Source organism: Acinetobacter lwoffii, from assembly GCF_029024105.1.
Taxonomy (GTDB): Bacteria; Pseudomonadota; Gammaproteobacteria; order Pseudomonadales; family Moraxellaceae; genus Acinetobacter; species Acinetobacter lwoffii.
Genome location: NZ_CP118963.1, coordinates 1,151,436 through 1,208,983, shown reverse-complemented (window position 1 = coordinate 1,208,983; position 57,548 = coordinate 1,151,436). Strand labels below are relative to the sequence as shown.

The 57,548-nt window shown below is 43.2% G+C and carries 59 protein-coding genes and 2 pseudogenes (2 of these 61 cut by a window edge); 15 read left to right on the top strand and 46 right to left on the bottom strand.

Translation table 11 applies throughout. The features are described from left to right. Positions 1-346, bottom strand: partial view of an alpha/beta hydrolase gene (locus PYW33_RS05770; protein WP_004645440.1) — the 5' end (the start) only. Its footprint begins 641 nt before the window's first position; the window shows 346 of its 987 coding nt (coding positions 1-346); the start codon lies at positions 344-346; its stop codon lies off the left edge, out of view. Positions 347-612: 266 nt separating this feature from the next. Between PYW33_RS05770 and PYW33_RS05765 the strand changes: the two genes are divergently transcribed. Next, positions 613-1,056, top strand: coding sequence for a universal stress protein (locus PYW33_RS05765; RefSeq protein ID WP_004645441.1), 444 nt, complete (start codon positions 613-615; stop codon positions 1,054-1,056). A gap of 136 nt (positions 1,057-1,192) precedes the next feature. Next, entirely contained in the window at positions 1,193-1,639 is a 447-nt protein-coding gene (locus PYW33_RS05760; RefSeq protein WP_004278835.1) for a universal stress protein, read from the top strand. 33 nt (positions 1,640-1,672) lie between these two features. Here PYW33_RS05760 and PYW33_RS05755 read toward each other — a convergent pair whose 3' ends face one another. Together PYW33_RS05755 and pepN are read right to left on the bottom strand one after the other, a co-directional pair. Next, a complete protein-coding gene (locus PYW33_RS05755) occupies positions 1,673-1,882 on the bottom strand; it encodes a hypothetical protein (RefSeq protein WP_004278836.1) in 210 nt (69 codons plus the stop codon). 215 nt (positions 1,883-2,097) lie between these two features. Continuing rightward, complete coding sequence (gene pepN / locus PYW33_RS05750; RefSeq protein ID WP_004645442.1) at positions 2,098-4,704, bottom strand: aminopeptidase N; 2,607 nt, start codon at positions 4,702-4,704, stop codon at positions 2,098-2,100. 361 nt (positions 4,705-5,065) lie between these two features. Between pepN and PYW33_RS05745 the strand changes: the two genes are divergently transcribed. The 3 genes from PYW33_RS05745 to thiM all read left to right on the top strand — a co-directional run bounded on the left by PYW33_RS05745 (position 5,066) and on the right by thiM (position 7,524). Further along, the gene (locus PYW33_RS05745) at positions 5,066-5,323 is read left to right on the top strand and encodes a hypothetical protein (RefSeq protein WP_004278839.1); all 258 of its coding nucleotides are present in this window, start codon (positions 5,066-5,068) and stop codon (positions 5,321-5,323) included. A 160-nt stretch (positions 5,324-5,483) separates the two neighbouring features. Further along, positions 5,484-6,644 (top strand): hypothetical protein, encoded by a 1,161-nt coding sequence (locus tag PYW33_RS05740; RefSeq protein ID WP_004645443.1) that lies wholly within the window; start codon positions 5,484-5,486, stop codon positions 6,642-6,644. 31 nt (positions 6,645-6,675) lie between these two features. Beyond that, complete coding sequence (gene thiM, locus PYW33_RS05735) at positions 6,676-7,524, top strand: hydroxyethylthiazole kinase (protein ID WP_004645444.1); 849 nt, start codon at positions 6,676-6,678, stop codon at positions 7,522-7,524. Positions 7,525-8,095: 571 nt separating this feature from the next. Here thiM and PYW33_RS05730 read toward each other — a convergent pair. After that, the gene (locus tag PYW33_RS05730; RefSeq protein WP_004645445.1) at positions 8,096-9,619 is read right to left on the bottom strand and encodes a TerC family protein; all 1,524 of its coding nucleotides are present in this window, start codon (positions 9,617-9,619) and stop codon (positions 8,096-8,098) included. Positions 9,620-10,364: 745 nt separating this feature from the next. Here PYW33_RS05730 and PYW33_RS05725 point away from each other — a divergent pair. Next, complete coding sequence (locus tag PYW33_RS05725) at positions 10,365-10,829, top strand: MarR family winged helix-turn-helix transcriptional regulator (RefSeq protein ID WP_004645446.1); 465 nt, start codon at positions 10,365-10,367, stop codon at positions 10,827-10,829. 78 nt (positions 10,830-10,907) lie between these two features. Here PYW33_RS05725 and PYW33_RS05720 read toward each other — a convergent pair whose 3' ends face one another. Further along, positions 10,908-11,570 (bottom strand): SOS response-associated peptidase family protein, encoded by a 663-nt coding sequence (locus PYW33_RS05720; protein WP_004645447.1) that lies wholly within the window; start codon positions 11,568-11,570, stop codon positions 10,908-10,910. 95 nt (positions 11,571-11,665) lie between these two features. Next, positions 11,666-13,111 (bottom strand): aldehyde dehydrogenase family protein, encoded by a 1,446-nt coding sequence (locus tag PYW33_RS05715; RefSeq protein WP_004645448.1) that lies wholly within the window; start codon positions 13,109-13,111, stop codon positions 11,666-11,668. Positions 13,112-13,289: 178 nt separating this feature from the next. Between PYW33_RS05715 and PYW33_RS05710 the strand changes: the two genes are divergently transcribed. Continuing rightward, on the top strand, positions 13,290-14,594 hold the full coding sequence (locus PYW33_RS05710; protein WP_004282307.1) for an IS4 family transposase: 1,305 nt from the start codon (positions 13,290-13,292) through the stop codon (positions 14,592-14,594). Positions 14,595-14,638: 44 nt separating this feature from the next. Here PYW33_RS05710 and PYW33_RS05705 read toward each other — a convergent pair whose 3' ends face one another. The 3 genes from PYW33_RS05705 to PYW33_RS05695 form a co-directional block, all read right to left on the bottom strand. Continuing rightward, positions 14,639-16,804, bottom strand: a complete 2,166-nt coding sequence (locus PYW33_RS05705) for a malate synthase G (RefSeq protein ID WP_004645449.1) — start codon at positions 16,802-16,804, stop codon at positions 14,639-14,641. Positions 16,805-17,170: 366 nt separating this feature from the next. Continuing rightward, a complete protein-coding gene (zapE, locus tag PYW33_RS05700) occupies positions 17,171-18,322 on the bottom strand; it encodes a cell division protein ZapE (RefSeq protein WP_004645450.1) in 1,152 nt (383 codons plus the stop codon). Positions 18,323-18,406: 84 nt separating this feature from the next. After that, positions 18,407-19,414: a helix-turn-helix domain-containing protein gene (locus PYW33_RS05695; RefSeq protein ID WP_004645451.1), complete on the bottom strand. Its 1,008-nt coding sequence runs from the start codon at positions 19,412-19,414 to the stop codon at positions 18,407-18,409. 144 nt (positions 19,415-19,558) lie between these two features. Between PYW33_RS05695 and PYW33_RS05690 the strand changes: the two genes are divergently transcribed. Both PYW33_RS05690 and PYW33_RS05685 read left to right on the top strand, forming a co-directional pair. Next, a complete protein-coding gene (locus PYW33_RS05690) occupies positions 19,559-21,055 on the top strand; it encodes a flavin-containing monooxygenase (protein WP_004645452.1) in 1,497 nt (498 codons plus the stop codon). Between the two features lie 68 nt (positions 21,056-21,123). Continuing rightward, a complete protein-coding gene (locus PYW33_RS05685; RefSeq protein WP_004645453.1) occupies positions 21,124-22,032 on the top strand; it encodes a LysO family transporter in 909 nt (302 codons plus the stop codon). Between the two features lie 434 nt (positions 22,033-22,466). Here the strand turns inward: PYW33_RS05685 and pyrF are convergent, their stop codons facing one another. From pyrF to PYW33_RS05535, 30 genes and pseudogenes are all read right to left on the bottom strand, one after another. Further along, positions 22,467-23,147, bottom strand: coding sequence for an orotidine-5'-phosphate decarboxylase (gene pyrF, locus PYW33_RS05680; RefSeq protein WP_004645455.1), 681 nt, complete (start codon positions 23,145-23,147; stop codon positions 22,467-22,469). 36 nt (positions 23,148-23,183) lie between these two features. Next, the gene (locus tag PYW33_RS05675; protein WP_004278852.1) at positions 23,184-23,543 is read right to left on the bottom strand and encodes a lipopolysaccharide assembly protein LapA domain-containing protein; all 360 of its coding nucleotides are present in this window, start codon (positions 23,541-23,543) and stop codon (positions 23,184-23,186) included. A 24-nt stretch (positions 23,544-23,567) separates the two neighbouring features. After that, positions 23,568-23,873, bottom strand: a complete 306-nt coding sequence (locus PYW33_RS05670) for an integration host factor subunit beta (RefSeq protein ID WP_004278853.1) — start codon at positions 23,871-23,873, stop codon at positions 23,568-23,570. Positions 23,874-24,036: 163 nt separating this feature from the next. Then, positions 24,037-25,713, bottom strand: coding sequence for a 30S ribosomal protein S1 (rpsA, locus tag PYW33_RS05665; protein WP_004645456.1), 1,677 nt, complete (start codon positions 25,711-25,713; stop codon positions 24,037-24,039). A gap of 110 nt (positions 25,714-25,823) precedes the next feature. After that, the gene (cmk, locus tag PYW33_RS05660; RefSeq protein WP_004645457.1) at positions 25,824-26,507 is read right to left on the bottom strand and encodes a (d)CMP kinase; all 684 of its coding nucleotides are present in this window, start codon (positions 26,505-26,507) and stop codon (positions 25,824-25,826) included. 17 nt (positions 26,508-26,524) lie between these two features. Then, positions 26,525-26,956: an SRPBCC family protein gene (locus PYW33_RS05655; protein WP_004645458.1), complete on the bottom strand. Its 432-nt coding sequence runs from the start codon at positions 26,954-26,956 to the stop codon at positions 26,525-26,527. A 60-nt stretch (positions 26,957-27,016) separates the two neighbouring features. After that, complete coding sequence (gene tadA, locus PYW33_RS05650) at positions 27,017-27,532, bottom strand: tRNA adenosine(34) deaminase TadA (protein WP_004278860.1); 516 nt, start codon at positions 27,530-27,532, stop codon at positions 27,017-27,019. A 6-nt stretch (positions 27,533-27,538) separates the two neighbouring features. Then, positions 27,539-27,730 (bottom strand): annotated as a pseudogene (locus tag PYW33_RS05645) (enoyl-CoA hydratase/isomerase family protein); the annotation flags it as partial. A 55-nt stretch (positions 27,731-27,785) separates the two neighbouring features. Further along, the gene (locus PYW33_RS05640) at positions 27,786-28,718 is read right to left on the bottom strand and encodes an IS5-like element IS17 family transposase (RefSeq protein ID WP_000743272.1); all 933 of its coding nucleotides are present in this window, start codon (positions 28,716-28,718) and stop codon (positions 27,786-27,788) included. Positions 28,719-28,772: 54 nt separating this feature from the next. After that, positions 28,773-29,708 (bottom strand): annotated as a pseudogene (locus PYW33_RS05635) (enoyl-CoA hydratase/isomerase family protein); the annotation flags it as partial. Then, a complete protein-coding gene (gene ung, locus PYW33_RS05630) occupies positions 29,705-30,418 on the bottom strand; it encodes a uracil-DNA glycosylase (RefSeq protein ID WP_004645460.1) in 714 nt (237 codons plus the stop codon). The pseudogene PYW33_RS05635 and the gene ung, both read right to left, overlap by 4 nt. Before the next feature lie 46 nt (positions 30,419-30,464). Continuing rightward, positions 30,465-31,061: a 6-pyruvoyl trahydropterin synthase family protein gene (locus PYW33_RS05625; protein ID WP_004278864.1), complete on the bottom strand. Its 597-nt coding sequence runs from the start codon at positions 31,059-31,061 to the stop codon at positions 30,465-30,467. Positions 31,062-31,213: 152 nt separating this feature from the next. After that, on the bottom strand, positions 31,214-32,185 hold the full coding sequence (gspK, locus tag PYW33_RS05620; protein ID WP_004645461.1) for a type II secretion system minor pseudopilin GspK: 972 nt from the start codon (positions 32,183-32,185) through the stop codon (positions 31,214-31,216). A gap of 6 nt (positions 32,186-32,191) precedes the next feature. Next, entirely contained in the window at positions 32,192-32,833 is a 642-nt protein-coding gene (gene gspJ / locus PYW33_RS05615; protein WP_004645462.1) for a type II secretion system minor pseudopilin GspJ, read from the bottom strand. After that, complete coding sequence (gspI, locus tag PYW33_RS05610; protein ID WP_370940780.1) at positions 32,830-33,381, bottom strand: type II secretion system minor pseudopilin GspI; 552 nt, start codon at positions 33,379-33,381, stop codon at positions 32,830-32,832. Before gspI ends, gspJ begins: the two co-directional genes overlap by 4 nt. After that, positions 33,371-33,922: a type II secretion system protein gene (locus PYW33_RS05605; protein ID WP_004645465.1), complete on the bottom strand. Its 552-nt coding sequence runs from the start codon at positions 33,920-33,922 to the stop codon at positions 33,371-33,373. The genes gspI and PYW33_RS05605 overlap by 11 nt, the downstream gene beginning before the upstream one ends. A gap of 14 nt (positions 33,923-33,936) precedes the next feature. Beyond that, positions 33,937-34,551: a TetR/AcrR family transcriptional regulator gene (locus PYW33_RS05600; protein ID WP_004645466.1), complete on the bottom strand. Its 615-nt coding sequence runs from the start codon at positions 34,549-34,551 to the stop codon at positions 33,937-33,939. 40 nt (positions 34,552-34,591) lie between these two features. Then, the gene (locus PYW33_RS05595) at positions 34,592-35,365 is read right to left on the bottom strand and encodes a TatD family hydrolase (RefSeq protein ID WP_004645467.1); all 774 of its coding nucleotides are present in this window, start codon (positions 35,363-35,365) and stop codon (positions 34,592-34,594) included. A 27-nt stretch (positions 35,366-35,392) separates the two neighbouring features. Next, positions 35,393-35,734 (bottom strand): PilZ domain-containing protein, encoded by a 342-nt coding sequence (locus PYW33_RS05590; RefSeq protein ID WP_004645468.1) that lies wholly within the window; start codon positions 35,732-35,734, stop codon positions 35,393-35,395. Between the two features lie 15 nt (positions 35,735-35,749). Then, on the bottom strand, positions 35,750-36,730 hold the full coding sequence (locus tag PYW33_RS05585) for a DNA polymerase III subunit delta' C-terminal domain-containing protein (protein ID WP_004645469.1): 981 nt from the start codon (positions 36,728-36,730) through the stop codon (positions 35,750-35,752). 14 nt (positions 36,731-36,744) lie between these two features. Beyond that, positions 36,745-37,506, bottom strand: a complete 762-nt coding sequence (kdsB, locus tag PYW33_RS05580) for a 3-deoxy-manno-octulosonate cytidylyltransferase (RefSeq protein ID WP_004645470.1) — start codon at positions 37,504-37,506, stop codon at positions 36,745-36,747. Between the two features lie 12 nt (positions 37,507-37,518). Continuing rightward, the gene (lpxK, locus tag PYW33_RS05575) at positions 37,519-38,523 is read right to left on the bottom strand and encodes a tetraacyldisaccharide 4'-kinase (protein WP_004645471.1); all 1,005 of its coding nucleotides are present in this window, start codon (positions 38,521-38,523) and stop codon (positions 37,519-37,521) included. Positions 38,524-38,526: 3 nt separating this feature from the next. After that, on the bottom strand, positions 38,527-40,254 hold the full coding sequence (gene msbA / locus PYW33_RS05570; RefSeq protein ID WP_004645473.1) for a lipid A export permease/ATP-binding protein MsbA: 1,728 nt from the start codon (positions 40,252-40,254) through the stop codon (positions 38,527-38,529). Continuing rightward, positions 40,254-40,676: an ExbD/TolR family protein gene (locus PYW33_RS05565; protein ID WP_004278885.1), complete on the bottom strand. Its 423-nt coding sequence runs from the start codon at positions 40,674-40,676 to the stop codon at positions 40,254-40,256. The genes msbA and PYW33_RS05565 overlap by 1 nt, the downstream gene beginning before the upstream one ends. A 10-nt stretch (positions 40,677-40,686) precedes the next feature. Further along, positions 40,687-41,325 (bottom strand): MotA/TolQ/ExbB proton channel family protein, encoded by a 639-nt coding sequence (locus PYW33_RS05560; RefSeq protein ID WP_004645474.1) that lies wholly within the window; start codon positions 41,323-41,325, stop codon positions 40,687-40,689. Positions 41,326-41,358: 33 nt separating this feature from the next. Next, entirely contained in the window at positions 41,359-42,246 is an 888-nt protein-coding gene (locus PYW33_RS05555; protein ID WP_004645475.1) for a ParB/RepB/Spo0J family partition protein, read from the bottom strand. Then, positions 42,243-43,025, bottom strand: a complete 783-nt coding sequence (locus PYW33_RS05550; RefSeq protein ID WP_004645476.1) for a ParA family protein — start codon at positions 43,023-43,025, stop codon at positions 42,243-42,245. The genes PYW33_RS05555 and PYW33_RS05550 overlap by 4 nt, the downstream gene beginning before the upstream one ends. 25 nt (positions 43,026-43,050) lie before the next feature. Then, the gene (gene rsmG, locus PYW33_RS05545; protein WP_004645477.1) at positions 43,051-43,683 is read right to left on the bottom strand and encodes a 16S rRNA (guanine(527)-N(7))-methyltransferase RsmG; all 633 of its coding nucleotides are present in this window, start codon (positions 43,681-43,683) and stop codon (positions 43,051-43,053) included. Between the two features lie 85 nt (positions 43,684-43,768). After that, on the bottom strand, positions 43,769-44,458 hold the full coding sequence (murU, locus tag PYW33_RS05540; protein ID WP_004645478.1) for an N-acetylmuramate alpha-1-phosphate uridylyltransferase MurU: 690 nt from the start codon (positions 44,456-44,458) through the stop codon (positions 43,769-43,771). Then, positions 44,459-45,472, bottom strand: a complete 1,014-nt coding sequence (locus PYW33_RS05535) for an aminoglycoside phosphotransferase family protein (RefSeq protein ID WP_004645479.1) — start codon at positions 45,470-45,472, stop codon at positions 44,459-44,461. Between the two features lie 121 nt (positions 45,473-45,593). On the opposite strand from PYW33_RS05535, the gene PYW33_RS05530 reads away from it, so the two are divergent. Both PYW33_RS05530 and PYW33_RS05525 read left to right on the top strand, forming a co-directional pair. Beyond that, positions 45,594-48,047: an LPS-assembly protein LptD gene (locus tag PYW33_RS05530; protein WP_004645480.1), complete on the top strand. Its 2,454-nt coding sequence runs from the start codon at positions 45,594-45,596 to the stop codon at positions 48,045-48,047. Further along, positions 48,047-49,354 (top strand): peptidylprolyl isomerase, encoded by a 1,308-nt coding sequence (locus PYW33_RS05525; RefSeq protein ID WP_004645481.1) that lies wholly within the window; start codon positions 48,047-48,049, stop codon positions 49,352-49,354. The genes PYW33_RS05530 and PYW33_RS05525 overlap by 1 nt, the downstream gene beginning before the upstream one ends. A gap of 118 nt (positions 49,355-49,472) precedes the next feature. On the opposite strand, the gene hfq is transcribed toward PYW33_RS05525, so the two are convergent. From hfq to tsaE, 4 genes are all read right to left on the bottom strand, one after another. Beyond that, complete coding sequence (gene hfq / locus PYW33_RS05520; RefSeq protein ID WP_004645482.1) at positions 49,473-50,000, bottom strand: RNA chaperone Hfq; 528 nt, start codon at positions 49,998-50,000, stop codon at positions 49,473-49,475. Between the two features lie 92 nt (positions 50,001-50,092). After that, a complete protein-coding gene (gene miaA, locus PYW33_RS05515; RefSeq protein ID WP_004645483.1) occupies positions 50,093-51,037 on the bottom strand; it encodes a tRNA (adenosine(37)-N6)-dimethylallyltransferase MiaA in 945 nt (314 codons plus the stop codon). 6 nt (positions 51,038-51,043) lie between these two features. Further along, on the bottom strand, positions 51,044-53,011 hold the full coding sequence (gene mutL, locus PYW33_RS05510) for a DNA mismatch repair endonuclease MutL (RefSeq protein WP_004645484.1): 1,968 nt from the start codon (positions 53,009-53,011) through the stop codon (positions 51,044-51,046). Next, positions 53,001-53,480: a tRNA (adenosine(37)-N6)-threonylcarbamoyltransferase complex ATPase subunit type 1 TsaE gene (gene tsaE / locus PYW33_RS05505; protein ID WP_004645485.1), complete on the bottom strand. Its 480-nt coding sequence runs from the start codon at positions 53,478-53,480 to the stop codon at positions 53,001-53,003. Before tsaE ends, mutL begins: the two co-directional genes overlap by 11 nt. 126 nt (positions 53,481-53,606) lie before the next feature. Between tsaE and PYW33_RS05500 the strand changes: the two genes are divergently transcribed. The 3 genes from PYW33_RS05500 to PYW33_RS05490 all read left to right on the top strand — a co-directional run bounded on the left by PYW33_RS05500 (position 53,607) and on the right by PYW33_RS05490 (position 55,518). Then, entirely contained in the window at positions 53,607-54,515 is a 909-nt protein-coding gene (locus PYW33_RS05500) for a pseudouridine synthase (RefSeq protein ID WP_004645486.1), read from the top strand. 114 nt (positions 54,516-54,629) lie between these two features. Continuing rightward, complete coding sequence (locus tag PYW33_RS05495; RefSeq protein ID WP_004645487.1) at positions 54,630-54,977, top strand: type II toxin-antitoxin system RelB/DinJ family antitoxin; 348 nt, start codon at positions 54,630-54,632, stop codon at positions 54,975-54,977. Positions 54,978-55,074: 97 nt separating this feature from the next. Further along, the gene (locus tag PYW33_RS05490) at positions 55,075-55,518 is read left to right on the top strand and encodes a GNAT family N-acetyltransferase (RefSeq protein ID WP_004278907.1); all 444 of its coding nucleotides are present in this window, start codon (positions 55,075-55,077) and stop codon (positions 55,516-55,518) included. Between the two features lie 43 nt (positions 55,519-55,561). On the opposite strand, the gene PYW33_RS05485 is transcribed toward PYW33_RS05490, so the two are convergent. Next, positions 55,562-56,269: a pseudouridine synthase gene (locus PYW33_RS05485; protein ID WP_004645489.1), complete on the bottom strand. Its 708-nt coding sequence runs from the start codon at positions 56,267-56,269 to the stop codon at positions 55,562-55,564. 140 nt (positions 56,270-56,409) lie between these two features. On the opposite strand from PYW33_RS05485, the gene PYW33_RS05480 reads away from it, so the two are divergent. Then, positions 56,410-56,862: a DUF441 domain-containing protein gene (locus PYW33_RS05480; RefSeq protein WP_004645490.1), complete on the top strand. Its 453-nt coding sequence runs from the start codon at positions 56,410-56,412 to the stop codon at positions 56,860-56,862. A 261-nt stretch (positions 56,863-57,123) separates the two neighbouring features. Here PYW33_RS05480 and PYW33_RS05475 read toward each other — a convergent pair whose 3' ends face one another. Together PYW33_RS05475 and PYW33_RS05470 are read right to left on the bottom strand one after the other, a co-directional pair. Beyond that, positions 57,124-57,450 (bottom strand): gamma-glutamylcyclotransferase family protein, encoded by a 327-nt coding sequence (locus PYW33_RS05475; protein WP_004645491.1) that lies wholly within the window; start codon positions 57,448-57,450, stop codon positions 57,124-57,126. Positions 57,451-57,480: 30 nt separating this feature from the next. Further along, positions 57,481-57,548 carry the end of an AAA family ATPase gene (locus tag PYW33_RS05470; RefSeq protein WP_004645492.1) on the bottom strand. Its footprint extends 1,648 nt past the window's final position, so 68 of the gene's 1,716 nt are visible here — the last part of the coding sequence; its start codon lies beyond the right edge, outside the window — the gene reads right to left on this strand; it ends in the stop codon at positions 57,481-57,483.

The window sequence follows — 57,548 nt, the reverse complement described above, 5'->3', positions numbered from 1 at the left end:
ATACCACATTATAGCCCTGTGCCGCCAGCAGCTTGAAATAACCCCGTGCATGTTCTTTAGAACCTGAAATCCAGCCGCCGCCATGAATCCAGACAATAGTCGGTCGCGGGCCAATACTGGCAATATTCTGCGGCTGATACAGATCCAGAGATAATTTCTGCTGCGGCGCATAGGTAATATTTTGCTGGACGATAACCGCACCAGGCGCATAACGATCCATCACTTTTTGCTGCAAGCCTGTGGTCAGGTTAAAAGCACCGGCAATGACTTTACTGTTCTGTGTGGTCTGACAGCCGGAAAGAATAACTGAACCTATGAGCAAAAGATGAATGGCAAAAAACCTCAAAACTGTCCCCTATACATGATCTAAAAACAGGCTACGGCAGTTTAAACCATCCTGCTGCAAACGAGGACTATTCATCCTCTTATTTTTGATCATTAAAACTGTAAATCCGAGTTTTTTACTCTGTTTTTTTCATCACTTTTACATGAAAAATATTTGTAATTTAATAAGTTTTTTCAATTTTACCGCTTTTTTGCAATTGCACCCGCCACAGCACTGTGCTATCAATAAACCAAGCCTAAAAATCAGACAACCTGCGGAGAAAAGCCATGGCTTATCAACATATTTTAGTCCCAGTGGACGGTTCAGAAATTTCCTTTTCTGCAGTACGACATGCTACCAAAATTGCCAAGGCATTCGGTAGTCAGCTTTCCCTGATCAGCCTGATCGCAGAAGATCCTTTTACCGAGGCTGATTTCTATTACAGCTCCTCCATCATGAAGGAATATTTTATCGAGGCACATGCCAATGCCAAAAAGGCCTTGAAAGAAGCCACTGCCATCGCAGCCGGTGAAGGTATTGAAGCGCAATCCCGCATTGTCACAGGTTTAGTCAATGCAGAACATATTGCTGAAACCGCGGGTGAGGTGAAAGCCGACCTGATCGTCATGGGTTCTCATGGCCGTAAAGGCTTCCAGAAAATGATTCTGGGCAGCTTTGCACAAGATGTATTGGGTGCGAGTGAAATTCCCGTACTGATCGTGAAAAAATAATCCTGATGCTGCGCATCTTCAAGATGCGCAGTACTTGCTACTTTTACATTTGGAAGTCTAACAAAACATGCTGTGGAGATTTACTCGCTTAAACCACACTCCCCCTTTACTGCAATAATAAATATGAGGAAGCACCATGAATAACTATGATCATCTTCTCGTAGCACTCGATGAGTCCTCGATTTCCTATGCTGCCGCAGATCATGCCCTGGAACTGGCCAAAGTATTTCATAGCCATGTCACTTTACTCAGTGTGATTGCGGTGGATCCCTTTAAGGGCGTAGATTTTTACAAAGTTGCTCCTGCAGTCACAGACTATTTTATGCATGCAGAACAAAATGCGCTGGATCGTTTAAATGAACTGAAACTGAACTTTGTTCGTGATGGCATCCAGGTGACGACAAAAATCCTGCATGGCATGGCACCGTCAGAAGGCATTATGCAGGCTGCAAATGAATCCCCGACCGATATGATCATTATGGGTTCACATGGTCGTAAGGGTCTGCAAAAACTCATGCTGGGCAGTGTCGCTCAGAATGTTCTGGCACTTTCCTCTATTCCAGTCCTCATCGTCAGACAATAAGATGCTTGATCAAAGCCTGTATGATGCAGGCTTTTAGCGAAGTTTTTGATTTAACTCACTTAAGAATATTTCAGCATCAAGCTGGCTTTGAAATACTTTTTTGTATTCTCCGACCTGCTGAATGGAATGCGGCGTATATTGAATGGAGATTTCAAGTAAGCCATTTTCAGGATTCTTGCTGACATGTACGGCAATAATATGCTGGCTATTTAAATAAAAACCATCTTCAATTTTCACTAACATATCTTGGACAACCTCTAGTAAGCGAATCTGTAGATCCCTTTACCTAGCTTACAGCTTAATAAACAAATACTCTTTTCCGTATAATCATACTGTAACACCCTTTAGTACTTACCTAAGCCTTTAGAGAAATTCAACTGTATTTAAAGCCAGCGTTTGAAATAAACAGGAAATAAAAAACCGGATCAGGTCGATCCGGTTTTTTATGAATATTGATGTTATACGCTGAGCATACTATTGAGTGTCTCAGACACATTTTTAGATTTAACCAGTGGCTTTAAGGTTTCAAGCTGTGCTTTCACTTCACTGCGTTGCGGTTCTGCCAAGGTATACCAGCGTGACAATACCTGTAGCAAACGTGAGCCTACAATCGGATTTTTCTCGTCCAGATATTTTGCCAGTCCAATAAAATGCTGCACGCCAAAGCTCCAGGTATTGACCGGATTAGCATTCAGCCCCCCGCTCACTGCACGGATACGGTTAGGCACAGCCAGATCATAATCCGGATGCTGGGTCAGATACGCAATCGTTGCATCCGTTGCTTTTGGATGTGCTGCCTGAACCATAAACCATTGGTCTAAAGACAAGGCTTCATCTTCAAAGCGGCTATAGAAATCTGCCAAAGCTTCTTCTGCTTGTGGTGCATCATTCCAGACCAAGACTTTCAGCGCACCCAAACGTTCAGACATATTGCCTGTGTGATATTGCTCATAGGCTAAATCAAAGGCAAATGCATCTCCCTGACGAGCCATCATCGTCAGCATAATATTTCTTAAAGCACGCACACCCATCGCTTGTGAGAATTCAGATTGCAGATCAGGATCCAGATTAAGATAAGTTTCTTTCGCTGTTTCTCCAAAAGCACGTGCCAAGGTATGCAGCAAAGCCTCACGCTTTTCCTGAATCATGACCGGATTATAATCCTGATCAATACGGCTACCTAAATAACCTTCCGACGGTACATCAAACAGACGTGATGCCAACAGCGGATCTTTCTCAATCACATCCGGCAAGGTATTGAGCATAGCCTCGATATAAATTTCTGCAGGCTGGTCATCCAGCAAGATACGCTCGAGTAAGGTCTGAGTTGCTTGCCACTGGTTAAAACCATTGGTCTCGTATTGCAACAGGAAAGCCAGTTCTTTTTCTGAATAGTCAAAGTCCAGATTCACCGGTGCAGAGAAATTACGCAGCAAGGACACCACCGGTTTTGCTGTCACACCGCTAAATTCGATCGTGGCTTCATCCTGATCAAACAGATACACGCCATCTTTGACGCCATTTCCAAAGAGTGCCTCAGAGTTCAGCGTTAGCTGCTCACCGCTTTCAGCATCAAACAATGCCAAAGCCACTGGAATTGGAACTGCTTTCAGATTCGGGTATTTGGCATGCGGTTTCAGGCTTTGCTTGAAGTGAAGACGATAGATTTGGGTCTCAACATCGTACTCAGCTTTTACTTGCAATTTAGGCGTACCTGGCTGGTTGTACCAGGTCAGGAAGTTTGAAAGATCCACACCTGAACCTGCTGTAAGCGCGGCCACCCAATCCTCAACTGTTACCGCCTGACCATCATGACGGCGGAAATATTCATCGGTTCCCTGACGGAATTTTTCCTTGCCAAGCAAGGTCGCCATCATGCGGTTAATTTCCGCACCTTTTTCATAAACAGTGGCAGTATAGAAGTTGTTAATTTCTACAAAATGATCCGGACGCGGTGGATGCGACAGCGGCCCTGAATCTTCCGGGAACTGATGCGCTTTGAGAACTGCTACATCATCAATACGTTGTACCGCAGCCGACTGTAAATCTTCCGAGAAAGACTGGTCACGGAATACAGTCAAGCCTTCTTTCAAACATAACTGGAACCAGTCACGACAGGTAATCCGGTTACCAGTCCAGTTATGGAAATATTCATGTGCAATGACTGACTGCACTCGCATGATTGCGGCATCAGTGGTGTACTCTTCATCGGCCAGCACGCATGAAGTATTGAAGATATTCAGACCTTTATTTTCCATGGCACCCATGTTGAATGCACTGGTCGCCACGATCATGTAGTTATCCAGATCATAAGGCAGACCATAATGCTCCTCATCCCAGCGCATGGAATGTTTGAGCGCTTCCATGGCGATTTTGCATTTTGGAATATCTTTTTCTTCTGCATAGATTTCCAGAGCTACATTGCGGCCTTCCGATGTGACATAAGAATCTTTCATCACTGCCAAATCACCAATGACACAGGCGAACAAATAGCTCGGTTTCTTGGTCGGATCCTGCCAGATGGCATAATGACGATTGGCATCGACTTCACCTGTTTCCAGCAGGTTACCATTTGCAAGCAAAACCGGATATTTCTTATCTGCTTCGACACGCGTCGTAAAGACCGACAACACATCTGGACGGTCTGGATAGAAAGTAATTTTACGGAACCCTTCTGGTTCATTTTGGGTCACAAACAGATCTGAACTGGCCTGATATAAACCTTCCAGCATCGTATTACTTTCAGGGTGGATTTTAACCACAATTTCAAGCAACACTTGATCAGGTGCATTGGCAATGACCAGCTGTTCAGCATCCAAGTGGTAGTCACTGGCATTCAGAGTTTGACCATTTAACTTAATCGATTGCAGCTCTAGATCGCGGCCAAGCAGAACCAGATCGCCAGCAGTTTGGCGCTGCATCTCCAGCTTGCTGCTGACCAGACTGTGGTCACTATAGACTTGAATATTCAGGTCGATGGAATCAACAATAAAGGAAGGTTTTTGATAGTCTTTTAAATAAATGGTTTGATCCGCTTCGATCACCGGGTTTGCCGCAATATTCATGTCCTGTCCTAATCTTTTATCGTGTTCGACATTGTTCATGTCAAAATCATACGCCAAGTTTTAAACGCTGTCTGTGCATTTGTATTGTTAGATCTAATATGGGCATTTCATGCACCACTTTCAATGCATTCTGCCTAATTGAGCAGCACTCGACTCTACATAAGAAATATCTGTGCCATAAAAATAGTCAGGATCATAATTTCTGACATTTTCATAAATAACTGATTTAAAAATATATAATTTTATTTGCTGAGTACCGAATAAATTCTGATTAATAAATGAGCACACTTCTTGCTACAGTTAAACTGTGTTTTTCCACACTTCCAATGAAAGAATAATGATAACGATGATGAGGTGAGCCATGTATTTAAAACAGCATGTTGTACGGATCGAAAATATCAAAACTTTGCAGACCCTAGATCAGGCCAATATTGACCATAAAGTGATTGCACTGTTGATGAGCTGTGAAGGCATTCCGCTTCAGGCCCATGAAGTGACTGCCATTCTTAACACCTACGATGCACTCGGTGCCAAAAAAGTGCCCTCTAAAAAGGTTCAGGCCTTAATTCATGCTAAACATCGCGGCGAGGAGGACGACACATTACCCTGCCCGGTTTAAAAAGCGTCATTTCATGTTTTAAAATCAGAGCTACTTCGGTAGCTCTTCTTCTGTTTGGATGACTATTTTTGATTTAGAAAAATTGCACCAGTCCACTACGTTTGCATCTCATCAGCCGTGTATAATCAAATGCCCGTCCATTCTAGAGTTGCCCGCGACCATGGTATTCAGTGTTCTGCAAAAACAGCTTGATGAAAGTACCCACTGCCCGCTGTGTAAGGCATCGATGTATTGGATTGAGGCAGAGCAATATGATCAGGAACTGAGCTATCATGAATGCAGCCATTGTCAGCATCAGCTTTACTCCGATCAAAAGCACAATTGTTATTGTGAACGATGTCTGGCGCAGCGTAAACGCATGCTCAAGGAAGTCCGTTTACAGGAAAACCGTCAATATCATAAAAAACAGGATCGACCGGTTCTTGAGCTCAATCAGCTCAGTTTTATCAATAAACTGTTTTTACTTGCGATTCTGGATGAGCAGGTTCAGGAATATAGCCAGCACCGCGAATATATTGACTGGCATCAAATTCGATATTATTCCATCAGTCCCAACTATCTGTTCCAACATGGTCTGGTAAAAAGCCTGATCCGGGATCAGGTTCTGATTCCCAAAGATCTCCAGCAGGAAAATCAGCATTATTATATTAATGTGCGACTGGATGGTTATTCTGAACCGACCCTGTTCAGTATCACCCAGCAGCTGCGCAACTGGTTTTATCAAAACCTGAGCCAAGGTGTGCCCTTTAAAAGTGCAGATGAAGTCAAAGATGCACTCTATTGCCTGCTATATGAAGAAATCATTCAGTTTGCCCAATTCTATTGCCGTAGCTGGAATGTGCAAATTGCCGGAAATCAGAGCTTTCAGACCTTTTGCTATCGTCTTTTGGATGTACTGGCTGTGGGTCAGATTTATTATCTGGTGCAGACCGGGCTGGAATATCTATATAAACAAAAAGCCCTCAAGCCCCGCAATGAAAACTTTATTAATACCAATCTGCTGAAAAAAACCTTGCAGCAGTACCGCGAACGTTCAGTTACAGAAAAATGGGAAACCTCTACCCTGCCGCGTCCACCGCAACTGGCATTCAGCAAGATGAGCGAAATCCTGTTTTATCGGTTTTTGGGCTATGATGAAAATATCTTCTTTCAGCCGGTGTGGCGTTCGTGGCACAAGATCGAACCTCGCCTGAAATTCTATTCCCAAAAACGTTGTATGCATTGCGGCTCACAGGAACTGTCGGTGGATTATGATGCCAGTGACTATGTCAGCCTGTTCTGTCGTAGCTGCAAGCATCAAGACCATTATTTTACCCGCTGACCGAATACAACGAATCTTTCTCTTATTCTAAATGACCATTATGACGACTTCTACGCAAGCACTACAGCAAACGCTTCTGGATCAGATCTGTGAGGCCTGGTTGAAACTTCAGCAACAGCAGCCCCTGGTGCATATCATGACCAATACGGTGGCCAGCAACTATGTCGCCAATATTGTACTGGCTGCGCATGCTTCTCCGGCCATGATCGACAATCCGTTTGAAGCTGAAAGTTTTGCCAAGACTGCTACAGCGATCAGTCTGAATCTGGGTACACCGACGACAGAGCAGGTTCAGGCGATGCAGATTGCTGCGAAAACTGCACATCAATTGCAAAAACCGTGGGTGCTTGATCCGGTCGGTTATGGAACAGTTCTGCGCTGGCGTTCTGGCGTCGTAGATCAGTTGATGCATTCCCAGCCTACGATTTTACGAGGCAATGCTTCTGAAATTGGTGCTTTGGCTGGCAAGCAGATCGAGTCCAAGGGTGTAGACAGCACAGTAGACAGTGCGGATGTTTATTTACAGGCGCGAAGTTTGCTGGATCATTGTGAATGTATCGCAATCTCCGGTGAATCTGATTACATTATTTCGAAAGACTATCCTGTGATACAGGTGTCAGGCGGTTCTGCTTTACAGCCCCGAATCACGGCGATGGGATGTGCACTCGGTGCACTGATCGCTGCCTATAGTGCAGTAACGTCTCCAGCCCTTGCTGCATTAACGGCACATGTACATTTTGCAATTGCCGGTCAATTGGCATTTGAACGCGCACAACAGTTAGGCAGTTTTAATGTCGCCTTTCTGGATGAAATCCACCAACTCAATACTGAAACAATCCGAAAATACGCCAACTTTAAAATTCTGCCAGAATCCATTTAGTTTACTGGTCGCTTCACAGGGTGTTTATTCTCTTGAATAGATAAACGCCCCTATTTAGATTGATCCTGCTCATTTGCTCTATTGACCTCATTAGAAATGTTTTGTCTAGCTCTTTCGGAGATCATTTTTGAGTCGTTTTATTCTGAACTGAGTAGGCTTCATGCAACTTATCTAGTGATTTCCACACAAACGGTTTCCATTTTACTTAAGATCTGTTTGCATCATGCAAATCTAGTTCATGTGAATTGTAGTTCAATTTTTTGTCAGTATTTAAATATGACTTTTAAGTTTTGATTAACAGGTTACATGAATCAATATTTGATGCTTGATCATGCTTATTTTCGATTGCTGACTTGACTTTTTCGGCTTCAAAATCTCACTGCAATATCCGGATATTCAGCTCAATCGGGAACATGACTAATAGTATGAATAAACTGATAAAAATCAGTTTAAACGAAGGCTCATATTATTTTAATGAGCCACATTCAACAGACATGCATTAAAAAAGCCAGCTGCCACTAAAGCAACTGACTTTTAGAATTTGAACAAATAACGTATTTAAAACACCTGTTTAAACTGCGTAATGAATGCTGACCGACTTGATACGATTGCTTTCAATTTCAGTGACTTTGAACTGTACACCCTGATAATTTAACTCGGTGCCCACTTCAACCGTACTGTTGGTTTTATCCAGAATCAAACCCGCAACACTGATATAACCCGCATCTTCATCAATCAGATCAATCATGCCAAGTTCCAGCTCAAGCTGATACAGGTCTAACATGCCCGATGCGATCCAGTGTGTATCATCGATTTTAACTAGATCTAGCTGCTCATCAGCATCCGGGAATTCACCAGCAATTGCTTCAAACACATCTAGCGGTGAAATCAGACCCTGCACATTACCAAACTCATCACTGACCAAGACCAAAGAACCTTTAGAAGTACGCAAGGTATTGATTGCATCAATAACCTTCATCTTTTCAAAGATATAAATTGGACGATGACGTTTGATCAGTGCTTTTAATTCTTCCGGCTCTTCCAGTACATCCAGTAATTCTTTGGCACGTACTACGCTAATGACCTTATCCAGGCTACCGCGACATACAGGGAACAGACTGTGTGGAACAGACAGAATTTTTTCACGGATCTGTTCTGGGCTATCTTCCAGATCAACCCATGAAATCTGACTGCGCGGCGTCATGATCGAAGCGACTGAACGCTCTGCAAGGGTAAGCACCCCGCCAATCATATAGCGCTCTTCATCTGCAAAGGTTTCTTGTGCCTCATTATTTTGAGTATCAGTCGTCTCTAGCTTGCCACCCATCAATTTTAAAATCGAGTCGGCAGTACGATGACGCAAAGGAATCTTAGATTCATGTTTAGCAGCATTACGCTGACCGAACTGGTTAAATGCTTCGATTATGATCGCGACACCAATACCTGAATAGATATAGCCTTTTGGAATATGGAAACCAAAACCTTCTGCTATCAGACTGATACCAATCAAAAGCAGGAAGCTTAAACACAGAATCACCACGGTTGGATGGCGGTTCACAAAGTTGGTCAATGGTTTCGATGCCAGTAGCATCACGCCCATTGCAACAATCATTGCAGCCATCATGACATAAATGTTGTCGACCATACCAATGGCGGTAATTACTGAATCTAAAGAAAAAACAGCATCTAAAACAACAATCTGTGCAACAACAGCAGTGAAACTTGCATATACCACGTTGGTAGATACTGTGACTTCAGGTTTGCCTTCAATCTTTTCATGCAGCTCAGTAACGGCCTTATACACCAAGAACAAGCCACCAAATAACAAGATCAGGTCCCGACCGGAGAAGGTCCAGTCAAACACGGTAATCAATGGTTGTGTCAAAGTGACCAACCAAGCAATGGCAAATAACAGACCTAGACGCATAAACAACGCTAAAGATAAACCAATCACACGGGCCTTATCACGTTGTTCAGGAGGTAGTTTTTCAGCCAGAATGGCAATGAAGACTAGGTTATCAATACCTAGAACAATTTCAAGAATAATAAGAGTAATTAAACCTACCCAGATTCCGGGATCTAATAAAAATTCCATTAGAGAATTACCCCGTTCGAGTAAGCTAGAAATAGAGATGGAAGATCAACGCACGGCGAGGGATCCATTAAAATAAAACCTATGCAACTTAAGACTATTCCATTATGCATAAACTGAGTATTTTGTAATGTATTAATTTACAAAAAAATTACATGATCATGATTTTACTGAGACTTTTAAAACCGACTGGTTGATGTTCAAACTAGTTAATTTTAATTTTAATTTTTCTACATCATTTATTCTAATTGAATTAAAAATAAACAACATTTAGTTCGATTTGACCATTATTTTTAAGGTTACTTAAAGATTAAAGTATAAACTATTTTTTTATTGAAAGAACAATCACTTAAAAATATCGCTTCAAACGCTCACTCAATGTAGTCACTAAAACCATTCAATAGCCTATCTTCTCCTAATGAATTAATTCATTAAAATGCAATTGCTTATATTTAAAATTAATTTAAAAGGCTGATCAACAATCATAAAATGTCTTGGCAGCAGTTCTACTCTTTAAAAATAGGCTGAAGAATTAAATTTATACAAAATATTATCGCCTTTCATCCGATTTTAAAAAACAATCTCCGCACCTGATAAGGCTCACATGCAGAACTGATCAACTCCTTAGGGTGTTAAGCAAAACTAAAAAGTGTTAGCGCTTTAACATTTTTAAAATAAAGGTTGAAACATGCATAAACTTTTTCATAAAATGAACGGGCCCTAGAAAAATAAATACAAGGAACATTTCATGACTAAGAAATATGCAAAATTTTTGCCGTGTACGGAAGAATTTAATTTAGAAAACTTTCCATATTATTGGGTAACTCAGGTTCATGCTCAATATGTCCTTAATGTCGATCATGCACTAAAAAAATATGGTGTTGACAATTCCCGCCGCCGTATCCTTCTTGCCTTAAAATCAAAGCCACATGCCAGTGTTTCTGATTTGTCAGAAATGGTTGTCTCTAAAATGTCGACCACAACTAAAATCGTTTATCGTTTAAAGGACGAAGGTCTGGTTGAAACCTATTCATGTGAGGATGATGCACGGATTACCCGAGTATTTTTGACCGATAAAGGCATGCAAATGACACATAAGATCAATGATCTAACTAATGTGGTACTGGAACAGTCATTTGAAGGTTTAACGCCTTTGCAAATTGAAAAAACCATGGAAAGTTTACGTCATATTTTCAAAAATTTAGCTCGTTAAGAGACCTACTTTTTATTTTAAATAGACGCTGGCGAATTGGCGTACACTTTACAATAATAAATAATTCGCCAGAGCTTTCTAAAAATCAAAAAAGTTCAGTTGTGGACTGACTTTTTTGATTTTTTCTTTTGGTACATGTGAACATTCGAACTCTTCTACTGGAAAGCCCTCTACAAAGCTATGAATATCTGGATGCCTTAGCGTTAGCCATTCTTGCAGTCGCTGCTGTGGAATCACAATAACCGAGCGTTTGATATTACCCGGCTCATGAAACTCCTTCATCATGGGATGATCAATTGCATCCATGGTAATCATGCTGGCAGAGCGTACAATTTCACCTTGTACCCGAGCAATCTCATACACAGCTGCAATAAAAGTCGCCTGACCATCTTTACGTCTTACACCCCAACGCTGCGGTTTATTGTCAAAATATTTAGACTCATAAAATTCCGATACCGGAATGACGCCAAAATGACATTTGGCGGTGGCTTCAGCGAAGGTGGGCTTTTGCAGTAAGGTTTCATTTCTGGCGTTATAGGTCTTGGTACCTATAGTTTTGTCTTCTGCCCATTTCGGAATGAGTCCAAAATTCACGGAACGCCATTCCAGTCCTTGAGCTGAATGAAACAAAAGCGGTGTAGCATAATTGGGATAGACCTCCTCTGGATATTCAAAAGGAATTTCTGGCAATCCCAGATTATGCAACTGTTCTAAGGTTAAAGGCTTAAAGTTGGCGCACATGGTTCATATATGTAAATCATTCGACTATCAGATTATAGCGTGATGCCAAGTCTAAGCCTGTCGTATTTCTATAGTTTTAGGCGCGTTGACTGTTATTAATTAGGTACAGTTAACCAATGTGTCCGGGTAAATTCCTCAAAAATCCAGCGGCCATTAAAACGACCCAATCCTGAATTTTTCTCGCCACCAAAGGGTGCGTTTGACTGGTCTGCAACACTAATGCCATTAATATGTGTCATCCCAATATCCAGTTGTGCGGCAAAAGCAGTGCCTCGCTCGATGTTTGAGGTACATACTGCACTGGACAAACCGAACTCAGTCGCATTGGCCAGATTTAAAGCATGTGCTTCATCCCGGGCTTTTAAGATAGGTAAAATCGGCCCAAAACTTTCTTGCTGCGCCAGATCGGAATCTTCCGCGACATCAATAAAAATATGTGGATAGACCAGATTCCCTTCGATTCCCCCTTCATACACCAGTTGCGCGCCCTGCTCACTCCCTGTTTGAATGATCTGTTGATGTTTTTCAACCTGACTCTGGTTAATGATCGGTCCAATCACGGTATCTTCCAGATTTGGATCACCCACTGGAATCATTTTGATCTGATCCAGAAGTTTATCTACATAAGCATCATGGATTGATGCATCGACAATGACCCGATTGGTACTCATGCAAATTTGTCCCTGATGCATAAAACGCCCCATCAGCGTCAGTTCAACTGCTAGATCAAGATCGGCATCATCCAGAATAACCAAAGGTGCATTGCCACCCAGTTCAAGTGCCAGACGCTTGATTCGGGAACTGGCCAAGGCTTTACTGCCGACACTTTTCCCCACTTCAGTCGAACCGGTAAATGAAATCATTTTCGGCGCTGAATGCTCAACAAAATAATCCCCGATTTCACTACCAGCCCCGGCAACGATATTCAGTGCACCTGCAGCTAAACCTGCTTCTTCAAATAGCTTGCCGATTAAGGTACCGCCAGTCACCGGGGTATCACTGGCCGGCTTCAATACAACGGTATTACCACAGGCAATTGCAGTAGCCACTGAACGTAAAGACAAATGAAATGGAAAGTTCCATGGACTGATGACTGCAATCACGCCTAAAGGCTTGCGCAAAACCAGACTTTTACGTGCGGGATCTTTACTTTCCAGCTGTTCTGTTTGTATCTGATCTGGAAAAGCCAGACTTTCCTGAATAATGCCCAGAGCAGCATCTACCTCTAGGCCTGCCTTAATACGTGTACTACCAGATTCAATGATCAGCCAGTCAATGATTTCATCACGACGCTGCTGAATAATTGTGATCACATTTTGCAGCACTGTTTTTCGTACTTCAGTGGAATTCAAAACACCCTGCTGAAAAGCCTGCTCTGCTGCGGTATAAGCACTGTCTACATCGACAGAACTGGCCGCTGCCATGCTAAAAATTTCACTCTGGGTATAGGGGTTTATATTTTTTATTGTTCTGGTTGAAGTACCGCCTTGCCACTGACCATGAATAAACTGCTGGTCTAAATTTTGATATACCGTCATCATTTTATTGTTTCCTCGCATGCTTTGCCCCACTTTAAGAGTTCAGCTGGAAAATTTCTAGTCAGAACAACGACGGCTTACCATTAGACAATAAAAAAGCCTCCGAAGAGTAATGCCAGTCAGTTAAGCAAAAAAAGTTAAAATGCTGTAAAAAGAGCGTATGTAAATACGCTCTTTTTTTATGAATTTATCTCAGAATCTAGATTTAACATTAAAACAAACCCTACCTTCACTTTCACAATTCAGTGAATTGATTGATTTAAACTGGATTGAAGATTGCTTAGACCAAACAGGTAAAGCATCAATTCGAAAAAGAAAACTGCCTGCTGAACATGTTGTTTGGCTGGTAATCGGACTTGCTCTATTTCGAAATCAACCGATTTGGTATGTGGTTCAACAATTGCAACTTGTTTTCGGTACGGCAGAATACTGTGTACCGAGTGCATCCGTACAAGCAAGACAACGCTTAGGCTTAGAACCCATGAGTGCTTTATTTTCGACATTAAGTCAGGCATGGTTTAAAGACTCACAACAACAATATAGCAACTTTCACGGTCTATGCGTTTGTGCTGTAGATGGTGTGGTTTGGTCTATGCCTCATACAGAAGAAAACTTTAAGCACTTTGGTTCATCCAAAGGCAAAACAGCAGCTGCACCTTACCCACAAGTTAGAGCGACTTGCCTGGTGAATACCAATACCCATGAAATGATTGATGCCCAAATGGGTAGTATGGATCAAGGTGAATTAACCTTAGCCAGTCAATTAAAAGCACCAGTTCGCAGTATTACCCTATTTGATCGTGCTTACTTCTCTGCTGATTTTTTAGTGAGCTGGCAATCTCAGGCAGAAGAGAGTCATTGGTTGATGCGAGCAAAGGACAACCTGCGTTATGAAGTGATTCATCATAATGCGGCCCATGACTTTCAGATCAAAATGCCTGTTTCAGCAAGAGCAAAAAAGATAAATCCGTCATTGGGTGACTATTGGGAAGCACGTTTAATTGAAGTTGAATATGCAGGAAAAATAAGACGTTACATTACATCATTAACAGATTCTAAAGTTTATCCATTCAAAGACCTTGCAATGCTTTATATCCAGCGTTGGGAAATAGAAATGTGTTATCGGGAAATTAAAAGTGATTTACAGGATGCAAGGATTTTAAGAAGCAAACAACCTGATTTGGTCTATCAAGAATTGTGGGGGGTATTTATTGCATATAATATCTTAAGAAGACAGATGAGGTTTATCGCTGAACATGCAAAGGTGAGTCCTTTAAGGATCAGTTTCCATATTGCATCTATGAGTATTATCAATATCTTAAGGCACACACCTTTAGAATCAGCAGGAAACCTACCCAAACATTTAGCGCAATTATTTGAACAATCTAAAATATTTGTATTACCTGAAAAAAGGCAAAGGCAATGTCCGCGAGTAGTGAAAATTAAAGCACAAAAATATCCAAGAAAATGCCAGTCAATTTCTTAACTGACTGGCATTACTCCGAAGAGGCTTTTTTAAGCTAGACAGGATTAATCACCTGTATAACCTTTTAACTTTAAACGCGCTGCGTGTAGAAGCGGCTCGGTATAACCTGATGGCTGCTCACCACCTTTGAAGATCAGGTCAGATGCTGCCTGGAATGCAATATTGTTGGCAAAGTCAGCAGACATTGGCGTATACAATGGATCATTGGCATTTTGCTCATCCACAATTTTCGCCATACGTTGCATGACTTCTTCTACCTGTTCACGACTTACGATACCGTGACGCAACCAGTTCGCAACGTGTTGTGAAGAAATACGTAGAGTTGCACGGTCTTCCATTAAACCGACATCATTGATGTCTGGCACTTTAGAACAACCTACACCCAAATCTACCCAACGAACCACATAACCTAAAATACCTTGACAGTTATTTTCAAGTTCTTTGGTTTTTTCTTCTTCAGACCAGTTGGTGTCTTTCGCCAATGGCGGTGTCAACAAATCATCTAGAGATAAAGGCTGAGTCGACAATAGTTCTTGCTGACGGTCTGCAACATTAATCTGGTGATAGTGAATCGCGTGGATCACCGCACCTGTAGGTGATGGAACCCATGCACAGCTCGCACCCGCTTCAGGATGTTCAGTTTTGGTTTTGTACATGTCAAGCAGCATGTCTGGCTTTGGCCACATGCCTTTACCAATCTGTGCTTTACCACGTAAACCCGCTTGCAGACCGATCATCACGTTACGGTTTTCATAAGCTGGGAACCAGATTTGGCCTTTTACTTCGCCTTTACGAACGAATGGACCAGCTTCCATAAAGGTATGGATTTCATCGCCGGTACGGTCCATGAAACCTGTATTGATGAAGATAGTACGATCTTTGGCTTGTGCAATACAGTTCTTCAAGTTCACAGAAGTACGGCGTTCTTCATCCATGATCCCGATTTTTAAAGTTTTTGCAGGTAAGCCAAGTGCCTGTTCGGCACGTTCAAACAATTCAACGGCAAATGCTACTTCTTCAGGACCATGCATTTTCGGCTTAACGATATACATTGAACCTTGACGCGAGTTCTTGATCGTGTTTTCACCTTTGATGTCTGCGAAAGACAACAATGGCGTAACCAGTGCATCCATGATGCCTTCATAGATCTCTGCGCCATCTACCAGAATCGCCGGGTTTGTCATTAAATGACCAACGTTACGCAGCAACATCAATGAGCGGCCATGAACTTTAGTTTCACCACCTTCTACATTTTTGAAAGTGCGGTCTTCATTCAGTTTACGGGTAACAGTTTTACCGTTTTTCTCAATAGACTCTTCTAAAGTACCTTTCATCAGGCCTAACCAATTACGGTAGCCTTCCACTTTTTCTTCAGCATCAACGGCTGCAATCGAGTCTTCCAAGTCCTGAATGGTCGTAACTGCCGCTTCAAGAACGACGTCTTTTACGCCTGCTGCGTCAGTTTGACCAATCGAACTATTGGCATCAATCTGGATGATTGCGTGCAAGCCATTATTTTTAAGTACGATTTCAGTCGGTGCTGAAGCTTCGCCATTGTAACCAACGAATTTAGCGGCATCTGCCACAGTTGTTTTTGAACCGTCTTTTAGGGTAACAACCAGTGCATTAGCTTCAACTGCGTATTGAGTTGCGTCTGCGTGCGAACCTTGTGCCAATGGGAAAGTTTCGTCGAGGAAATTCTTTGCAAATGCGACAACTTTTTCACCACGTTTCGGGTTATAGCCTTTGCCTTTTTCCGCGCCATCTTCTTCAGAGATGACATCGAAACCATAAAGTGCATCGTACAAAGAACCCCAACGTGCGTTTGCAGCGTTCAGGCAGTAACGTGCATTACGTACCGGTACCACCAACTGTGGACCTGCCAGTACTGCAATCTCTTCGTCTACATTTTCAGTGCTGATTTGAAAATCTTCTACTTCTGGTAACAAGTAGCCAATTTCAGTCAAGAAAGCTTTGTAAGCTTGTAATTCAAATGTGTTATTGCGGTGCCATTCATCAATTTTCGCCTGAATGTCATCACGCTTAGCCAAAAGTGCTTTATTTTTAGGGCTAAGATCAACAACGACTTGTTCAAAGTTTTTCCAGTATGTTTCGCTGTCTAAACCAGAACCTGGTAGTGCTTCATTTTCGATGAAATCGTAAAGTTCTTTAGCAATCGCTAACTTGCCTTTTTGAATACGTGCAGTCATTGTCTTTCCTGATATTGCTACTTTTTATACAAGAGATTCTAGTATACCGATTAAAATCTAGCTGAATAGTATTATCACATTGCTAAATACTGAGCATTTTTTCTAATATGAATACCCTCATAAACATATTTGATCTTTGTCAGTTGCAAATAGATATCATTCTGCTAAATACCTTAATGACAGTGTATAAAGTTTTCGAAATGTAGAAATTAGACTTAAGTTCAGATTTTCGAGTAAAAATTATGCATTCTAGTTATACACGATCATATTTAGATCAAGATTAAGCCATGTTTAATCAGGCTTGTCGATAATTTAAGTCCCTATTTTTATAAAAAAAGCGCTGGTAAATGACCAGCGCTTTTATGGTTACTCTGCGTTCACGGAGGCGATTTTCTCAATCTGGCGATGTTCAGAATTCAGGTATTCATCCGACTGCATTTCCAGCAAACGGGAACGGGTCCGTTCAATTTCAAAGGCCAGTTTTTCACCCTGGTAAATATCCACGATATTATCTTCTGAGGTTAAGAGTAACTTGACGCCGCGGTCATAAAATTCATCGACCAGATAAATAAAACGGCGTGTTCCATCATTCAGAAAATCGGTCAGGTGTGGCACATTGCTGACCAAAACCGTATTATAAATATTGGCGACTTCAATAAAATCAGCCGGACTACGTGGCTTTAAACACAGTTCAGAAAACTCGCACCACAACACATCTTCAGTATGTGAAACGGTTTCAACAATACGGTTGTTGATAATAATCGGCTCTTCAGAACAGGTCTGAGTCTGGGTCAAAGCGCTAAAACGTTGAGCAATCCAGTTTTTATGATCATGCGTTAACGGGAATTTAAACAATTGTGCCTGTTTTAGAACCCGTAGACGGTAATCGACTCCGGCATCAACATTTAAGACCACACAGTTTTTCTTGACCAGTTCGATGGTAGGCATAAAACGGTCACGATGAATGCCGTTTTTATATAAACCGTCCGGTGCGATATTCGAGGTAGCGACCAAGGTAATACCGCGTTCAAATAGCTTCTGGAACAGATCGCTTAGAATCATCGCATCCGTTACGTTGGATACAAAAAATTCATCAAAACAGATGATGACCGCTTCTTTATAAATCCGATCTGCCACGATATCTAGGGGGTTACGCTGTCCGGATAATTTGTTTAACTCACGATGCACATGCTGCATAAAATGGTGAAAATGCATCCGGGTTTTACGGCGAAACGGAATCGAATCGTAAAACTGATCCATCAACCAAGTTTTGCCACGCCCTACTCCACCCCACATATATACGCCTTTCGGAGACGTCTGACGGCGAAAGCGGCGAAATGCTTTTTTCGATGCCTTAAAACGCTGAATCAATTCCAGCCAGACACGATTCAGTTCATGTACTGCCATTGCCTGTGCTTCATCAGGCATAAACTGTCCCGAAGAGATCGCTTGTGCATAACGTTCTGCAGGAGAAATCGGACTAAAAGCGGTGCTGTGCTGTGAATTAAAATCGGACATAGAATTTCGTACTATTTGGGATCAATTTAATTATAGCGGAGTTTAATCAACACGCTATAACACTTTGGCATAAACTAGCTTAGGCTATTTTATATATTGCCGAGGACTTTGCCCAAACCAGCGTTTAAAGGCATGGTTAAAAGCGGCTGGCTCGGAATAGCCTAATAATTCTGCAATCATTTCAATCGAATACTGTTTGTATTCAATCAGTCGCAAAGCCTTATCTTTAATAATTTCTTCGCGAATCTGCTTATAACTGGTATCACATTGCTGTAACTGATGCCGCAAGGTTCGTTCCGGGATATTCAGCGCCTGTGCCGTTTCAGCCATGCTGGGCATCAGGCCGCTTTGGATCTCCAGATAATCCTGCACGCGCTGCACCACAGTCGGCGTCTGCTCATCCTGTTGCAAGCGTTCCAGTTCAGCCAGACATTTGGCTTCATAGACGGCAAAAGTCACCGCATCCGCAGAGGGAATTTTAATATCTAGCACTGCTTCATCAAACCAGAATGCTGCCCGAGATGCATCAAACTGTACCTGTGTTCCATAATAATCATGGTAGACCTTTAAGGTATTCAGATCTTCTGGATAGGCAAATGGCAACTCGATCCGCAAATCAGGTTTGGATAAGCCCATCAATTTGTAGATTTCCCGGATAAACTTAAACGTTCCGGAAATCTCTGCCTGTGCCAGCAACATTCTCAAATGATCATCCTGCTGCTTGGCTCGATAACATAGCGCGCTATGATGCTCGCTTTGCTGCAAGGCCAACTGACCGGTCAAATGCGTCAACTGCTGAAAACGGATCACCTGATTCAATGCATCACGTACCGTAGGACTGGTCACCAGCAACATGAGTAAGGGACCATAACCTGCCAAAGCATAATGCTGGCCAATCAATAATCCCTGTTCAGGTTGGATTTCCTGTCCCACCACCTTAAGCACATCATGTTCCAGACTCGGATGGATCACCGAGCTTGGATCAAAGGCATCTACACGCAGCCCAATGTTTTGCAGTTTCTGATCGACCTCCATGCCAGCCTTGCGCATTCCTTGAATCAAATACATCAGACTGAGAACAGAACGTTTCATAACCATACAAATACAATGTGATTATTCTAGTTGTACTATAAAAATAATGTGTCGGCTATTGCCGTTTAGATCAATTTTCTATCTAATCATCAAGGAGCAAATTACGATAAATATCCAACATTAAAATAAGTAAGGAATTTACTGATGCTAGATTATGCCACCGCTACACGTTCCCATCCCCATACTAAAGTTGCCATTATTGGAGCTGGTTTCGGAGGGATTGCCATGGCAATACGTTTACAACAGCATGGTATTTATGATTTTATTATTCTTGAAAAAGGTAGCGATTTTGGCGGAACCTGGCGGGACAATCAGTATCCTGGAGCAGCCTGTGATGTGCAATCACATTTATATTCCTTGTCATTTGCACCGAAAAGCAATTGGTCCAAACGTTATGCGGAAGCACCCGAGATATTTTCTTATATTCAGGATCTGGTGACCGATTATAACCTGCGTGCTTTTTGCCGTTTAAATACCGAAGTACTGGCAGCACATTACCAGGCAGAACGCTGTCTATGGCAATTACAGCTACAGGATCAAAGTATCCTTGAAGCCCAGTTTGTTATATTCGCTTCCGGACCTTTACATATTCCGCAAATCCCACATATTCCTGGTATTGAGAAATTCCAAGGTAAAGTCTTTCATTCTGCGCAATGGGATCACGCTTATGATGTGACTGGCAAAAATGTCGCATCGATTGGGACAGGTGGCAGTGCCATTCAATATATTCCGGAAATTGCCCCACAATGCAAACATCTGTATGTCATGCAACGTACTGCGGCTTGGGTCATTCCTCGTGATGAACGTGCCTACCCGAATCTTGAAAAGAAACTCTTTAAAAAATATGACTGGTTTAGAAAGCTACACCGTGCCCGCCTGTATTGGTCAAATGAATCGCGTGTGGTACCGATTGTCAAACCGGGCATTATGAAATTCACCCAAAAACTGGCAGAACTATTCATTAAATATGAGGTCAAAAACCCTGAATTGGCCAAGAAACTAACTCCCGATTACATCATGGGCTGCAAACGTATTCTGGTTTCAAATAAATACTTCCCGACGTTTAACCGCCATAATGTGGAACTGGTGACCGAGAAGATTCAGGAACTGACTGAACACAGTATCATTACACAAGATGGAAAAGAGCGGCCGATTGACTGTCTGATTTATGGCACCGGATTCATTACCGATCCACGTATCTATATGAAGAATTTTCAATGTACCGGGCTTGATGGCGTAGAGTTGAATGAAATGTGGAAACAAGGTGCTGAAAGCTATTATGGAATTTGCGTGAAAGACTTTCCAAACCTGTTTCAGTTACTGGGGCCAAATACCCTATTGGCACACAACTCTGTCATTTTTATGATTGAGGCACAAGTTGAATATATTTTGCAATTGATGCAACTGGTCGATCAATCTCATAGTGACGCCATCATGGTCAAAGACCAGGCACAGAATGCATTTAATCAGCAGGTGCAACATATGTTTGAAAAGACTGTGTGGCAATCTGGCTGTGTCAGCTGGTATCAGCAGGAAGGCGGCAAGAACTTTGCCTTATGGCCAACTTATACCTGGAAATACTGGCTCAAAACAAAAAAGCCAAATGCCGCAGATTATCGATTATTGAATAAAGTCGCCTAAAAGCTTTTTACCATCTGACATCAAGCGGTGGCATAATTTAAAGGTAATTTTTTCAATTCATTAAACTTATGCAATCGCTTTGGCTTATCTTTCAGCTTCTATTCTGTCTAGCACTCGGTTTTGCGATGGCAAAACGAATTCCGCTTTCGATTATTAAAATCTGTTTCAACCTATTGCCCTATTTTAGCTATGTTTTATTGATTGCGATTGCCTTTGAATTTTCACAATTGGTAGATGAATTACAGCATCCCCTACAGATTTTGAGTACGTCGATCAGTATTGCCTTTCTGACTTCGCTCGGTGCTTTTGCATTTTGCTATTTACTATTTAAATGGGCAGGTTCTCTTCCGAGTTCAGGTCGGGTATCCGTCGATCTAGTAGTTAAATCCTTGCTGAACATGAGTTATGCTTTTTTGGCTCTCGCAGGCGGATATTGTTTACATACAGGCTTGAATCTGTTTGATCTATCCTTGCAAATCAGCACCTGGCATTTGTTGCTAGTATTTATGTTCATGATTGGCCTGGATCTGGCTTATTCACCTTTAGATCGTTCCTGGTTAAATTTTAAAATTCTCCTGGTACCAATCGGTTGCATCTTCGGTTCATTATTCGCGGTCATGCTTTATTCATTCTGGAACACCGACATCAGTCTGAAAGATTTGATCATGCTGTCACAAGGCTATGGATTTTACTCAATGTCAGGCGTTGTCGTGACAGAACTCAGAAATGCAGAACTCGGCAGTATCGCCCTGATGAATGACCTGTTTAGAGAAATTTTTGCCATCTTACTGATGTATTGTATGGGTTGGAGATATCCAAGATCGGCCATTTCCGCAGCGGGTGCAACTGCGATGGATGTGACTCTGCCGATGGTTAAACAAGCCTGCGGGCATGATTTTATTCCACATGCCATGGTCAGTGGTTTTATTTTGTCACTGTTAGCACCAATCATGGTGAGTATACTGGCAGCGATTTAATAACTTTATCACTTTCTCAATCTCACTAAATTCCTCTTTTATAAAGAGGGACTCTCCTCCCTGGGTAATTTTTAAAGCAGAATTTTAAAACGAAGCACAAGCAAGGGGCCGGCAGAGCTGACTAAAAACTTAAATCAATATCACTTAAGGCATCGCCTACTGTTTCAATAACATCCGAAGCGAGACTGATGGCATCAGATGCCAAACTGACCACATCGATCCTCGCTGTCCGATCTGCTGAGCTTGCCTGCTTTTGTTGCTATTCTTGTTGCTTAAGCTGTTCTGCCTGTTGAATATTTTGAATCACGTCATTCTGTACTTTTTCTAATTGTGGTTCAGATGAAGTCATCATTTTTCCTTTTTATTTTATAACCATTTTTTCAATATATAAAAAAAGCCTTTCGACTGAAAGGCTTTTTGTCATTCAAACCGTATTAAAGCGTTGCCAAAATATCTTTCAAAGTCTGACGCATATTTTTAGACTGGGTAATCGGGCGACCAATTACCAGATGTGTTGAGCCATCTAGCATTGCCTGTTTCGGTGTCACAATACGTTTCTGGTCATCTGCATTCGACCCTTCTGGACGAATGCCGGGTGTCACTAATGCAAAGTCTTTTCCAATCGTTTCACGTAACATTTTCGCTTCTTGAGCTGAGCAAACCACCCCATCTAGACCACTGTCTTTTGTCAGTTGTGCCAGACGTTTTACATGCTCATTTGGCTCAATATCCAGACCAATATCTTTCAAGTCTTCACGGCCCATTGACGTCAATACAGTCACTGCAATCAACTGAGTTTTATAATTACCCGCTTGCAAACGCTCTACACAGGTTTCCATCATCTTGCGGCCACCTGAGGCATGCACATTGACCATCCACACACCCAAATCTGCTGCCGCGCATACTGCCTGTGCTGTTGTATTTGGAATATCATGAAATTTCAGATCCAGAAATACATCAAAGCCTTTATCTTGAAGTGCTTTGACAATAATTGGACCTTCATGGGTAAATAACTCTTTACCAACTTTAAGTCGACACAAGGCAGGATCTAACTGTTCTGCAATGGCTAAGGCATCAAATTGGCTTTTGGCATCTAGTGCGACGATGATACTCAAGAGATTACCCCTTCATATAGGCAAAAAATAAGCCCATTATAATGGGCTTTGATTTTCATTGGTAATATCTAATACAGTTTTTTCATGCCGGGTATGGGCTGCTGCTTCAGCGGCCATTAACTTGGCTGTATTCAACTGTTCCTTACGTAGATGTTCAATGTCTTTACGCAGTCGTTTTATTTCCCAATTCGTCTGAAAAACCCGGAAGATCTGAACGCCCAATAACAGGCCCAAAACGACACCTAAAGATAACGTGAGGAGAAGTAATAATCCCAGGCGCATTGCGGGAACTTGAGTAAATAACAAGTCCACTGACAATTCGGTACCGTTTTGCAAAACCAAAGCTAATGAATAACCAAACAGTACCAATAAAAGAATGACCAGAACGTAACGCATGAACACCCCGCAAAATATTTACAATTATTTTTGTGCAGACTCGTTCACAGCGTCACGAAGTGCCTTGCCTGGTTTAAAGTGCGGAACTGCTTTTGCAGCCACTTCTACTGATTTACCAGTTTTAGGGTTACGACCTACGCGCGGTTCACGGTGATGCAATGCAAAACTACCAAATCCACGAATCTCGATACGATTGTCAGTTGATAATGCTTCTATCATTTGATCAATCATAATTTTAACTGCTTCTTCCACTAAAGGCTCAGCCAAATGCGGATTTTTTAACGCAATACGCTCTATTAAGTCAGACTTATTAAGTGCTTCAGTAGTCATCTGCGACCTCTTTAATTATCAAGCTACTTGGGATCTATTTCCCGATAATAACCTGTTTAAATACAAAACGGTAGCGCAATAATTAAATACTACGCTACCGTTTACAGTATTTGTATAAAAAGTATTAGTTAACTTACATTAACAATACAATTCAAACGCTTACTTAGTTGCCCATTTGAGCTTTAATCAGGTCACCAATCGTCTTAGGACCATTGTCTTGACCAGCAGGAGCTGTTTTCAAGTTAGCAACTGCTTCTTTCTCTTCAGCTTCGTCTTTCGCTTTGATAGACAAGTTGATTGCGCGAGATTTACGATCTACGTTGATGATCTTCGCTTCAACTTCTTGACCAACTTCAAGGAACTTAGTTGCATCTTCAACGCGATCGCGGTTGATTTCAGATGCTTTCAGAGTCGCTTCAACTTCGTCAGCTAACTTAATAGTAGCGCCTTTAGCGTCAACTGCAGTTACAGTACCTTTAACCAACGCACCGCGTTCGTTAGCAGCAAGGAAGTCATTGAACGGATCGTTGTTCATTTGCTTGATGCCAAGGCTGATACGGTTGCCTTCAGCGTCTACAGAAAGGATAACCGCTTCAACAGTGTCGCCTTTCTTGTAACGACGAATCGCTTCTTCGCCTTGTTCGTTCCAAGAAATATCAGACAAGTGAACTAGACCGTCGATACCGCCTGGTAAACCGATGAAGATACCGAAGTCAGTGATAGATTTGATCGTACCAGAAACTTTTTCGCCTTTGTCGTGGTCTTTAGCAAACTCTTCCCATGGGTTAGCACGAGTTTGTTTGATACCAAGAGAAATACGACGACGTTCTTCATCAACTTCAAGAACCATAACATCAACTTCGTCACCAATCTGAACAACTTTAGATGGGTGGATGTTTTTGTTCGTGTGATCCATTTCTGAAACGTGTACTAAACCTTCAACGCCTTCAGCGATTTCAGCGAAACAACCGTAGTCAGTCAGGTTAGTTACGCGCGCTTTAACGATTGAACCTTTAGGGTAACGGTTCATGATCGCTAACCATGGATCTTCGCCAAGTTGTTTAAGACCTAGAGAAACACGGTTACGTTCGCGGTCGAATTTAAGTACTTTAACAGTAACTTCTTGACCCACTTCAACAACTTCTGAAGGGTGCTTGATGCGTTTCCAAGCCATGTCAGTGATATGAAGAAGACCATCAATACCGCCAAGGTCAACGAATGCGCCGTAGTCAGTAAGATTTTTGATCGTACCAGTAACTGTTTGACCTTCTTCAAGCTGAGCAAGAAGAGCTTCACGGTCAGCTGAAGATTCAGCTTCCATAACAGCACGACGTGAAACAACAACGTTGTTACGTTTAGCGTCAAGTTTGATTACTTTGAATTCTAACTCTTTGCCTTCTAAGTGAGTAGTATCACGAATAGGACGAGTATCAACTAAAGAACCTGGAAGGAACGCACGTACTGGACCGATGTCAACAGTGAAACCACCTTTAACTTTACCAGAGATAACACCAGTAACGATTTCGCCGTCTTCAAAGATTTTTTCAAGTTTAGTCCAAGTTTCTGCGCGTTTAGCTTTTTCGCGAGAAAGAACTGTTTGACCCATACCGTTGTCAAGTGCTTCAACAACTACGTCTACAGTGTCGCCAACTTGAACTTCAAGTTCGCGCTGTTCATTTAAGAACTCAGCACGGTCAACAACGCCTTCAGATTTAAGGCCAGTGTCAACAGTTACCCAATCAGAGTCAATGCTTACTACAACGCCTTGGATAACTGCACCCTTTTCAACGTTGAGGTTTAATTCGCTTGCTTCAAAGAGGGCTGCAAAAGATTCGGTCATGATATTTCCGATAAAGTCAGCGGTCTTGGATCAGACAAGGCCGGTTTAATTAAGCATCTACATAGTCCATATAAAACTGATCAAGCTATGCGTTTGCTGATAAAATTGGGTTAGTTTGCTAACTGCTGATCCACATAAGTGGTCATCAGCTGGAATACTTCATCGATATTCAAATCTGAACTATCGATAATGTAAGCATCATCCGCAGGCTTGAGTGGAGCGACAGTGCGTTCCATATCTCGTTTATCGCGAGCGATGATATTAGCTAAAATGTCGCTTATTTTAACATCCAGCCCCATGCCCTGCAACTGCTTTACACGTCTTTGCGCACGGGATTCAGCCGAGGCCGTCAAATATATTTTTGCCTGGGCGTTCGGGAAGATACTTGTCGCCATATCGCGTCCGTCTGCTACCAGACCCGGTGCCTGCGCAAAGGCATGTTGGCGTGAAACCATCGCTGTTCTAAGCTCAGGAATTGCTGCAACTTTTGAAGCAAACTCTCCTACCCGTTCAGTGCGAATAGTTTGGGACACATCTTCACCATCCAGCCACACCTGCACTCCAGTGTCGGTACTGACAAACTGGATATCTAAATTTGTTGCGATTTGTACGCATTCTGGCAATTTCGTGTCTAGAGAATCCAGCAAATCATGGTGATGCAATGACAAACCCAAAAGGCGGTATAAAGCACCAGAATCCAATAAGTGAAACTGATAATGTGCAGCCAGTTTCGCTGCTAACGTGCCCTTGCCAGACCCACTTGGACCATCAATGGTAATAATTTGAACTGTCATTGCTTTCCCGTTGTTGTTTAAACAGATTTTGCGAGTTTTGTCAGGCCTAGTTTAATCGCTGCCTGTAACTGTGCAAGGATTAATTTACTCACAAAAGGCGCACGTGCCTGCAATTCAATCGTATAAGTTACTAGCGTTTTGTCATCAGCCAGTGCTTCAAATTCAATAATACCCAAATGATGCTTGATTAACGGATTTTTAATAATCTGGTATTCGATGCGATTATTTGGCTCGAACAAGGTAATTTGTTCTTTCAGCGGCTTTATTGGCCCCATACCCATTGCACGTACCGAACCGAGTCCATCAGGATGTTCAGCATCCGCAGAATCCTTGATTCGTTCGACCTGCATCGGTGCGAAGGCAATATTATAGGTGTCATGCTTGGACATCAAATTAAAGACATCATCAAGCGCTGCCGGAAATTCTTTTTTTACTTGAATGCTGTTCATTATTGTTCCTGAAGATTGCAGATATTTGAAAGTAAGCAAATTTTAGCGGATAAAGCAGATTTATTTCTGCGTATTTAATAACTTTTCTTGTAACTTGAGTTCTCGTTTCTGCTCGCGGCGCAACTTAAAAAATGCACTGAGCTGTTCAGAACATTGCTGCTGCATGCAGCCTGCCTGGAAAGGAAATACGTGATTATAATAACCGGTTTCAAACAGTTGACGCGCACTCACCAGTGAACCTGCTTTCGCTTCAAATGCGCCAAATACTACCCGTGAAACCCGTGAATGCACCAGCGCACCAACACACATGGTGCACGGCTCTAAAGTCACATAAAGCACTGCATCATCAGGTAAACGATAATTCTGGATGTTTTGACAGGCATCACGTAGTGCAACAATTTCAGCATGCGCAGTCGGATCATTCAACGAGATGGGCGCATTAAATCCCTGACCAATGATCTGATTCTGACTGACGATAATTGCCCCGACGGGGATTTCTCCCTGTGCAGCAGCAAGTGCAGCCTGCTCGTAAGCACGCTGCATCCAGTATTCATCTGTAAATTGTGTTTCGGACATTGAGGCTTAAATCACACCATAATGCTTGAGCAGCTCATTCCAGCTTTCAATAGTCGTAACTGGAGGATTTCCAGACAGGATACCTTTTAAGCTCATATCTACACCTTTTTTCCACTCAGGACTAAGGTCTTTATCGACCAGACGCGCTCGCACTCCCTCGACAAAATCATGATGACGGATTTTCCAGTCAGAAATTTGAACGGCTTTGTTGCACAAAGATTTGAAATGCAAAGCGCCCCTAATTGAGCCAAATTTAAGGCGTAACTTGGGTAAGTGGTCGACCTAATTCCGTAAATCTGTTGAGGACTGCTACACGTGCATGAATTTCATTCACCTGACTAGGAAAGCTTCTTGCCATTAATTTATCGCCTAATAATTTGATGCAATGCATCTTGGTTTCCACCAAACTGCGCCGATGATAGCCTGACCATTTTTTCCATAATGTCCTGCCTAAACGTTTAACTGTTCGAAGTAATTCATTTCGCTCTAGCGAGCTACTCTTTGTATCTTTCCATGGTTTCGCATTTTTTCTAGGTGGAATCACCGCATGTGCTTGCCGATCTGCAATGACCTGACGGCATTGCTTGGTGTCATAAGCTCCATCGGTATAAACAGAGTCAATCTGCTCATCTTGTGGAATCTGATTAAGTAAATCACCAAGCACCTGTGAATCACTGACATTATTGGTTGTGAGCTGAATAGCGCGTATTTGTAGGGTTTTGGCATCTATACCAATATGTAGTTTACGCCATTGGCGACGATATTCAGCTCCATGTTTCTTGCGTTTCCATTCGCCCTCACCTAGAAACTTCATGCCTGTAGAGTCTACGAGTAGATGCAGCCCATCGCTACTTTTTTGGTAGCTGATTGCAATATCAATATGCTTTTGTCTTCTACAAAGCGTACTGTAATCTGGTGCGGTCCAATTTAATCCGCAAAGTTTAATCAGACTTTGCACAAAGCCAGTGACCATACGTAAAGATAGACGGAATAAGGATTTAATCATTAAGCAGCATTGGATAGCTGCGTCGGAGTAGGTTTGATTTCGCCCTTGTTTGCCTTTTGATGGAGCATACCATTGCGTAGCAGGATCAAACCAAATGGCAATATTTCCGCGACTCATGAGTGCTCGGTTATATGCGGGCCAATTGGTTGTGCGGTAGATTTTGTGTGTAGGCTTCTTCATTTGAAAATTATATCGCTGAAAAAGCCTTTACAGATAGGTTTGTGCAACAAAGCCAATTTGAACTTCCAGCTCGAAAACTTCATTCCAGGAATGTACCTGCTTACCCCATTGCCATAATAGCCAGGTCAAGGCTGCGGTAGTCGGCGAACCTTTTTTCAGGTTTTCACTGGCCTGACGCAACCAGTCACTACGCGCATCACTCAGGCCAATAATCGACTCATAATCATGCTCAAAGTTGATACCACGGCAAACACTATGAATCACATCCAAGGAGTTTTGCAGCGGTCCTGGGCCGACTGGACGGTGCATACTATTCAGGGTATCATCAATGGCACGAAAGTCACCTGCAGGATAATGCTCCCAGTCGATATTAATGACTTTATCCAAAACTGAATCACGCTGTGCATCACAAATATGCGTTGCCCAGCCAATCCCATAAGCGCCCGCAGCGGTCATGATCGAACCGGTCAAGCCAGTAAATAGACCAATCGCACCACGATCTGCTAAGAAGCGGGTTGCACCCACGTCTGGATACAAACCGATATTAATTTCAGGCATGGCCAAACGTGAATAGGGCGTCACTAAACGGAAAGGCGCCGCCATAAACAGCCCCAAGCCGCCGCCCATCACATAACCTTCACCCCAGACTAAAACGGGTTTGGCATAATTATGCAATAACAGATCAAGTGCATATTCTTGCTCAAAGAATTTATTGGCAGTCGCGACTTCATCATTAATCACTAACTGACGCAGTTTACGCACATCCCCACCCGCACAGAACGCTTTCGGTGTGGTTGAATCCAGCCAGATGGCTTTTACACTGTCATCATGATGGAAATCCTGAAATACTTCCAGAAGTGCGGAAGCGATCGATTCATCCAGCGCATGCAAAGATTTCGGGCGATTTAAACGAACGATACGCCAACCATTGTGCGCTTCTTCAACAATCAAATCTGGATGATAATGTTTAGTAAGGGGAGAATATTTCATGCGTCCAGCTGCCAATCTATAGGCTCAATGCCATGTTGTTTGAGGTAATTATTCGATTTCGAAAATACTTTGCAACCAAAAAAACCACCACGGTTTGCGGCCAAAGGCGATGGATGTGCTGCCTTTAACACGAGATGCTTGTTTTGATTAATGCGCTGTCCTTTACGCTGTGCGTATGCGCCCCAAAGAATAAAGACAATATGTTCACGCTGTTCATTTAATACATCAATGACGTGATCGGTAAATTCTTCCCAACCGCGCTTTTGATGCGAAGTCGGCTGACCTGCTTCTACGGTCAGTACTGCATTTAACAGAAGCACACCCTGCTCTGCCCAATGCGTCAAGTCACCATGCTTCGGTCTTTCAACCCCAACATCAGCATGTAACTCATGAAAAATATTACGCAAAGATGGTGGTAATGCAACCCCCTTTTGCACGGAAAAGCTTAATCCATGCGCCTGATTTGGGCCATGATAAGGATCTTGCCCCAAAATTACCACTTTTACCCGATCTAGCGGCGTGATATTTAACGCATTAAAAATCAGATGATTGGGAGGATAAATGATTTTATCTGCTTTTTTTTCTTCAACGAGAAATGCTTTTAATTCATCCATTTTAGGACTGAGCAAAAATTCACTCAATCCATATTTCCAGCTTTCATCCAGCTGAACTTTATTCAGCTTGGCCAGTTGCTGTTCATTTAAAGACATTCTTCAATCCTAAATCTATGTCAATGGATTTAAAGTCACGCAGACTTTAAATCTGTACCTGTAAATCTACTGTAGGGTTATGAAATGGTGTGCCCTGTTTGAGCTTGGCAAACATGTCCGGATCTGTCCATTCAGCCTGCACTTGTTCAGAGAACTCAAGTTGCTCCAGACTAAGGATGCCCATTTGTTCATTTTGAATATCTTCTAAAAAGCTTTGTGCATAGCCGGTGTCGGTTTCATGCACAATCACAGAATAGACTTCGACATCGCCTTCACCATTTTGAGTCACGGTCGATGCCAGCACCTGCTGTGCCAGAAAGAAGAAAATACGTGAAAACTGTTCTGCTGATGGCGATACCGGCAAAGACACCCAGCGCGCACTGAAATTCTTGCAGGCCTGAATATATTCCGGATCGTCATTTTGCCAAAAGCAGATGGCATGATCGAAAGAATCAAAGAAATCCTTAATCACACCTTTAAGCAGACCAAAGTCATAGACCATTTGACCATGATCTAGCTTCGAGGCTTTTAGCAATAACTCGACTTTATAACTATGGCCATGGATCGAACGCTTACAGCGATCTGACGTGCAGTTACGCACAATATGAGCATTCTCAAACTTAAATAACTTACGAATTAACATATGCCGTAATGTCGTCAAAAAATAGGTGAATTAATTTTGATTATAAAGCAAAAGTAAAGCTTTGAGGATTAATTTTGCTGTTTAGCATGATAGGGAAAAGGCATCAGCCCGGCATTTGCGCTTATCCAGCCTGTACAATTCATGAGCTAAAATTAAAATGGCGCCATGCTACGGTAAGCGACATAAACCTGTTTGTCCTGACGAACCAGATCGCTGCTAAACTGGCGCTTACGCTCACTTAAAACCACTTCGATTCGGGCTTTAAAATAATTGGATTGCACCCCAAGCAGACTGTTAAACAAATTACGCCTGTCCGCATCGACCTGAGCGAAAGGCTCCAGTGACCACAGATCAGTCACATTGGAAAAGTGCTCCAAATTGGCCTGACGCTGATCCAGCAATTGCTGCACTGCATTCACATCCAGCTTTTCATCCATACTAGCCAAAAGAAAAGCTGAAGCGGTATTAATATTGACCAGGCTCTCCTGCACCGGTGCAGTACTCAGATAAGGTGCTATCAGCTTATATTTATTCTCTTCAAAACCGCGTACCAGCTTTAACTCTTCTACGCTATGAAATTTTGCATTCGGTGGCAAAGCAGCATTGGGCAAGCCCTGATAATAGTTAGATTCGGCGCCCATCCCCCCACTGACCAGCTCGTCTGCATCCTGCCAGTCAATGACTGCTTCACTGAGCTGTTCCGGCAAACTGGCACGTTTTAGAATCAGCTCGAACCATGCTTTGGCATTTTCATTGACTGCGCCTTCGGCAGTAATCAGGCTATTTAAATTAAACTTGCCTGATTCATCCTGTATTATTCCGGAGACATAACCGTCATCTACCGGAAAAGCTGGCATGGGCTGCGCCCAGGTTTCCTGCAGATGGTCGACCTCTGCGGCATTTTCAGCATCATCGACCAGCAATTCAGAAAAAAAGGCCTCAGCACTTTTGGCATACATTAAGGACTGGTTTTGTCGCATCAAATAGGCAGTGCTTTCAGCAGTTGCAGCCTGATGCTGGGCAATCGTGGCAGCCAAAATAGTCGCTAGCGCTACCATCACCAGAATGGTAATCAGTGCAATGCCCTGCTGCTGCTTGATCATGATCGCTTTATTCATTTTCATTTCTTATTATTCTGAGCTGGGTTGACCGGTGTTCTGAGTATCAAGCAAAAAGTCCGTATTCAATAAACTGAACATCCATTCATAACTTACACCATTCACGGTTAAATTGATTTTAATCCCTTTAGGCAAACGCTGTTTATGCTCTAACTGATTCAGATCAGCAGAAGCATCCGGCCATTGCGTGAGTTCATTCGGATTAAGTACGATGATCTGAAATTGTTCCACTTCCGACAATAAAACACTGGATTCGGGCTGATCTTGACCTGCCTGATTTAGATTCCGGTATTTCAAGCGATAAAGTTTCTGCTCATCGGCCCGATACTGATATTCAATGCGTTCATCTGGCGAAATACCCTCCTCCAGAGGATCAGTCACGCCAGTTTTACTAAAATTAAAACGGCCATTTTGCAAAACCAGAGCCGGTTGAATATCACCATTAATATTGGCCGTTAAAGGGACTGCCTGTACCGTATCCCGTAAAATTTGCTGATAGGTTTCCTGTAGCTGACCTAGACGCTGTTCATGTACTGCATTTTGATCTTTGGTTTTGACAATATAATCAAAAACTTTCCAGCCCAAAGCAGACAGCACTGCAAAGATCGCAATCGCAACCAATAATTCGACCAGGGTAAATCCTTTAGGCTTCATGGCGTATTGTTCATGCGATGATTAAAGAACATTAAACTGCTGATCCCGGATGTAACCTGGCCGGTATCCGGATTCACCAGACTGACCTGTAGTTCAATACGCTGCACATTGGGACTGATCGTCGGTTCACTGCGCTTGTCAATTTGCCAGGTTTCGCCTTGCTGGGTCAGCTGTTTGGAGGCCGTACCATCCATCCATTGCTGATTGATTTCCATTTGAGCCACTTCGTTCAGGGCAATAAACTGTGCTTTGGTGCGCAGAATGGCATTCGAGGTTGACTGGGTATATTGCATTGCAACTTTGGTCAGCGTCATGGCTGCGGTAGCGAAAATTGCCAGTGCAACCATAACTTCCAATAAGGTAAAACCTGAGGCACGATTAAGTCGAGTAACACTCGACCTGAGCGACATTGTCGCGCAAGAAAGTCCGATAGCAGCGCAAGACGAAGTCCTATGCTTGCAGCACACATGATCAAATCCATGAACACTCGCCTTAAACAACTTGATTACACCAGACCCAGCGCTCTGCTTGAAATATCTAGATTTCATTGATTTTACCCAGATGATCCACCTCAATCGCAGAGCCGACTTCGCGATCTTCTAAAAAGAACTGAATCCGTACCGGCTTGACCTCACCATTCCCCAGCCAGATCAATTGAGGAGAATTCGCCTGCGTCAGATCACGATTTTGCGCACGGGCATAACGCTGTTGTTCTAGCCCCTGAATCCGAAAAGACACATGATCCGGCAGCTTACGTAATTTAAACTCTGTATAATTCTGCCATTTTTCATTTTGCAGGTTCTGTTTAGTCTGCGCTGCTGAACGATATTCTACAATCCCATAACGAAATGGCGAGACATCGGTCGCGGGTTGCAGATCAAGCGCCAGTATTCTGGACTGGTCATTCGCCTCACGCATGACCCGCTGCAAGTCTAATAACAAAATCTCGCGTGCCTGCATGGCCTTACGCTGATCGACACCACTGGTATTCAGCAATACCAGTGAGGCCATGATTCCCATAATCACAATCACCACCATCAATTCGATGAGGGTAAAGCCACGAACTGCGCTGTGAGATGATCTGATCATACTAAGCTCTAACCTTAGGCAAACTGCTCGGCAGAATGCACCTGCTTTGGCAAAGCCAGTGCTTGATCGATATAGGCCACGCGCAAGGTATCGCGTGAACCCAGATAACGCTGATAAAAACTGGAATTGAGAATTGCAGCGGCGCCATGGGTCAGTGACCAGATCGACGCCAGATAGTCACGCACCGACATGCGGCTATGAATTGAAACCAGATAACTTTCCGTCATGCGGATGATCAGGCGTAAACGCTGTTTGCGTACCTGATACAGTTCACTGAATAGATGCTGAATTCCCACGCCAGTCGTCGACAGACGTTCTTCAATCTGATGGAACAGCACCGTACGTTCCGGATGATGTAAATGGTGCAACATAAAGAAGGCCAGATGTTCAGGAAAAGCTTTATCACTATCCTGAATCATTTCCAGCAACATGCGCTCATTACGGATAATCAGCAACATATACAGTTCATCTTTACTCTGAAAATGTTTATAGAGTGTCCCTTTGGCCAGATCAAGTTCAGCAGCAAGCGCATCTAGCGTCATTCCTGCTTCACCATTTTCCAACAGGAGCTGCTCTGCGACTTGAAAAATCAAGGTTTCTCTTGCTCGAAACTGAGCCTGACGATCCATCTTCACCCTATAAACTCTCTTGTACTTTATATAACTTTATTTACTTTAAATTTAGAAGATTTTCAAAGTTCTGCTTTGTGATAGAAGCCATTTCTTCTAGCGACTTATCATATACATCACAAAGCGCTTTGGCTACATAAGGAACGTATTTAGGCTCATTAGATTTGCCACGATACGGCATTGGCGCAAGATAAGGACTATCGGTTTCAATCAGCACACGATCCAGCGGAACCTGTTTGGCGACATCACGCAGATCCTGCGCATTTTTAAAGGAAACAATGCCGGAAAATGACACATAATAGCCGCAGTCCAGTACCGCTTTGGCGGTTTCCCAGTCTTCGGTAAAACAATGCAAAATCCCGTGAGTCGATTTTTCCGCGCGGATAATATCAACGGTATCATGCTTGGCGGAACGGGTATGAACAACTACAGGTTTTTTGGTGATTTGTGACGCATGAATATGCCGGGCGAAACAGGCCTTTTGCTCTGCAATAAAATCGGTACTGTGATAATAATCAAGACCCGTTTCACCGAGCGCCCAGACTTTCTCCGGTTGCGCCAGTTCGACCAGATATTCAGTCGTGGCACGCGCCATGGTTGCAGCATCTTCGCAAGGATGTACGCCAACGGTATATCCGACATCTGCATGACGCGCGGCAATTTTGGCCAGCTCGATATGATCATCCAGATCGACCGAGATACTCATGAATTTGGAAACACCGGCTTCACGAGCCTGAGCCAATGCCTGATCCAGATCACCATGATATGGTGTCAAATCAAGCAGGGTTAAATGACAATGAGTATCTACAAACACGATGCGTTCCTACCAAGGGTAAATTAACTACATAGTGTAACTTTTACGTCCTTCAGATTTAAGACCTGCAACCAGACGATCTGCTTCATTTTTAAAATAAACGCCTTTTTCACCGCTTAACTGGATGCCAAAGCCTTGTGGCTTGATGCCATTCTGCTTTTGCGAGACCCAGATGACTTTACCGGTTAAAGGAATTTTCTGGGTCTGGTCAGGCAAAGTCGTCAATACAAAAACCTCTTCGCCCAGTTTGACCGGCTGCTTGGAAGGAATAAAAAGCCCACCACCCACAACATAAGGCATATAGCTGGCAAACAGTGTTTCAATGTCAGGAATAGTAGCCTGAATAATACCGCCCATACGTGGTTGCATGTGATTTCCCCTTAATTAAAGATTCATCAGCTTGATAAACAGTTCATCGATGACCAGATTGCTTTGGACATTCTGCTCGAGATATTGCTTGGCGCGCTGAAAATCTTCATAAATTTTAAAAAGTGCTTCTAATGAATATTGTTCGGCAAGCACATTCAACTCAAGATCAATGTTTTTCACCGTCTGATTTAGCATGACACAAATTAAATCGGACAACAAGTATTCAAACATTTGAGCAAATTCACCAAAACTCAGGCTTTTATTCCATTTGGTCGCAATTGCCAGTGGCATATTTTTTTGAATGACCAGTTTTTGCCAGTCTTGCAGGAATTCCTGACGCAGTGGCAGCCAGGCACTTTGTGCAACCTCTAATGCCTGTAACGGCATCTGATTAGACAGGTTCATCAATAACTGTTGCTGGCTAGCGCCTGCATCTGGGAGCTGATTCTGGACATAATCGCTAAATTGTTCTGCGGAAATCCGGTCCAAAGCAAAATGCTGCAAACGACTGCGTATAGTCGCGGGCAATTTTAAATAATGATTCGCCAGTAAAATAATGACCGTATTATCACCGGGTTCTTCCAGTGTTTTGAGTAAGGCATTGGCAGAGGCAATATTCAAGGCTTCTGCCGGCTCAATCACAATCACGCGCCAGCCATCTACAGTCTGTTGCACAAAAGGCAGCAGATCGCGAATCTTCTCGATCTTGATTTTGGCATTCTGTTTTTTATTGTCGTCATCGGTACTGATATGCACATAGTTGGGATGGGTGTCTGCCTTTAACCATTGACAGCTACTGCATTCACCACATGGCCCGGCAGGCTGACGATTCAGGCATAACACCCAAGCCAGAAACTGTTGGGTAAACGCTTCTTTACCACAGCCTTTTTTTCCATAAAACAATAAACCATGTCCAAGCTTGGGAAAGCGCCCGGTCAGGGTTTCCCAAACCTGTTGCTGCCATGGATAGATATGTGCATTGACATCAAAAGGCATGTATTTGACTCTTCTTAGGCAAAATGGGAAAGATCCATCTGATTCAGGCGATCCAGATCTTCCTGGGTATCCACCCCTGGCGGCAAATTGGCTTCAGCCACCGCAATGGCAATACGGTGTCCATTTTCCAGTACCCGTAACTGCTCTAGAGATTCCAGTTTCTCCAGCACACCCATTTCCCAGGTCACATATTCTTGCAACAGTTTTACCCGATAGGCATATAGGCCTAAATGACGATAGGCCTGATCATGCAGTTTTGGTTCAGTCAGTTTCGCACCATCACGGTCATAAGGAATGGTAGCACGGCTAAAATACAGTGCTTGCTGGTGTTTTGACATGACAACTTTTACAATGCTGTCACGTTTGAATTCATCCAGTTGATGGATCGGCTCACATAGCGTCGACATGGAAGATTCAGGCTGATCTTCCAAGAGTTGAGCAACCTGTTTTACCAGTTGCGCCGGCAGTAAAGGTTCATCCCCCTGTACATTGACAATAATGTCCTCACTGGCCCAGCCTTTGATTCGAGCCACTTCACTCAAGCGGTCTGTGCCTGAAGGATGATCCGCTGAGGTAATCACCACATCAATGCCTTCAGCACGGCAAACGGCTGCAATACGCTCATCATCAGTTGCCACACACAGATCGTCAAAACCTTGCACTTTCTTGGCTTGGTCCACTACCCGCAGAATCATGGGACGACCATGAATTTCCAGCAAAGGTTTACCCGGTAAACGTGAACTGGCGAAACGTGCAGGAATAACAATGTGTTTCATAATGAATGAGCCTTAAGAAATTTGAATACCGTATTGTTGTAACTGTTGCTGCAAGACTGTATAGCAGGCTGGCGATAGGACTGCATCGACTGGCACCACCCAGATATCCTGTTTAAAATCTGGATATTGTTTAAGTAGCGCCATAATTTTTATTGCGTCTTTTTCAGTGGTAATAATCGGATTGTTATCATCGAACTGTAAATCTTCAATGTCATAGTCATGATGGTCTGGAAACTCATGACACTGAAATTGTTCTATGCCTAAATTTTGCAAGGTCTGATAAAACCGCTGTGGAAAGCCAATGCCGACTACCGCATAAAAAGCCGCTTGAGGATCAAAGATTTTATTGTTGTCCTGATTAAGCAAATAAGGCTGTGATGCAGCCAGATGCATATGCAGTTCAGAGCTTGGGTTAGCCGAATGCTCAATTACGGTTCCCGTTTTCAAACGGGTCACTGGTTCACGTAGATAACCTTCTGGAAGCAGTTTCTGATTACCCAGACCGCGATTATTATCCAGCACAATCCACTCAATCTGGCGATTCAAGGCCCAATGCTGCAGGCCATCATCACAGATAATCAGATCCAGTTCATGTTTGTGCAGCAATAACTCGATACTTTTCTGCCGGTTGGGACCAACTGCCATCGGCACGCCTGTTGCCTGTACAATCAAGGCAGGCTCATCTCCGACAATCTCCGGCAAGGTATTAAAGTCGACATAGGCAGGAAATGGACCTTGGCCGCCATAGCCTCGACTGATCACGCCTACTCGAACATTTTTCTCGGTTAAATAATCCACCAGATGAATCAACAAAGGTGTTTTACCGCTACCACCGACTGTGATGTTACCAATTACCATAACGGGAATTGGTGCACTATAACTTTTTTTAATGCCTTTTTGATAAAGCCAGTGATTGCTGACAAAACCCAGGCGATACAACCATGACAAAGGACGCAGCACCACCAGCCACTTTGCCTGTGCATTCCAAGCATCCTGAATGATTTGTGCCAGTGCCATAAGTTACTGTTCCTCAAAGTTACGCTGATGCAACTGATAATAAGCACCATGTAGCGCAATCAGTTTGGCATGACTGCCCTGCTCAACAATACGGCCCTGATCCATCACAACAATACGATCCGCGTTTTCAATCGTCGATAGACGATGTGCAATTACGATGGTGGTACGGTCCTGCATGGCTTTATCAAAGGCACGCTGAATAAAGTATTCCGACTCGTTATCCAGCGCACTGGTCGCTTCATCCAGAATCAGAATAGAGGCATTTTTCAAAATTGCTCGCGCGATGGCGATGCGCTGACGCTGGCCACCAGACAGGTTTAAACCCTGAGCACCCAGCTGAGTATTATAACCTTGCGGTAGTGCCATAATAAAATCATGCGCATAGGCTGCCTTTGCTGCCGCGATAATATCTTCATCGGAAGCACCTTCGAGCTGACCATAAGCAATATTTTCCCGCACGGTACGATTAAACAGTACTACTTGCTGGTTCACCATAGCAATCTGGGTTCGCAAGGCGGTAATTTCAAAATCTTCAATCGGTTTCTGATCCAGCAAGATCTGCCCAGAAGTTGCATCCTGATAACGCACCAGCAGATTCACCAGAGAACTTTTTCCTGCACCAGAACGTCCTACCAGCGCTACTGTTTCACCGGCCTTGACCTGCAAATTAAAGTCATGAATAGCATGATGGCCATCATCATAAATCAAGTTGACATCTTTAAACTCGATATCGCCTTTCAGGCTATCCGTTAAAGTCCCGGTATTTTTTTCTTCAGGCATATCCAGCAATTCAAATACCGAATGAGCCGCAGCCATACCACGTTGAATTTTTTCATTGATATCCGTCAAGGCTTTGATTGGTCTTGCCAGCATACCCGCCGCAGTAATATAAGCAACAAATTCACCGGCAGAGGTGTCACCCAAGATTTGTGGGCGCAAGGCAATAAACATCACGATACTCAGTGAAATGGACATGATCAACTGAACGACAGGACTATTCAACTGTTGCACAGCGACCATTTTCAAGCCACGACGCAAGTTTTCAAGCGAGTTCTGTTTAAAGCGTTCCTGCTCAGAACTTTGCCCGCCAAAACCCTTGACGATCAGGTTGGCATTCACCGTTTCCTGCACTACATGGTTCACATCACCCATGGTGTCTTGTACTTGTTGCGATAATTTACGCATCCGTCTTGCAGCTTTACTGATAATAAAACCTATGACGGGTGCAAAAATCAGGATACACATGGTCAGACGCCAGTTGGTATACAACAGGTAGCCTAATAATGCCAGGGTGATCAAACCTTGTTGCAACAAGGTTCTTAGGGCTTCAGTTGAAGCAGCGGTTAGCTGTTCAACGTTATACATGATTTTGGCAGTAATATGCCCGCTGGTATTGTCCAGATAATACTGGGAAGGTAAACGCAGCAATTTTGCAAAAACTTCCTGACGGATATTGAATACCAGATTCCGGGAAATTACCGCAGTAAAATATCCACCCATGAACAAACCCAAGCCCCGGAAGAACATGAGTATGACCACTAAAAACGGGAAAAGTGATGTGAAACTCTGGTCTTTATTTTGAATCGCCTCAATAATATATTCCAGTAATTTAGCGACAGAAACTTCCGTAGCCGCATTAATAGAAAAACCCAACAGGACAAGCAATGCAATGCCCCAAAACGGTTTTAAATAACTTAAAAGGCGAAGATAGACCTTAAAATCGTGCTTCACTAATAACCTCGGGTGGGTACTTTGGTACTGATATTAATATTTACAAATCCGAGCTGCCCGGCCACGTCCATGACACGAATCACGTCCTGATGGCTGGCTTTTGCGTCAGCTGCAATGACAAACATTAAATCACGGCGTTCATTAGAAATCTGTTTAATTGCAGTATTTAAATCCGCGACTTCCTTACTGGCCAAGGATTGACCATTGACTGCGTAATGACCATTGGCATCCACAATCACTTCGACTTTTTGATCATAGCTTTTAGGCGGTACACCCTGCGCATCAGGCAAGGTCAGATTCATTCGGCTCATTTGGCTAAAAGTCGTCGATAACAGCAAAAAGACCAGAATAAACAGCAGACAATCAATCATCGGTGTCAGATTAATATGTACATCTTCCACCTGGTTGCGTTTGAATTTCATCATCCGCCTCCTAGCTGGCTTTTTGCATGTCTTGGTCTATGTCTGCATGATTGCGATAAAAAAGATCCGCATGAAACAAAGTCGCTTGCTGTTCAAGTTCAGCCACATATTCCTGAACCAGACGCTGAAAATAACGGTGCGCAAACAGTGCAGGAATTGCAATCAACATACCGGCTGCCGTGGTAATTAAAGCCTTGGAAATACCCGGCATCATCAATACCGGATCACTCCCGGTACCTACATCGATCATCAGGAAAGATTCAATAATCCCAAGTACAGTTCCCAATAAACCGAGTAAAGGCGCAACTGCGCTCAAAGTTCCCAGAAAATTAATGTTTTTTTCCAGATAACCAATTTCCTGTGATGCCACCACTTCCATCTGTGCGCGAGCATACTGCTCACCTTGCTGCTTGCTGGCATAGCCTGCAGTAAATACCCGACCCAAAGTGCTTTGCTTTAAGGCCGCACTTTGATTCATTTTTTGCATGACTTGTGCTGTATTTTGCGAAGGCCCCATCAACAGTGTCAACGGAAGTACTGCATTCTTTTTCAGGCGAATCAGACGCTCGATCGAAATCGCCAGCATAAAGATAGAACACAAGACCAGGGGCAGCATGAGCCAACCACCTGCTTTAACCAATTCCCACATCTAATTTATTCCCCAATAAAAAAAATATATAAATTATTCATCTTCTAAAATAGAAAGAATGCCATCAAGTTCTTCTAAAGAGTGATAGCTAATAACCAGTTTCCCTTTACCTTGCTTGTTATAGTCAATTTTAACATCTGCACTGAAACGCTCTGAAAGGCGCTGGGTCAATTGCTGAATATCTGGTGCTACCGCTTCTTTTACTTTTTCTTGTTTAGGTGTATTGAAATCACGGACTAACTGCTCGGTTTGACGCACAGACAGACTTTTTTCAATTACGATATCTGCAACTTTGAGCTGATCTTTAGCTTTTAAGGTTAAGATCGCACGTGCATGCCCCATATCCAGCAAACCTTGTTGCATAAAGTCTTTCACTTCTTCAGCCAAGCTGAGCAAACGAAGCAGGTTACTCACTGTCGTACGCGCTTTACCAACGGTATCTGCAATCTCCTGATGGCTTAAACCAAATTCTTCATGGAAACGCTGTAAGGCCAGCGCCTGATCAATCGGATTCAGATCTTGACGCTGAATGTTTTCAATCAGCGCCAGTGCAATGGCAACCTGATCATTCAGATCCCGTACAATCGCAGGAATTTCGGTTAAACCCGCTAACTGTGCCGCACGCCAGCGACGCTCACCTGCAATAATTTCATACGGATAGCGCTCATCGTCAACCGGTCGGATCACGATTGGCTGCATGATGCCATGCTTTTCAATCGATGCCGCCAGTTCTTGCAAATCCTGCTCGTTAATATAACGGCGTGGCTGGTATTCACCGCGCTTGAGCAAGTTTACATCGATCTGTTTTAGCTGACCATGATCAATGCCTTGGGCTTCCATCTGTAATTTTTCTTTTTGAATTGATCCCAGCAAGGCATCCAAGCCACGACCTTTGGCGAGTCCACGTTTCTTGACGGTCATGCTTTACTTCCTTTTTTCACTTTGCTTTTCTTTAATACTTCAGCTGCCAGATTTAAGTAAGCAACCGCACCCTTTGAACTTTTTTCAAAATAAATCACTGGCAAACCGTGCGCCGGCGCTTCAGCCAGACGGATATTTCGTGGAATCACGGTTTCATACAGTTTTTTACCAAAATATTGTTCTAATTCTTCAGATACGTCACGGGTCAAGGCATTGCGTGCATCGTACATGGTGCGTAATACACCAACTATTTGCAGATCTGGATTCAAGGCCTGTTGAATTCGGTCGATGGTTTGGGTTAAATCAGCCAGACCTTCCAGTGCATAGTATTCACATTGCATTGGAATCAGCACACCATCCACTGCAGCCAAAGCATTGACAGTAATCAGGCTTAAACTTGGTGCACAGTCGACAATGATATAGTCGAACGAACCTTCAATTTCCTGCAATGCATCACGCAAAATGAACTCGCGCCCTTCCTGCTCTGCAATCGCAAGCTCAACCCCAGCCAGATCACGGTTTGCCCCAAGAACCTTGTAGCCGACTTCTGCTTTAGAGATCGCCGTTTCAATCGGTACTTCACCCAGCAGTACATCGGTAACCGAATAAAGCAGGTCATTCTTCTGAATGCCAGACCCCATGGTCGCATTGCCTTGCGAATCCATATCGACCAGCAAAACACGTTTTTTTAACACAGCTAAAGATGCCGCCAAATTTACTGCGGTTGTGGTTTTACCGACACCACCTTTTTGATTTGCAATCGCAATAATTTGTGCCATGTTGCCCCCAATCCCTTTAAAAATCTTAAATACGTTTTAATAGAAGTAAATGACGCTGTTCGTCTAAGCGCGGAACTTTAAGTTCAATAATCTCACAACTAAATTCATTTTTTAAAGTAGCAACTTCATCTTCAGGAATTAAGCCTTTCATTGAGGCAATAATTGTTTGCTCATGCATATACGGCTTAGAAGCATCAACAAAGTCCGTTAATGATGCAAAAGCACGACTGGTAATCACATCAAATTGACCCAGTTCATTAATGCTGTCTTCATTTTCTACGCGGGTTTGTACCGCAATGACATTTTTGAGTTTCAAGTCAGCAATAAACTGCTTGAGGAAACGAATTTTTTTACCGTTAGAATCCAGTAACACACATTCACGCTCAGGCTGACATAAAGCAATGATCATGCCCGGCATACCACCACCTGTGCCGATATCCAGTAATCGACCCGCTGGAAGATCTTTCAGAATGCTCAGACTATCGAGCAGATGCTTGACCAGCATTTCCTTAGGATCACGGATTGCAGTCAAATTGTATGCTTTGTTCCACAACACCAAAGCATCCTGATACTTGAGTAATAAATTTAAAGCTTCATCAGATAGCTCTAAACCCAAAGCCTGGCTACCCTGCTTTAGTTCTTGAAAAAACATGTGCATAAACAATCTACGCTCGAAAAAGTTAGGTGGAAGTATACCGTTTTCTCTATATTGGCACAGTAGGCAGTGCTTAGCGAATATTCACTTAAGCAAACTTCCCTTCACGGATCGCCGTATCCAGTGCCGCTAAACGCTCCGGGGTTCCCACATCAACCCAAATGCCTGCCAATTTAGAAGCGGCAACCTGCTGATTCTGCATTGCCGCTTTTAGCAATGGCGCTAAAGGACGCTTGCCAGTCTCTAAGCCTTGGAACATCTTTGGATCAAGCACGGATACACCACTAAAAGTCAGGTTTTCACCTTCGACTTGCTGATCAAAGGTATAAGCTTTACCTTCTGCAAGCGTGAAATCACCCTCTGGGTGTTGTTCAGGGTTCTGCACAAGTACGAGATGCGCCAAATTATCCTTTAGATCAATATCCAGTAAAGGTGCAAAATCCATCGTGGTCCAGACATCACCATTTAACAGAATAAAAGGTTCATCACCGAGTAGCGGCAAGGCATTAATGATTCCACCAGCGGTTTCCAGACCTTCACCCTCATGTGACCAAAGGATGTTAATGCCAAATCGTGAACCATCGCCCAAAGCTTCTGCGAGTTTTTCACCGAGCCAAGCCGTATTGATGACAATTTCAGTAACACCGATCGCAGCCAGTTTCTCTATATGCCAGACGATAAGTGGCTTGCCACCGACTTCAAGCAAGGGTTTCGGGGTATGCAGCGTTAGCGGCCGCATACGATTACCGAGTCCTGCGGCCAAAATCATCGCTTTCATTCAGGCAGCCACCTCATATGAGCCATATTTAGCTTCAAATGCAGGCATCACTCTGTCACGCATAAACTGCATGAATGGCTCTAGTTCTGCATAAGCCTTAGATTCTTCAAGCAGATACCACATCACACGTGGTAAGTCCTTGAGATAACCTGACTTGCCATCACGTTCAAACAGACGCACAAAAATACCTAAAATCTTGATATGACGCTGAATCGCCATCATGTCGGCGTCTTTTTTAAACTGTTCAAAGTCACGCTCTTCTTTAGCAGATGCTGGCAACAAGTCATAAAAGTTTTTGAACCAGCGATACACACGATCGGCATTCCACTGTACATAGGCATCACGGGTAATCGAGATCAAGTCATAAGTATCCGCACCAATCACAGCATCCTGAAAATCAATCACACCGAGTTCGGTTTCATTGTCGATTTTAATCAAGTTACGACTATGGAAATCCCGATGCACGATCACCTGTGGCTGTGCCAATGCGGCATTCGCCAAAATCGCAAAAGTGCGTTTGATCAAGGCGCTTTCTGATTCAGTCAGTTGAACCTTTAACGCTGGTAACATCCAGTCAGTCAGCAATTCCATTTCCGAGATCAGTTTTTCATAAGAATATGCCGGGAAATGCCCTTCTCCAGCAATCGATTGTAGTTGAATGAGCTGCTTAAAGCTTTGCTCATAATAGGCATCTACAGTCTCGTCATTCAGCAGATTCGACAGCAGCACATCACCAAAGTCTTCGAGCAGTAAAAAGCCATTTTCCAGGTCTTTTGCCACGATATGCGGAACACGCACGCCATGTGCATCAAAAAACTCATCTATCGTCACAAAAGGCACACAATCTTCTTTTTCTGGTGGTGCATCCATCAGCATAAATGTTTTATTATTCAGTTTGATTCGTGCATAACGACGGAAGCTGGCATCACCTGCTAAAAAATGAGTTTCAAATTGATCTGAACCGAGTACAGAGGCAATCCAAGATTGTATCAATTGTTCGCGTTGTGTATTCATTTGCAATTAATTCTAATACAGGCTGAGTTTTTAAAGTGCTAAGTGTAGCTACTTATCAACTTTTTCTCTATGATGCGACAATAATTAATTGCGATAAAAGCATGATTGGTTAATGAGACAAATGAAGCATCACTTTAAAATAAATCCTCTAGCGACTGCGATCTTAACCCTTTTATGTGGCAGCTCAGCCTCCGGCTATGCTGCATCAAATGTCTCGTCCGATGTAAATGCAGAACAACTCAAACAGCGCATAAATGAGACCTATCCAGGTGAAGCATTCTTTTCGCAATACTATGTCGACAAATCCTCAGCTGAAGCACAGCAGCGGCAGGAAAAATACTTAAGTTCGGCTTATTGTGAAGGCACCTGGGTGACCCCGATTGCCCCAGATGCAGCAACCGTTGCGCCAGATCAGGCTACATCCACCATTACTGCAGATTATGGACACTACAATCCAGCAGGTGACTCTTATTTAGAAGGCAATGTCATCATTGACCAGCAAGGTCGCCAGATTCGTGCTGAACGCGTAACGATTGATCAAACCCAGACCTATGCCAAAGCAGAAGGTCGGGTACAACTTGCTCAGGGTGGCCTACTCTCGCAAAGTGATGATATTAATTATAATTTAAAGACCCAAGAAGGCGACCTAAATAACAGCTTCTATATTGCCGAGCAGCAACATGCGCATGGTCGGGCAGAAAAGATCGCCAGAACCTCGACCGAGACGGTAGAACTGGAAAATGCGACCTATACCACCTGCCCACCTGAGCAAAAACCGACCTGGAAAATCCAGGCAGAAAAGATCAAGTTGAATCAGGAAACCGGACGTGGTGAAACCCGGAATACCAAGCTTTATGTTAAAGATGTTCCGGTTTTAGCGGTTCCCTATTTCAACTTCCCGATTGATGACCGCCGCACTACCGGTATTCTGACGCCGACATTTGGCTTTACCAATGATGGTGGTCTGGAACTGGGTGTTCCGGTTTACCTGAATTTAGCACCACAATATGATGCGACAATTACGCCGCGTTATATTGGCGATCGTGGTACGATGTTAGACGGTGAGTTTCGCTATCTGACTGAGAATTATGGTGAAGGCCGTATTTGGGGAGGTTATTTACCTTCCGATGAAAGCTATAGCGACGAAGACCGTAAAAGCCTGCATTTCTTACATAACTGGCAGATCAATAATCAGCTCTCCACCAACCTTGAATATAACTACGCTTCAGACAAAGATTACTTTGCCGATCTGGATAACAACCCGAACTCTAAAACTGACCTGAACTTACGCCGTGCCTGGGAAGTCAATTACAAAAATGGTATTCCTGGCTTAAAGGCACAATTCAAAGTCGAAGATTTCCAGACCTTAGATCCAACTGTACTGGATGAAGACCGTCCTTATGCACGCTTGCCGCAGCTTTTAGTCAATTACAAAACTGGTAATCCATTGGGATTACAGCTTGAATTTAATAACGATACGGCTTATTTCCAGAAAGACCTGAGAAATTTCGCCGATACTGATCCAACGGGTGAGAAGGTATATCAACCGAGTGGTACACGGATCTATAATGACTTTTCCGTGCGTTATAATCATTTTACCCCGTGGTCATTCTTCATTCCTCAGGCAACTGTACGCAACATCAATACTTTCTATGATGAAAAAACCCAAAGCCGTAGCGCGTCTAGTGAAAATAATTCAATTGTGGTGCCACAATTCACGCTGGACACCGGCTTAATTTTTGAAAAAGAAGGTACGTATCTACAGACCTTAACGCCTCGTCTGTTCTATGCGTATTCACCTTATGAGAACCAGCAGAATCAGCCAAACTTTGATTCAGTCGTCGCTTCGATTAATTATGATCAACTTTTCAGTGCGCGTCGCTTTTATGGTAATGACCGCCTGGAAGACAATAACTTTGCCTCCTTAGGTCTGAGCTATAGCCTATTTAATGAAGAAGGTCTGGAGCGCCTGCGTGCCAGCGTTGGACAGAGCTTTTTCTTTGAAGATCGCCGTGTAACGTTGGAAAATGATGCAGATGAATTCGACCGTGAAAGTCATACTGGCCCTGTAATTCAACTGACCAGCCAGCTGTCAAATAATGTTCACGTTAATCTGAACTCAAGCTGGATGTCGAATGGATCGAATGCCCAACGAGATTTGCAGGTTTATTATACCGGTGAGCAAGGCAATCTTTATAACCTAGGCTATTTCTATCGCAAAGATATTCCGAACCGTCAAAAGAGCTATGATCATGTGGTGGGTTCATTTATCCAGCCGATTGCCAACAACTGGCGTCTGGTTGGACATGCCCAGTTTGACCTCGACAATAGTGTCGCACGGGAATATTTACTTGGCGTGAACTATGAGTCATGCTGTTGGGGAGTTTCTGTTTACGGTCGCTCATATTACAATGACTTAGACGACGTTAATGATTCAAGCGTCAAAGCCAAACGCGCCATTATGGCCGAAGTCAGCCTGAAAGGCTTAGGTGGGTTAAGCAGCAAACTCACCTCATTACTAGAAAATCGTATTCTAGGTTTTAACAATATCAATCAAACTTGGACAGAACGTTAATGAAGACAAAACAGTTAAAACAAATTTTTAAAGCAACCGCACTTGTGCTATGCCTTTCTTCAGCGATGACGACTTTTGCTGTTGCCCAACCTAAAGATGAAGTTGTAGCTGTAGTCGACAATAGTATCATTCTACGTAGTGACCTGGCTCAAGGTGTAGCCGAAATCTCACATCAGCTGCAAAAACAGAAAAAGGCAGTTCCACCACAACAATATCTTGAGCAACAAGCTTTAGAGCAACTGATTATTCGTCAGGCACAGCTTGAACAAGTTAAACGTTATAATATTCGTCCAGATGAAAAAGCTTTAAATGAAGCCGTCCTGAAAGTTGCCCGTGATTCTGGTTCACCGAGTCTGGAAGCATTCCAGCAGAAACTGGATGCCATGGCGCCCAATACCTATGCTTCTTTACGTAACCGTATCGCTGAAGATTTAGCACTGAATCGTTTACGTCAACAAATCGTGACTTCACGTATTCAAATTACAGATCAAGATGTTAAAAACTTCCTAAATACCCCGCAAGGTCAAGCTTTGCTTGGCAGTCAGGTCCATGTACTGCATTTACGGGTAAGCGGTGAAAATGCTGAACAAATTGCAACAAAGGTAAAGCAAGAATTAAATAGCAGCAATGACATTCAGGCGATCAGCAAAAAGTACAGCACTGGCGGCGTTAAAGTCGAAGCTGCTGATATGGGTGTGAGAAACCTGTCAGAAATTCCAGCAGAACTGGCTGCACGCGTGACCACCCTGCAACCAGGTCAAACTTCTGAACTGATTCCTGTCGCTGATGGTGTACATGTTCTGAAGCTCTTGGAACGTAAAGGTGGCGAACAGAAAGCCCTTGTTCCTCAATATTTAACACGACACATTCTGATTCAACCGTCTGAAGTGGTCAGTCCTGAAAATGCCAAACAAATGATTGATAGTCTGTATAACCGCCTCAAACAAGGTGAAGATTTTACTGTTTTAGCTTCAACGTTCTCCAATGATACTGGCTCGGCTCGTGATGGCGGAAGCCTTGGTTGGGTTAGCCCAGGCGTGATGGTGCCTGAATTTGAACAGCAGATGAAAAGCACCCCAGTAGGTCAGTTCAGTAAACCGTTTCAATCCCAGTTTGGCTGGCATATTCTGCAAGTGAGTGAAACACGCCAACAAGATATGACACAGGAATATCAGGAACGTATGGCTCGCCAATTACTGGGTGAACGTCAATTTGATGCCGAATTAGATAGCTGGTTACGTGAAACGCGCAATAATGCTTATGTAGAAATCAAAGATCCGCAACTGGATCCTAAACGTAACCGTTAAGCCTTACCAGAATGCTAAAAAGCCAACGACATCTCGTTGGCTTTTTTATTTAAACAGCTTAAAACGTACAGATATAAAAAAACCTCTCATTGAGAGGTTTTTTAATTTTCAAACTCGATTAACGATTGTTTTCATCGTCTGAAGAGTCTTCAAATTTAGTATCGTTGTCAAAACCAGCGCCTTGACCACCAAAGCCAGCACCTTGACCACCGAAGCCGCCTTGACCACCAAAGCCAGCACCTTGACCACCGAAGCCGCCTTGACCGCCGAAGCCACCGCTTTGACCGCCAAAGCCACCTTGACCACCGAAGCCGCCGCCTTGACCGCTAAAACCACCTTGACCACCGAAGCCGCCAGCACCTTGACCGCCACCAAAGCCACCTGCAGCACCTTGACCACCGAAGCCCGCACCTTGTGGACCAGCAGGCGCGCCAGCAGGACGTGGATTACGTGCAGGTACTACAGTTGAAATTGCATGCTTATAAACCATTTGGCTTACTGTATTTTTTAATAAAACCACGTATTGGTCAAAAGATTCGATATGACCTTGTAATTTAATACCGTTTACTAGGAAGATAGATACTGGGATACGTTCCTTACGGAGAGAATTCAAGAATGGATCTTGTAAAGTTTGACCTTTAGACATGTTATAACTCCAAAAAAAATTAAAAATCAGCGCAAAAACTATCTCTATTTTTCAATTAAAAATTATAAAAAAGATAGTCCCTAAATTTTGCTTTATCCGTGACAGTTTCGCAAGTCTTCTTGAGCCTGCTGTAGCGTAAAATATGTTGTAAATTTATGCTTTTCTTGCAAAGACCTTAACCACGTATATTGACGTTTTGCAAGTTGTCGTGTCGCAAATAAAGCTTTATCCTCCATTTCCCGTTGCTTTTCCTTGGTTTTATCAGCATTTTTTAAGAATTCCATAGCCTGACGATAACCCACTGAACGCATGGAAGGTAAATTTTCATTAAAATCGTATTTTTCAATTAAATTCACAACTTCATTTAAAAAACCGCTTTTCCACATAATTTCCAGACGTTGTTCAATACGCCCATGTAATTCTAACCGATCTGGCATCAGTGCATAATTATGGAAACTGTAACGATATGGTAAGTTTTTAGGTTGTTCTGCCTGTAGTTTTGTAATCGGCTCACCAGTCAATTTAAAAACTTCCAAGGCTCGAATAATGCGCTGCTTGTCGCTAACCTTGAATTTTTCACCGGCAATCGGATCGACTGCACATAACTCTGCATAAACCGCTTCCCAGCCCTCCTGCTCACCCTTGGCTTCAATCTCTGCCCGGATAGCATAGTCTGCACTTGGTAGGTTATCTGACAAACCTTCAAGCAAGGCCTTAAAATACAGCATGGTTCCGCCAACCAGAATCGGGGTTTTACCACGCACATGAATATCATCAATCAGGCGGCAAGCATCTTCGACAAAGTTGGCTGCAGAATACACTTCAAGTGGACTAATAATATCAATCAGATGATGCGGATAGCGCGCCAGTTCCTCTTTAGAAGGTTTGGCTGTACCAATGTCCATTTCCCGATAAACCAGTGCAGAATCGACCGAAATCAGCTCAAATCCCCCTTGCTCATACAGTTCACATGCCAAAGCGGTTTTACCACTTGCAGTTGGCCCCATTAAATTGATGACCGGCAATTGATTGGACATGTAAAACTACTCTCCTCGAGCAAAAAGTTTATCTAGTTGAGCCAATGGAAAGGCGCGCCAAGTCGGACGACCATGATTACATTGACTGGCAAATTCGGTTTGTTCCATCTGCCGTAATAAAGCATTCATTTCAGACAAACTTAGGATACGATGCGCTCGCACTGCACCATGACAGGCCATTCCCGCCAAAATTTGGTCACGCTTCTGCAATAGGCTTTGTGCTTGATCCCCCGGATCTAAATCATTCAATAATTCAGGAATCAGGGCATCAAAATCCGCCTTGTGTAGAATAGCCGGCACGCCACGTACAATGACTTGCTCATCACCATACTGATCAATTTCCAGACCCAAACGTGCGAGTTGCTCTTTCAGCTCTTCTACCCGCATCGCCTGCATCCGGCTAATGTTTACGACCTTTGGAATCAGTAGTTGCTGTGACGTCCAGAATTCAGGTTTATCCCAGGCTGATTTCATTTGCTGCAAAACAATACGTTCATGCGCCGCATGCATATCGACAATAATCAGACCTTCGGTATTTTGTGCCAGAATGTAGATACCATGTAACTGGGCAATGGCAATGCCCAATGGATGCTCATCCACTTTGGCCTTTACATGTGTCTGAAAAGACTGCTCAGGACTAAATACTTCGGTTTCCGAACTTTCTCTGAGCGGTGCTAAATAACTTTGCAAGGCATTATTCAGCTGCTGTGAACCAGAATAAGATTTACGGTAATCTTGGGAATAATGCACTGTTTGTGGACCTGAAGATGCAAAATCGGTCAGCACATCTGAAGTTTCATTTTCACTTAAGGCAGATGTCGTTCTCACCACCTGTGGCTGAGAATGCGCAGTCTGATGCAGGCTGAACTGTTCCTGATAACGCGGTTGCGGGGCCGTCAAGCCAGGCTGCTCATCCTGTTTCATTGCCTCGGCTAAATCTGCAGTTGCGGTCTGGAATTGTGCCAACGTTTCTTTGGCATAATGCCGTACGAACTCATGTACTTCACGTTGATTCAGGAAGCGAATTTCATGCTTGGTCGGATGGACGTTTACATCCACATTTTCTGGATCAACTTCTAAAAACAGTAAATAAGCCGCATGCTGATGCCCATGCAGGATGCCGTCATAGGCCATCCGTAAGGCATGGGAAATGGTTTTGTCTTTGACAATCCGGCCATTTACATAGACATACTGCAAATCAGCCTGTGCACGTGCATCTGAAGGATGGCCAAGCCAGCCAGACAAACGCATGTTGATACTGTCTGCATCCATCCAGTAGGCATTTTCAGTAAATTGGCGGCCAAGCAATTGCTGTACCCGCTGAAAACGCAAAGCGCCGCTATCCGCCACGGGTAAATTCAGTTTGATGCTTTCATTATGTTCTAGCACAAAACGGATATCAAAATGCGTCAGTGCCATACGGCGCACAATTTCTTCGATATGACCAAATTCAGTGCCCGGTTTTTTCAGGAATTTACGCCGTGCAGGCACATTAAAAAACAAATCCTGAACCCGGATATGCGTCCCTTTTGAGGCCGCAACAGCCTGAATTTCCTGATGATCAAAAGCCGTGCCATTGACTTCGACCTGATAACCGATACCCTCGTCACTTTGACTGCTGATCATGGTCAGGCGTGAAACTGCTGCTATCGACGCCAGTGCTTCGCCACGAAAGCCCAGACTGCTAATCGCATACAGTTCATCAGCACTCTGGATTTTGCTGGTGGCATGACGCATCACGGCCAGCGGTAAATCCTCATGATGAATTCCGCGTCCATTGTCGATGATTTCAATTAAAGTACTGCCGCCCTGTTCGACCCGAATGATCAGCTCTGTCGCCCCCGCATCAATCGAGTTTTCCAGTAACTCCTTGACCACAGAAGCCGGACGTTCAATCACCTCACCTGCGGCAATCTGGTTGGCAAGTGCAGGATCAAGGGCACGAATACGGCGCAGACTTAAATCATTCGACATGTGAAAATTGACGCTCCAGAGCCTCTCGTAAAGCAAGATTCGATGAAATCAGGCTTGCAGTACGGGTAAGTTCATCTTCAGATTTTAAAATTTCAATAATCAGGTCAGCTTGCGGAATTTCATCGCCACCTTTGGATGGCCATTCAAATAAAAATAGCGCATTCGGTGTTTCCAGGTAATCCCGGATGCCCATCAGTTCCAGTTCATACGGATCATTCAGACGATACAAGTCAAAATGAAAAATATCCTGACCATTAATTTGATAGGGTTCGACCAGTGTATAAGTTGGACTTTTCACTGAACCTTTATGACCCAGCTGTTGCAAATAATAACGTGTTAACGTCGTTTTTCCTGCCCCTAGGTCACCAATCAGATACACGACCCCCGCAGGGAAATTTTCCGCCAGAACCTTGGCTAGTTTTTGGGTATCGTCTTCATGATTTAAAGTGACATTAAATGAATAAGGCATATTACTCACGACATGATGCAAAAGAATAAATATGATAGCATCGCCACGCTTTAAAAGCCTATTCACCTGTGTGAGAAACTGTATTTTTTCACAGCATCTGTTCCTTAAGAGGTTAATCTGCCTGCCATGCAAACGACTGTTGAATTTAACCCGCCCATGCTGAATGGGGTCAGTGCCAGTAAAGTTTTTTTGCCAGCCAGTCCGGATGCGCCCCTGACAGTTTTTGATTATTTATGCACACAATTTGCGCATATCGCAACAGATGAATGGCAGTCCCGTTTCACCGAAGGTCTGGTCTATGATGCTCAGGGCAATCAATTAACTACAGCAAGCCTATTTCAGGCCAATAGTCACTGTTTTTATTACCGTTTTTTGGCACATGAAGTGCATGTTCCTTTTCAACATCAGATTTTATTTGAAAATGAGCATTTCATGGTAGTCGATAAACCGCATTTTTTGACCATGAGTCCGACCGGACAATATGTGCAGGAAACGCTACTGGTTCGTCTTAAAAAACAGACCGGCAATGAGCATTTAACGCCTATTCACCGGCTGGATCGTGAAACGGCAGGTGTGGTCCTGATTTCCAAACGTGTGGAATCACGTGGCCTATATCAACAGATGTTTGCCACACGTCAAGTGCAGAAGACTTATCATGCGATTGCGGCCTATCAACCTGATTTAAAATTTCCATTGATCACGCGATTAAGAATGGAAAAGGGACAGCCCTTTTATACCATGCACGTGCTAGACGGAACGCCGAATAGCGAGACGGCGATCGACCTGCTGGAACATAATACAGAATGGGCCAAATATGAGCTAAAACCACATACTGGCAAGCAGCATCAATTACGGGTGCACTTGAATCATCTGGGTATTCCGATCCGTCATGATCCCTTTTATCCACAGGTAGCGCACAAGGCGGAAGATGATTTTTCTGCACCTTTAAGTTTATTGGCCAAACATATTCAATTCATCGATCCGATCACGCAGAAAAGCATGAATTTCAGCTCGCAACTTGAATTGACACTGTAAATCTCTTGTCATTACAGATTATTTTCCAAAATCGGTCGCTTTAAGATTGAATTTCAAACGTAATTGATTAGAATAAAGGCGAAAAGTTAAGTAATTTAAAGCTTTAAAAATATTATGAGAAAAACTGAAGTTTATCAAATTCGCTTGGACTCGCAAGAGAAGAAACAAGCCTTTGCGGTATTTAAGCAATTGGGGATTACGCCAGCTCAGGCAGTGCGTCTTTTTTTCAAGCAAGTGGTGATTACCAAATCGATCCCCTTCTCGATTGAAAACCAGAATATCAACCTGGAACAACTGATTCGCCTGCGCAAGCTAAAACAAAATGAAGCGAAAACCGAGCAAAATGCGCTTTCCAGTTCTGCCCTGAATCTGCTGGATGATCAGGAGATCCAGCTGGATGATGATCATCTTGATTTATTTGAAGAACTGAATGCCATTTTGGGTGAAAGCGACAAAATTTAACATTGTTGCATTTCCAAACAATTTCTAAAGCCTGCCACTCACAAACTTCGCTATGCTTGATGCTGATAATCAATAAAAAATTAGCATGGAGTATGCAATGCTCGTACGACGCGCCCAGTCAGCAGACCTGAATCAGCTGGCGGTATTATTTGATGAATATCGACAGTTTTATGGTACGTCTTCCAATCCTGAACTCTCTTACCAATTTTTAAAACAGCGTTTTGAAGATGGACAGACCGTCATTTTCATTAATACCAAAGATGACACTTTTACCGGCTTTATTATCCTGTATCTGGGTTTTTCTTCGGTGGCTTGCTCGACTTATTATATTCTGGATGATGTCTATATCACCCCGGTTTTTCGGCGTCAGGGCGCAGCCAAACAACTGATTGATACCGCGATTTTATTTGCCAAACATGAACAGGCCTTAAGAATCACCCTGGAAACCCAAAAAAACAATTATCAATCGCATAAATTGTACGAATCTATGGGATTTATAAAGGATGATGAATTTCAGACTTATCACTGTTTCCTGAAATAAGTCCTAATCTTTTTCATCACATTTCAAGCGAATAAAAAATTTATTATTCTGAGCGGAATTTGGCCTGTGCCACCTGTTCAGCATTTAAATACAGCCATTCTCCTTCAGCCAGTTCAGGCAAGGCCAAAGCACCAATCTGTGCACGATGTAGCTGTTCCACTTTATTGCCTACGGCAGCTAGCATGCGCTTCACCTGATGATAGACGCCTTGATGAATGGTCATTTGCAGACGATTTTCAGCCAATCGTGTCACTTCGGTAGCTGAAAAAATGCCTTTTTCATTTCTTAATTCAACACCTTGTTCTAGTTGCTGAATCTGTTCATCCGTGACGGCATCCGCAGTTTGCATCTGATAAACTTTGGCGACATGCTTTTTCGGATGGGTGAGCGCTTGCAGAAACTGTCCATCATCGGTCAGCAATAATAGTCCGGTGGTATCCTGATCCAGACGGCCTACACACTGAATCCCCCGATTCAGCAAAATGTCATCAAACAGGTCAAACACACTAAAATGATGCGTCGCCTGATGCGAACACTCGTAGCCTTGTGGTTTGTTTAAGGCGATATAAACTTTTTCCCGATAGGTATGACTTTTACCATAAACCTCGAAATTTAAATGATTTAAATCCAGGTTATATTTAGGATTGTCAACCACTTCATCTTGAATTGAAACAGCACCATTTTTAATCAGTTGCTGACAATGCTTGCGGGAGCCGAAACCTTGTGACTGCAACATTTTTTCCAATAGCATCTGTTTATACCTGTATCGAGTGAAGACCTATGCATTCTATCCTGAAACAGTCATGAATTTGGTTTCTTCCGCTGTTTTCTAGGTATCATGCGTTGAAAAGCTCTACAATAGCTTTATTTTTCATTCTTTCTCTCCCGCTTATGTCGCAACTTGATCTGAATCTGATTGTTCTTTTGGTTTTACTGGCTTGCGGTATTTTCAGTCACAATAGCGCCGTCACCATTGCTGCAGCGGTGTTAATCGTTTTGAAAATCACGCCTCTCAGCAGTTTATTGCCTTATGTACAGGCGCATGGTTTAAATATCGGCATTATTATTCTGACCATCGGTGTTCTGACACCGATTGCCAGTGGCAAAATTTCAGGAGAAAGTATTCTCAAATCTTTCCTGAGCTGGAAGTCTTTGCTGGCAATCGCGATTGGGGTTTTTGTTGCTTGGCTGGGCGGACGTGGAGTGAAGCTGATGTCAAATCAGCCAGATGTGGTGGCCGGACTGTTATTAGGCACAGTGGCTGGTGTAGCAGTATTACGCGGTGTTCCAGTCGGTCCTTTAATTGCGGCTGGGATTTTATCGTTATTGATTAGTACACAATAAATGTACAAATCATCAGCGCGTATTCCCAGTATGCAATAATTTCTCAAAAATACATCACATGACCGGAAATATGCAGACCACCCGTTGATTATCTTGCGCTAAGCTCTAAAGCAGTGCTTCAGGCTTGCTCAGAAGATATTATCAGATCAACGGAATACTTTATTAATTCGATCTTTCAAAATTCAAGCAAAGGAAAGTGAATGATTTTTAAAAGCGGTGACCTGATAAAAATTTGAAATTCAATAAATGACACCTACCAGTCTAATCTTTCAAAGCATAGACCAAACTTTCTATCATCTCACCATTTTCCAAATATACTTTAACCGGAATACGTTGATATTCATCGCCTTCAAATGCATCCAGCTCATCCCAATATTGGGGAAGATTCTCGGATATGAATACATAACCCTGAACAGTCTCACCCGAATCACTGAGCTGAATACCCGGGCTACCCAGTTCAGCACCCCAGCCACGCTGCTGCAAATGCCCACGAATATAACCGGCTTTCCAGCTTCCCCCAATCCGTTCCATGACATGGGCATTGGGTTGCTGGGGACGAAGCGTGCCGTATACAAATAAACTGTGCATCTTAAGAACTCTTAAACATCATTGTGATAATTATTCTACAAATAGTAGTGCCAAACGCACCTGGTCATAAGCCATTTTAGGCGTAGTCAATTCCACAA

What these genes read in the sequence shown, in the direction of transcription:
- hfq (WP_004645482.1), bottom strand. Translation starts at nt 50,000, where the DNA reads ATGTCTAAAGGTCAAACTTTACAAGATCCATTCTTGAATTCTCTCCGT.
- PYW33_RS05685 (WP_004645453.1), top strand. Translation starts at nt 21,124, where the DNA reads ATGCAATCGCTTTGGCTTATCTTTCAGCTTCTATTCTGTCTAGCACTC.
- tsaE (WP_004645485.1), bottom strand. Translation starts at nt 53,480, where the DNA reads ATGCCTTATTCATTTAATGTCACTTTAAATCATGAAGACGATACCCAA.
- cmk (WP_004645457.1), bottom strand. Translation starts at nt 26,507, where the DNA reads ATGACAGTTCAAATTATTACCATTGATGGTCCAAGTGGGTCTGGCAAG.
- PYW33_RS05765 (WP_004645441.1), top strand. Translation starts at nt 613, where the DNA reads ATGGCTTATCAACATATTTTAGTCCCAGTGGACGGTTCAGAAATTTCC.
- PYW33_RS05585 (WP_004645469.1), bottom strand. Translation starts at nt 36,730, where the DNA reads ATGCCTTTTGATGTCAATGCACATATCTATCCATGGCAGCAACAGGTT.
- PYW33_RS05555 (WP_004645475.1), bottom strand. Translation starts at nt 42,246, where the DNA reads ATGACCGTCAAGAAACGTGGACTCGCCAAAGGTCGTGGCTTGGATGCC.
- PYW33_RS05715 (WP_004645448.1), bottom strand. Translation starts at nt 13,111, where the DNA reads ATGATGACGGTATATCAAAATTTAGACCAGCAGTTTATTCATGGTCAG.
- PYW33_RS05565 (WP_004278885.1), bottom strand. Translation starts at nt 40,676, where the DNA reads ATGAAATTCAAACGCAACCAGGTGGAAGATGTACATATTAATCTGACA.
- PYW33_RS05535 (WP_004645479.1), bottom strand. Translation starts at nt 45,472, where the DNA reads ATGAATACACAACGCGAACAATTGATACAATCTTGGATTGCCTCTGTA.
- PYW33_RS05730 (WP_004645445.1), bottom strand. Translation starts at nt 9,619, where the DNA reads ATGGAATTTTTATTAGATCCCGGAATCTGGGTAGGTTTAATTACTCTT.
- rsmG (WP_004645477.1), bottom strand. Translation starts at nt 43,683, where the DNA reads ATGCACATGTTTTTTCAAGAACTAAAGCAGGGTAGCCAGGCTTTGGGT.
- thiM (WP_004645444.1), top strand. Translation starts at nt 6,676, where the DNA reads ATGACCATTATGACGACTTCTACGCAAGCACTACAGCAAACGCTTCTG.
- PYW33_RS05625 (WP_004278864.1), bottom strand. Translation starts at nt 31,061, where the DNA reads ATGTTAATTCGTAAGTTATTTAAGTTTGAGAATGCTCATATTGTGCGT.
- PYW33_RS05760 (WP_004278835.1), top strand. Translation starts at nt 1,193, where the DNA reads ATGAATAACTATGATCATCTTCTCGTAGCACTCGATGAGTCCTCGATT.
- gspK (WP_004645461.1), bottom strand. Translation starts at nt 32,185, where the DNA reads ATGAAAATGAATAAAGCGATCATGATCAAGCAGCAGCAGGGCATTGCA.
- PYW33_RS05675 (WP_004278852.1), bottom strand. Translation starts at nt 23,543, where the DNA reads ATGCGTTACGTTCTGGTCATTCTTTTATTGGTACTGTTTGGTTATTCA.
- tadA (WP_004278860.1), bottom strand. Translation starts at nt 27,532, where the DNA reads ATGTCCGAAACACAATTTACAGATGAATACTGGATGCAGCGTGCTTAC.
- PYW33_RS05640 (WP_000743272.1), bottom strand. Translation starts at nt 28,718, where the DNA reads ATGAAGAAGCCTACACACAAAATCTACCGCACAACCAATTGGCCCGCA.
- PYW33_RS05495 (WP_004645487.1), top strand. Translation starts at nt 54,630, where the DNA reads ATGAGAAAAACTGAAGTTTATCAAATTCGCTTGGACTCGCAAGAGAAG.
- miaA (WP_004645483.1), bottom strand. Translation starts at nt 51,037, where the DNA reads ATGTCCAATCAATTGCCGGTCATCAATTTAATGGGGCCAACTGCAAGT.
- PYW33_RS05525 (WP_004645481.1), top strand. Translation starts at nt 48,047, where the DNA reads ATGAAGACAAAACAGTTAAAACAAATTTTTAAAGCAACCGCACTTGTG.
- rpsA (WP_004645456.1), bottom strand. Translation starts at nt 25,713, where the DNA reads ATGACCGAATCTTTTGCAGCCCTCTTTGAAGCAAGCGAATTAAACCTC.
- PYW33_RS05480 (WP_004645490.1), top strand. Translation starts at nt 56,410, where the DNA reads ATGTCGCAACTTGATCTGAATCTGATTGTTCTTTTGGTTTTACTGGCT.
- PYW33_RS05690 (WP_004645452.1), top strand. Translation starts at nt 19,559, where the DNA reads ATGCTAGATTATGCCACCGCTACACGTTCCCATCCCCATACTAAAGTT.
- PYW33_RS05530 (WP_004645480.1), top strand. Translation starts at nt 45,594, where the DNA reads ATGAAGCATCACTTTAAAATAAATCCTCTAGCGACTGCGATCTTAACC.
- mutL (WP_004645484.1), bottom strand. Translation starts at nt 53,011, where the DNA reads ATGTCGAATGATTTAAGTCTGCGCCGTATTCGTGCCCTTGATCCTGCA.
- PYW33_RS05590 (WP_004645468.1), bottom strand. Translation starts at nt 35,734, where the DNA reads ATGCAACCACGTATGGGCGGTATTATTCAGGCTACTATTCCTGACATT.
- PYW33_RS05475 (WP_004645491.1), bottom strand. Translation starts at nt 57,450, where the DNA reads ATGCACAGTTTATTTGTATACGGCACGCTTCGTCCCCAGCAACCCAAT.
- PYW33_RS05705 (WP_004645449.1), bottom strand. Translation starts at nt 16,804, where the DNA reads ATGACTGCACGTATTCAAAAAGGCAAGTTAGCGATTGCTAAAGAACTT.
- gspI (WP_370940780.1), bottom strand. Translation starts at nt 33,381, where the DNA reads ATGAAATCTAGATATTTCAAGCAGAGCGCTGGGTCTGGTGTAATCAAG.
- PYW33_RS05725 (WP_004645446.1), top strand. Translation starts at nt 10,365, where the DNA reads ATGACTAAGAAATATGCAAAATTTTTGCCGTGTACGGAAGAATTTAAT.
- PYW33_RS05695 (WP_004645451.1), bottom strand. Translation starts at nt 19,414, where the DNA reads ATGAAACGTTCTGTTCTCAGTCTGATGTATTTGATTCAAGGAATGCGC.
- PYW33_RS05500 (WP_004645486.1), top strand. Translation starts at nt 53,607, where the DNA reads ATGCAAACGACTGTTGAATTTAACCCGCCCATGCTGAATGGGGTCAGT.
- PYW33_RS05740 (WP_004645443.1), top strand. Translation starts at nt 5,484, where the DNA reads ATGGTATTCAGTGTTCTGCAAAAACAGCTTGATGAAAGTACCCACTGC.
- PYW33_RS05670 (WP_004278853.1), bottom strand. Translation starts at nt 23,873, where the DNA reads ATGACTACTGAAGCACTTAATAAGTCTGACTTAATAGAGCGTATTGCG.
- PYW33_RS05710 (WP_004282307.1), top strand. Translation starts at nt 13,290, where the DNA reads ATGAATTTATCTCAGAATCTAGATTTAACATTAAAACAAACCCTACCT.
- PYW33_RS05755 (WP_004278836.1), bottom strand. Translation starts at nt 1,882, where the DNA reads ATGTTAGTGAAAATTGAAGATGGTTTTTATTTAAATAGCCAGCATATT.
- PYW33_RS05560 (WP_004645474.1), bottom strand. Translation starts at nt 41,325, where the DNA reads ATGTGGGAATTGGTTAAAGCAGGTGGTTGGCTCATGCTGCCCCTGGTC.
- lpxK (WP_004645471.1), bottom strand. Translation starts at nt 38,523, where the DNA reads ATGGCACTGGCACAAATCATTCAGGATGCTTGGAATGCACAGGCAAAG.
- gspJ (WP_004645462.1), bottom strand. Translation starts at nt 32,833, where the DNA reads ATGAAGCCTAAAGGATTTACCCTGGTCGAATTATTGGTTGCGATTGCG.
- kdsB (WP_004645470.1), bottom strand. Translation starts at nt 37,506, where the DNA reads ATGAAACACATTGTTATTCCTGCACGTTTCGCCAGTTCACGTTTACCG.
- PYW33_RS05485 (WP_004645489.1), bottom strand. Translation starts at nt 56,269, where the DNA reads ATGCTATTGGAAAAAATGTTGCAGTCACAAGGTTTCGGCTCCCGCAAG.
- PYW33_RS05745 (WP_004278839.1), top strand. Translation starts at nt 5,066, where the DNA reads ATGTATTTAAAACAGCATGTTGTACGGATCGAAAATATCAAAACTTTG.
- PYW33_RS05720 (WP_004645447.1), bottom strand. Translation starts at nt 11,570, where the DNA reads ATGTGCGCCAACTTTAAGCCTTTAACCTTAGAACAGTTGCATAATCTG.
- pepN (WP_004645442.1), bottom strand. Translation starts at nt 4,704, where the DNA reads ATGAATATTGCGGCAAACCCGGTGATCGAAGCGGATCAAACCATTTAT.
- zapE (WP_004645450.1), bottom strand. Translation starts at nt 18,322, where the DNA reads ATGTCCGATTTTAATTCACAGCACAGCACCGCTTTTAGTCCGATTTCT.
- murU (WP_004645478.1), bottom strand. Translation starts at nt 44,458, where the DNA reads ATGAAAGCGATGATTTTGGCCGCAGGACTCGGTAATCGTATGCGGCCG.
- PYW33_RS05550 (WP_004645476.1), bottom strand. Translation starts at nt 43,025, where the DNA reads ATGGCACAAATTATTGCGATTGCAAATCAAAAAGGTGGTGTCGGTAAA.
- PYW33_RS05605 (WP_004645465.1), bottom strand. Translation starts at nt 33,922, where the DNA reads ATGATCAGATCATCTCACAGCGCAGTTCGTGGCTTTACCCTCATCGAA.
- PYW33_RS05490 (WP_004278907.1), top strand. Translation starts at nt 55,075, where the DNA reads ATGCTCGTACGACGCGCCCAGTCAGCAGACCTGAATCAGCTGGCGGTA.
- ung (WP_004645460.1), bottom strand. Translation starts at nt 30,418, where the DNA reads ATGTCTTTAAATGAACAGCAACTGGCCAAGCTGAATAAAGTTCAGCTG.
- PYW33_RS05655 (WP_004645458.1), bottom strand. Translation starts at nt 26,956, where the DNA reads ATGAACAGCATTCAAGTAAAAAAAGAATTTCCGGCAGCGCTTGATGAT.
- PYW33_RS05600 (WP_004645466.1), bottom strand. Translation starts at nt 34,551, where the DNA reads ATGGATCGTCAGGCTCAGTTTCGAGCAAGAGAAACCTTGATTTTTCAA.